This is a genomic window from Amycolatopsis sp. NPDC114478 (genome assembly GCF_055633805.1).
The window spans coordinates 249,565-306,084 of sequence record NZ_JBVKDO010000004.1 but is presented as its reverse complement, the minus strand read 5'-3'; the positions used below and the strand labels follow the sequence as shown (position 1 = coordinate 306,084).

Genomic DNA, 56,520 nt, shown 5'->3' with positions numbered 1-56,520 from the left:
GAGTGATCGCCGTGATGCGAGATCAGCAACACCCCGGCAGCCTTACGAGCTACAGCCAGGACCTCGACCCCGTGCTGTATGCGCCTGCTCGGCTGTTCATCGTGACCTTGATCGCCGACATGCGTTGGTGGGGATTCGCGTTCGTCCGTGACGCGCTCGGACTGACCGACGTCGGGCTGTCTCGGCAACTCACGAAGCTACACATGGCGGGCTATGTCCGGACGCAGTGCGCTCACGGGCGATGCACATGGGTCCGGCTCACACCTGACGGCCGCGATCGGCTGGTCAGTCATCTGGAGGCCCTGCAAGACGTGGTGTCCAAGACGGCTGAGCTGATCAACCGTCCTCGGGCGGACGACGTGTGACGTCTGCCGGATGCGTCTCGAATCCGGCTCCAGACGGCCAATTTGGGACGGGTGAGACGGGTTTCAGCGAACCCGTCTCACCCGTCATAGACTACGTATCTCCTGGTAGGCGGGGGTTTACACCCGTCACGCCGCGTGTGACGGCGTGACGGGTGCGTGAGACGGGTTGTGACGGGTTACGGGTCGTCTCCGTCGGGCCCACCCGCGTCGGCCGAGCCGCTGGCGACTGCCTCGACGGCGGCCCGGATGTCGGCCGTGAAGTAGCCGCGTATCTGCCGCGTCCGCCCGTCCTCGCCCGGCACGCGGTAGCGCTCCGAACGGCACCCGAAGTCGCCCATCTGCCGCCCGAACGCCGTTGGCTCGACGTCGAGCGCGGCGACCAGTTCAGCCGTCGGGACGAACTCCCGGCCGCCTTCGTCGAGATCGTCTCCGAGGTAGTCGACGACCGATGCAAGCGGTTCGGGCAACTCGACCGGCTCGGCCGGTTCCTGCACCGGCGGCGTGCTACCGCCGGCCGCGCCGATCGTGCGCGCGACGGCCGCGTGATCGAGCGTCGGCATGGTGTCCTGCCCTGCCGCGTGCCCGGTGAGCGTTCCGGCTGCCTCCCGGAGTGCCCGGCCCTGTTGGCAGATGGTCTGCCAGTCCTCGTTCGGCATGTAGTAGGTCCGGACCGTCATCGCGAGCACGTCGGCCCCGGCCGCCGTGTCACCGTCCGGCCGCAGGATGCCCACGCCCTTGTGCGAAGGCAGCAGCCGCGAGGAGTCGAACCCTCGCGTGTTCATCTGCTCGCCCAACACGATGTTTGAGTCGCGCCAGTCCATCACCCGCAGCGCGAACCTCGACCCGAGCACGGCCCGCAAGCCGGACGGGATGGTCTTGGAGTCCGGCCGCTGCGTAGCGAGGACGAGCACGATCCCGGCCGCCGGTCCCTTCTTTGCCAGCCACGTCAGCAGCTCGCCGACGTACTCGCCCGCAGTCACCTTCTTTCCCTGCACCACAATGGGCGTTCGGTCCTCCAAGGGCACCTGCACCTCATCGATGAAGATCGCCGTAATCGGCATGTTCAGTGCGGGATCTCGCGACATCTCCGGCGTGACCTTCGACTCCGGGCACGTCAGGTCGTCCAGCTCCCGCATCCGCCGGAACCGGCCCTGTACCTCGGCGACCAGCTCGACGAGCCAGTCCACCAGGGCCAGGACGTGTTCGGACTCGTCGCCGGACATGAACCGGTGCGCCACCTGGCCGGCCGCGTCCCAGTCCTTGCCCGCCTTGAAGTCCGCGACGTACAGCCGCACCCACGCGTCCAAGATGAGCCCGGCGGCCGCGAGCCGCGCCGCGAACGTCTTACCCTGCCGAGGAATCGCACCCACGAGCAGCGACGTCCACACCAGCGGCAGGTCAATCCGCCGGTCCCGCGCGTCCCGTCCGAACGGGACCGGACGCCACGCATCCCACCGCGTCACGCCGAGCAGCGGCGTCGGCAATGGCGGCGCGCTGTACGGGTCCTCGTCAGCCACCCACATCGACACCCGCCCGGCGTGGCCGCCGCTGCCACGAACGCGTTCCACGATGAGCTGCACCTCATCGACCGCCAGCGCGGAGGCGAGCGCGTCCCGGTTCTTGACGACGTCGGCGGCCTTGCGGGTTGCCGGGAGATCGACGGTGATCGCCCACCCTTCGCCGACCCTGGTCGCCCGCTCGACCAGCCGCAGAGATTCGTCCTTACCGATCAGCTTCGCGTCCCGGAAAGCGTCCACGAGGATCTGCGGGTCCATCGTCCACCGCAGGGTGCGCGGCCCGGCGAGCGCCGGCGAACGCCCCGGGCTGCCGTCCTTGCGGCGGCCCAGGATCGCCAGCGCCACCGACACGGCGGCCCCGGCGAACCACAGTGGATCGCTGCCGTACACGAGATCCACCACTGCAACCGCCACGGCGACGACGGCGAGCACCGCGCCCGTGACCTTCCAACGGAAGAGCGTGAGTTCACGGATCTCTGTGAACTTGTCGGCGAGCTTGTCCGACTCCTCGGCGGCCGTTCGGTAGTCGAGGACTCTGACCCACCGACGCCACCACCGTGTTCCGACCACGAGTCCGCGAACCACGGCGCCGAGGAATCGGAACGGCGACTTCAGCAGCCAGGCCACCGCGTCCTTCGCGGCCTGTACCGCCTGCGGCTTGCTCTTGAGCCACGACGGCACCCGGGGCGAGTGCTGCCACCACCGCGCGAACTGGCGCCGCGCTGTCCGGCGACGTGGCTGCGGCAACGTGTCGTCAATAAGCTCGCCGTCCAGCACGGGCCCGACATGCTCGACATCTCGTGAACCAACGCGCGCCGGCAGCGTGCCTGCGTTCACGGGGTTGTTGTCGGCGGCGTTCATGACTGGTCCTCCTCTCCGTGCGGAGCGGTGTCAGGCGTGTTGCCGAGTTCGTCCGCGAGCGCGGCTGCCAAGCGGGGCGATAGCCCCCGCGAGCAGCCGGTGACCTCGCGAACCCATGCGGGCGTGACCACGACGTCAGGTGTCCACGCTTGCTTCGCGTCGCCGAGGTAGTCGGCGAACAACTTCCGTCGCGCCGACGTCGCACGGCGGGTTGCTCGCGGCTTGCTCGGTCTCGACTCGTGAACGTCTTGGTGTGCGCCGTGCGGTTCGGCCTGCTCGGGGGCGCTCGTGAACGCGACGTTCACGGCCTCGGTGAGCTTGTCCCGTAGATCCGTGATCGCCTCAGCAGCCGCGAACACGATCAGCGGAGGCACCGAGTGCAGCACGACCCCGGACACCGAACCGGCTGCAAACGACGCCCACGTGTTCATGACGTATGTGGCGCCGAGTGCGAGCCACTTTGCCGCGCGAACCCATCGGCCCGTGTGGACCTGGTACCGCGCGGTGACCTGCTCGGCCCGCAGGATCGCCAGCAGCACCAGCGACACCGTGGGGTCGAGTAACCACGCGGCCAGCCATGGCAGCGACCACGCGACCGAGCCGGCAGAGGCGAACCACTGCACGTTGGCCATCGTGAACGCCAACCCGAGCACCATCCCGGCCCAGCAGAGCCGGTCCACCTGGGACCGCACGCGCTCGACCCGCAGAGCGATCACGTCGGGGTGGTCCTGCCAGCGGCGAACCTCCGCCGCGTCCGCCGCATCGAGCGCCAGCCGCTGCGCCCTGGTCGGGGCGGGTGGCCGCCCGGAGGCGGCCACCCCTTCCGGCCCTCGGAGTTCCTTTGTACGTTCCGTCATCGCAGACCACCGCCGTGACGCCTGGTGGTGTCCATCGACGTGACCGTCAGTGCCCGGGTGAGCACGTGGGCGGCAATCAGGTCCGGCACGCCGAGAACCACGAGCAGCAGCGTCGGATTGCCGGGATGCGTGATCACCAGCCACTGAACGCCCGTGAACGCGGCACCCGTGAACAGGACGCGGCCGGCGAGCGACACGACTCGCGCGGACGCGCGAGCCGCGTCGGCCGCTCGGCGTGCCTTGCGTGCACCGAACCGCCACACCACGAACAGGACGAGCAGAGCGCCGATCCCCGCGAGGACCTGAGTCGGTGTCAGGTTGACGGTCATCGCTGGTCACCCCGCCTGCGGCCGACCCGACGCTCCCGCCAGGCCTGATAGACCGCCCGCCGGTCGGACTCCGGCAACGCGCCCCACACCCCGACCGTGTCGGCACCGGTCGACCGCAGTTCGAGTTCGAGGCACTCGCTCATGACCGGACACCCGGCGCACAGCCGAGCGGCCAACTCGCGGTCCGGCTCGTCCTCTCCGGACAGCTCCGGCATCTCCGAGCGGTCGAACGCCCAGAAGCACAGACCGTCCCGTGTCACCAGCTCGGCGAGCACGTCCGTCGGGACGACGGCGTACCGATCGAGGTAGGCGGCAATCTCCTTGAACTTGTCCCGGTTCACCACGACACACCTCCCGCCCGATCGGCCTCGCGCTCCATCCGGCGCTTGGCGATCAGCTCGGCGAGGTCGATGCAGCCGCCCGACGCCGTGACCTCGGCAATCAGTTCGTTCAGGGCGGCGGCAGGCACGACGTAGCGAGTGCGGATGCGGACTGCAGGGAAAGCGTCGTCCCGGATGGCGCGATACAGCGTCACCGGATTGACGCGCAGGATGCGCGCCACTTCCCCGACTGTGTAGAACGTCGGTCCGACGTTCAGGTTGGTATCCATGATGAGAACCTTTGCTAGAAAGTCTTATTTAATCCGTAAATGAGGGATGATTTAATCCCGTGATGACACAAAGGGGCCCGAATGTGTCCGCGCGGGCGCGGAGAGTGGGCCGCGGAATCGCGAGCCGCGATAGTCTCGGCGCTAGGGCGGAGCGCGGAGGGATACGTGTCGGAAGACTGGGCGGCAGTCGCAAGAGCGATCAATCAGCGCATGGCCGAGCTCGGTCTCAGCCAGCGTGAACTCATTGCGCGCTCGCAGGTCTCCAAGGCCACGGTTCGCGAAATCCAGCACAACACGGCGCATCGGCGCCGGAGCGACCGCACGCTTGAGGCGCTGTCGCTTGCGCTTGACCTGCACCCGGGGCACCTGTCGGCGGTGCTCGCGGGCAGCCGGCCTCCGGAGCTGGGCGAGCCGATAACGAGGGGAGACGACGACATCCCGGGGCGCCTCGCGGTTATCGAGCATCAGCTGCGCGAAATTACCGACCGGCTTCGCGAGATGAGCGCGGTAAACGAGCGTCTCGACGAGATCAGCGCGAGCGTTGAAACTGTTCTCGACCGCGTCTCGAACGACCGGGAGCCGCGTCGTCGCTAGGGGGTTCTGGTGGCTTGCTTTCATGCATCACAGTTTTCGCTGAATCCCTGTCGCAATCGACGCATTGCCAGCGCATTTCCGATGCATGACGGTGCACTGCCGATGCATAAGCGGTGCATCGCCAGTGCACTTGCGGGATTTCGGGGGCGTCTGTGGAATTCGTGAACGAATGGACGGGCCGGACGGCGTGCGCCTTGCAGGCGGCTCTACGCATGACGAACGAGGGGTTCGCGCGGCACCTCAAGGTGGCCGTGCGGACTGTGGCCTCTTGGCACGCCAGTCCAGACGTCACGCCGAGGTCAGCCATGCAGGAGCTGCTAGACGCCGCGTTCGAGGACGCGTCGGACGCGGCGAAGGCGCGGTTCCGGCGTCTCGTCGAGCTGAAGGACACGCCGACCACTCCAGAGGCGGGTGGCGAGCCGGTTCAAGCCCTGCGGGTGGCGATAGCCGTCGTCGTCGACGACGCGCGAGTGCTGATCGTGTGTCGACGCGACGAAGACGGCTCCGGCATCTCGTGGCAGTTCCCGGCCGGCATGGTGAAGCCTGGCCAGGCACCGGAGAGCGTCGCGATCAAGGAGACGCTTGCCGAAACCGGCGTCCACTGTGGGGTTGTGCGCAAGCTTGGTAGCCGACTTCACCCGATTACGCACGTTCAGGCTGAGTACGTGCTGTGCGAGTACCTGACCGGGGAGGCGCAGAACATGGATGTCCTGGAGAATGTTAATGTCGTCTGGGCCGAAAAGGCCAAGCTGACGAAGTTCATCCCGGCGGATCGAATCTTTCCGCCCATACTGGAAGCCTTGGAGGTGTCGGAATGACCGAATCTGTGGAATCCGACAAGAAAAAGTCGATCGCTTCAGCCATCACTGTGCACGAAGGCCGCGTTCTTCTCGTGCGGCGACGCGTGAAGGAGGGCAGCCTGTCGTGGCAGTTCCCGGGTGGCGAGATTGAAGAGGGTGAGTCGGCGAACCAAGCCGCAGTCCGCGAGACGCGTGAGGAAACCGGACTTGAGGTTAAGGACGTATCGGTGCTCGGGGAGCGCGTCCATCCCAACACCGGCCGGACGATGATCTACGTCGCGTGCCAGGTCGTCAGAGGGAATGCCGCCGTGGTCGACGACGACGAACTTGCGGAGTTTGCATGGTCGGACGGTAGGCAACTGACTGAGTATGTTCCGTATCCGTTCTACGGCCCTGTGCAGGAGTATCTCAGCGATCAACTGTCGAAGTAGGTTGAGCGAAGAGTGGCGAACTTGGTCGCTGTGTTTGAGTTTGGAATCTCAGGCCTTCTAATTGACCGGGAGCTAGTCGGAGCGCGATTGGAATTTCCTGGCACGTCCGATTGGGTTCAATTTCCAACCGGTGACGAGGACAACAAGCCTCCTCTAAGCTTCAGGAGAAATCCAACGACCTCCGGCTATATTAAAAACAATGAGGACGATGAAATAATTGCGCTTGTAGTCAACGTTGTTCAAATTGGGGTCGCCTGTACGACGGATGATGATTTGAGCCATCCTGAAACAAGTCGTAGGGCTTTGGATAAGTACTCGCCGGCGGCAGAGGGGCGATTCATTCGACTAGTTGACTGGCTGAGGATCAGCTCTAAGCCAAGATGGCTTGAGTCTAGGGCGGCTCCTCGGGCTCCTCTCAGTTTGCATAACGTTTCGGGTAGCTTCTATCGAGACGGAGAGCGGCTGCCCTATGGATTTACAATTGCAGGTTCCGTTAATCTGCCCAACTCAAGCGATAGGCTCACAATTGAGGACGCGAAAGCTATTCTGGGGCGCACCGTTTCGACGCAAGGGCCGCCGTTATGGGATATATTCCTGGCTGACGCTGCAAGTGTCGCAGATATTAATCACGCGGTTATACTTGCCGCAATCGCATGCGAAATTGCCGTTAAGTCAAAATTGAAAGAATTGGCTAACGATCGGCAGGAGAACCTAGTTGATATTATGCTCAATAGCCCTCGCGACTACTCAATGAGGGCCGCGGGGCTTTTTGACAAACCGGCAAAGGCAGTCTTTGGTAGGTCGCTTCGCGAGGATGACCCAGCTTTATTTAAGCGAGTCTCAAGGCTCTTTGAGGATAGAAATAAGGTTGCACATAAGTCATTGCGTGACCTTAGGGGCGTGGAAGAATTGCGCGATGAGCTGCTTGCGGCACGAGAGGCCGTGGCGTGGCTTCGTGGAATAGAAGGACCTATTTAATTTTGTTTAGTAAACCCGCAAGTCGGGGTGCAAACCGACGTGCGGGCCGACCAAGCGGAGTTCTAGTAAAGCACATCGCCAAGACGTTCTCGCACTACGTTGGAGTGAAGCATGCTCGGAATCGGGATTCCACCCACGGACGCGCGCGTGCTAGCGACATCCGCTAGGGAATGGGACGGCAGGCTGTCAAGTAGGGCGATTGCCCGTCGCGCCCATTTGCCAGCCGTGTCAAATCGGCGCGTGCCGTCGATGTCCTCGTTGCGGTATCGGAATGCCAGAGCGTAGGCGGTTTCTGCTGCAGCTCGCTTGTCGGTCACGAACTCGGCATCGAACGCGGTCTGAAGTTCCTCTAGCGAGGCAGTCTGCTCCGTCTCTCCTGCCATGCCGGTGACCATCCTCAGTAGGCGAGCTTCTCCGCGAGAGTCTCGTACTCGAACTGTTCGGCCGCGTCGAACCAAAGCTCGACCTCGTACTTGGCTTCCTCCGAGTTGCCGGACGCGTGCACGAGGTTCATCACAGCCTTGCCGCTCACCTCGGACGATGCCTTGGTCTGGTGGGCGTAGTCGCCTCGCACGGTGCCCGGCGCGGCGTCGCTTGGGAAGGTGCCGCCGATGATCTTCCGGACCTTGGCGACGGCGTCGACACCTTCAAGGGCGAGCGCGATGACCGGTCCGGACTGCATGAAGACGGCCGTCGTGTTGTAGATCTCGGCTCCGGCGCGCTCTTCGAGGTCGAAGTAGTGCTTGCGCGTGAATTCGGCGTCCATGTGCTTCATCTTGACGCCGACGATCTTCAAGGCAGCGTCTTCGAAGCGCGTCAGGATGCGGCCCGCCAGTCCGCGAACAAGGGCGTCAGGCTTGAGCAGGACAAGCGTCCGCTCGACGCCGAGGTCCGACGAGTCAGCCATGGGGTGTCCTTCCGTTCGTGGGAATGTGCGGATCGTACCGACCTCGTGACGTTAGCTCATTCAGCCGGGCGCCGGTCGTGGCTGACCACCTGGCCGACGTGGCGGCGGCGCTAGAGGGTGCGAAGCGGGTTCGGACTCAGGTGGTCCTGACCCGGTTGGCTCGGCACGATCCCAGCGAGTACGCGGAGTGGACGTTCCGCGACCTGACGGCCGCGCTCGCTTCCCACGGGATCGGGCCGGTCAAGTCGGACGGGAACAGGGTGATCCGCGCCGACGACGTGGCCGCCGCACTCGCCAACCGCAACCGCGTCGACGACGGCGTCTGGGGCGCAGACGTCAGGGATGCGAACAGGGACCCGGCAGGGACCACCTGACGAGTTCCTGACTGAAAGTCCCTGCTCTGACCTGGGCGAACCCGCCTTCAGGGACGCCAGGGGCCAATGGCCGGCGGGATCGGAAACCGGGCCGAAACCGGGGTTCTGCGGGCAGCGGAGACCTGTCCGGCACCGCCCGGGCCCGGCGTACCCCGCAGGGCACCACCGTAGGACTGTCTGAACGCGCTGTAGACGGTCCGGCGCCAGCCGTCCTTAACGGTGCCGACATGGCGGCAGCCCGCTTGTCGGTGGCGCTGACAGTCGATTCGGACGGCGCGTTGTGGGTCGCCGTCGACGGCGCGGATATTCAGGAGGCGGCAGACAGGAACACCGCAGCGTGCGACGTGCTGTATCGACGGCGGTCAGCCCGGTAGCACCTGCCAGCGACGGAGAACCTCTCCGCCATTAGAGCGGAGAGGTTCTCCGTCGTTGCGGGGAACTCGCGAATTAGATAGTCGCAGTCGCGATCGTTAGAGGATCAGCCAAGTATGCTGGCGGCGGCGCGGTCTGCGGACCACCACCCGGCTGCTGCGACATGAGGATTTCAAGCGAATACTTGTCGGGATTGGCTCCAACTTCAGTCCACGTGACTCCGGGACAGAGCTGATCAACAGTCAGTTCCCCCGTCCACGGCTTAGCGCCGACATTGTATTCTTGGGCAGCACCACCGTCGACGGTACCATCGGATTTTACAGGCTGCTGTCGGCCCACAATCCTCCCATTGCGAAGAAGGAGAATAGTCAGCGGCGTTGGACCAATCGGCAAAGTCAGATAGGTTGACCGATCTGGCGCTGAGACTGAATAACTTGCCGTAACCGCTGTCGGCGCTCGGCGCACGTTGGTGACGGTCAACTGGATGATATCGCTCGGTTTACTGGGTACCGCGGGACTCGCTACCTCGCCGCCGCATTCCAACGAACGGTGTTGGAAGACCTGACTCGGCTGTGGCGACGCGCCAACCACACCCCCCATGTCCGAGAGTTTCGCGCCGCAACTACACAGACCGACTAGAAGCGCCCCGACGGTCGCGACCGCGAAAGCGCGAGGCAGAACACGCATGGTTGTCATCCTTCGGCATCACAAGGCAGACCGCACGGTAGGCGTCCCCGAAGTTGGAGACGCCTACCGATGTTACAACAACTCAGCCTACTGATGGGGGTTCAAATGCACACCCAGACTGTCGAGAATGTCCGGAGCTTCTGTCCAGTACATCACGCTGTTGCCCGAGCTGGCTGCGACCAGGCCTCGCGCTTGCCTGGTGCTCCCCTGGATGTGGAAGACTAGTCCGCCCGAGTCACCCTGGGTTAAAGCCCAACCGGTGGAGACTCCTTGTACGCCATGGCAGCTGGCAACGGCGCCGTTGTCGTATTTCATGTTAAACCAAAGGTCCGCGTTGCTGACTGCGATTCCGCACGGCACGCCGTGGCCAGTATAGTATGAGCGCGCTCCGTCCTGACAGACGCTTTCACCGACGTAAGAGTAGGCCGCCGAGTCGACAGGGATCCAATTTCCGTATGGCGTGTCTGCTTCATCAGAATTAGAGCCCTGACCATTGGATTTTCCCGTATTTATCAAAGCGGCGTCCCACGGCTCTATCACATCGGTAACCACATGTCCAATATAGTGACCCCAAGCATAGTGACTGAGGTCACCGACCGGAGCGCCGTCACCATAGACGTCAACGTTGGCGTAGCAGTGCGCAGATGTAATCAGATAGTCTGTGCCAGCCGAGTCTTCAGCCGCCATGCCCGCGGTGCACTGATCGGCGGTCCCCGGAACGCGAGATGCACCGATCAGAACGTCTCCTCCGATAAACGGCGCATCGTCGTTCCAACGCCATTCGGTAGCCGCGATCGGCGGGCCTTCGGTCACGCTCACCGGAATTCCGTCCGACGATGCGGTCGCAAGCGCATGAGCCTGGTTCAGTGTTCCAGGATTTGCCGTTACAATGATTCCAGATCCATCAATAGCAGCTGCGGCCGAATACACAGATAAGTCACCAGGACTCTTAGCAGCGGAGGTAACTATTTTTTGAAGCTTCTCATCAATGGACCTCTTGTCATACAGCGCCTTCGTCAGTTTAACTCGGCCGAAGTCGACACTCGGGTGGCTAGCTTTCGCGACTTCAACCATCTTTTCACCACGGGAAACGTCAGTAGCATAGAGGGTTACCCGATTTGCATGAGAGTCAACAGTGACATTACTGAAAACGTCACTGAAGGCGTGGCGACCTTGATCTCCAAGCGCATCGGCGATTTCACCCAATTGGCCATCATTGAAAGAAGTCGATGGCGGCCCCAGTTTCTCGCCGGATGCGAACCGATAGGATCCTGACGCGATTGCGGGAGCAGCGGCAGTCAACCCCACTGAAAGTATGACGGTTGCCGTAAGCGATGCAGCGCACTTACGCGTTCTTCTCATATCATCTCCCCAAATCGACATGTAAAAGAATTTGCAGGGGTCGTAAACGCCTCAAATCGCGGAATTTTCCAAGTGGTGCCGGCGGAATCCGAAACGCGCAATCATTGCAACTACCGTGAAGCAATGGAAGTTGAGCCGTGTATGACCAGGCATTCTCGACAGGGCTAACGAACTGTGAATCCCTTGTCGAGCACTGACCACGCCCCCGTCCCCCCAAGTGCGGAACCTGCAGAGAAGATTCACGTACTATGTCGAATTAACCACTAGTCGATCAAAGCGTCATCGGCCGTTCGAGTGAAGGTCCCAGACAGGAATCAACGTACAACACATGAAAGCTTACACATATAGGACAAACGGGTCACGTCAGAAGATGTGACACGTGATCGAGTTTTGCCACGTGAGAGCAGGCTTCAGTAGCCACCTGAAGCCTGACTGAAGATGCGGTCTGCGTGGCGTCGGAAGCTGCCAAAGTCACAATTTTGATGGTTGGCGTCCCAGTGTCCTCAAAGCTTCTTTTGAATAATTAGCTCACTTATCCCTATCTTCTCGCCGCTATCGACGCTCCTGTCGTACCATTCAGCCCACTTCGGGCATAGCGTCCCGCCATCCATCCGGCGGGCGCCATCCGGCCGACCACGTTCCGTCCACCCGTTTCTGCACCGCGAATGCGAATCCCAATTCGGTCCACCTGAGTCGACGATCTTCTGGCGACATTCCAGCTAGTGCGGTAACCAGTAACGATCACCGGGTTCGTGACACGCCGGGTGGGGTGAGCCCGGCACGGCATACTGGTGGTCATGTTCGCGATGTTGAGCCAGCTGGCCGAGATTCTTTCCAAGCTCGGCAGCCTCTTCGTGTCGGCTCAGCGCAGGTCCAAGGACATCCAGGTAGCCGACGTGCTGATCAGGACTGCCACGGATCTGCAGCGCCTGTGCGTGCGCGGCGAGCGGCTTCTGATGCTGGCCGAGAGGGCCACCGACGGTGAGCCGGTGGACGCGGACGAGTTCACGGGCCTGCTCACGGTGCAGGCTGACAGGGTCGAGTCCATGCGGGAGTGGCTGGAAACCGGCGTCTACTTCCTGATGACCGTCGACGCGGACATCCTTCTGGAGCTGTACCCGTTCGTACACCGCAAAGGCGGCATGTTGGGCAGGTGGGCGCATCGGGCCGAGAGCAGCTCGCTCTCCACTACCACGTTGTTCTTCCTGCCGGGCGGCACGCTGGAACGCGTTCTGGACCACGGCTCGCGAAGCGACCGCGACGAGCTGGCGGATACAGCCGACAGCATGCGTGCTGTGCGGGTTGCGAACCTAGGGGACATCAGCAAGCCGCTGGAGCCGCACCAGGTACCGGTCGTCCGGGCCGAGATCGCGGCGGCCAGGGGGGATCTTGCCAAGGTCAAGGAGCTGTGCAGGCAGCTGCTGAACTCTACGCGCGAGGTCGTCGGTCCCGAGGTGATGGCGGACCTGCGCCGCAAGATCCTTCCCGACTACTGATACAACGAGCACTCGCGCCGGCTCGAACGACTGGGCTCCGTTGAGGCTGCCACCGTCCACGAACGCGTCTCATCCCGACTTGGCACGTCAACCCTGCGCCGCACCGCTTCTGAAGTCACGCACCCCACCCGGCGTGTCACGAACCCGGTGATCGTTACTGGCCACCGCACTAGCTCTTCCCTTCAGGTTCGGTCGGTGGGGACACGTGGGCAATACCTGGAACCCTCGCCGATTCCCAGCCCGACCATCCGGGAGCGCAGAGTCCAGAGGGTCCGGCTCGTGCTCCTGGAGGCCGGATCGGTCGTGAGAGGAGGGCGGGCAGACTCAGTGCAAGCCTAGGCGAAGTCGCAAACTGTCACAGTCGGTAACCGTCCGACATGCCCGTTGGCACGACACGCCGAGCTTGATGCCAGAAATTTCATGGACCAGATTGTGGACCGAACTGGGGTGCTCCGGGGTATCTGCAGGGCCTTTAGGTCCATGACTTGTTCAGCAAAGTGCCTGCTAGAAGTTGGTTTTGCCACTGTATGTAGTTCTCGTAATGAATAGGTCGGGGGTTCGATTCCCCCAGGCGGCTCAGTCAAGTGGGATGCCCTGCCCCCTGAGGGCGGGGGCCTTTTTCTTGCCTTCGCGTATCTTGCGGGGCTCCGCCCCGCACCCCGCCCGGAGGGCTTCGCCCCCGGCCCCCTCGCCCCGCTCGAGTTGGGCCTTCGGCTGCCATTTTTGTTTTGGGGAACCACCCTTACGGGTCAAAGTTGGGATGGCGAAGGCCCCCAGCTTGTGGCTGGGGGCCTTCGGGATGACAGGGGTTACTTCGGGGGCGTCACCTTGACCACGGTGGCCTTCGCGTCGCCTCGGGGGGTTCGGTAGGTGATCTCGTCGCCTGCCTTGCGCCCTACCAGGGCCAAGCCCAACGGGCTGTCCGAGGTGATCGCGTCCGCGTCTTCGCCTGGGACCGTCACCACCTGGAACGTCTCTTCGTCGCCGTCCGAGAAGCGGAGGGTCACCACCGTGCCGTCGGGGAGCTGGGAGTTGCCGTAGCCGCCGTGCTCCATCTTCGCGGCCAGGTCCGCGATCTGGCGGTCGAGCCGGGCCGCCGCCTCCGCGCGGTCGATCACGTCCGCCTGGTCCGCCGCGTCACCGGTGCGCTCCTGCTCGCCGGGTTGCGGCGCGAGGGCTTCCCGCTGCGCGCGCAGGTTCGCGATTTCCTTCTCCAGCTGGCTGCGCGCTGCCGAGCTGAGCCCCTTGTCCCCTGAGATCACCATGCCGGGCATTGTCCGCTGCGTAGACCGGGGTGGCCAATCCGGTTTTTCACCCGAAGGTCATCCGCGGGACGTCTGCCCTAGGATTCGGGGCTGCCGTCCAGTCAGAAGGTAATGAGAATCACCGTGAGCGCAGTCCCCGGTCGCAGCGACCGGCTCTCCCCGAACCAGTTGGCCAAGCAGGAGCAGATCGTCGAGGCCGCGCGGATCGTCCTCGCCCGCGACGGCCTCGCCGGGTGCACCGTCCGGGCCATCGCCGACGCCGGCCCGCTCACCAAGAGCGCGATCCACTACTACTTCGCCGACATCGACGTCCTCATCGACCGCGCCATGGCCGCGCACATCACCGCCTTCGCCGCGGGACTGCGCGAAGTCGCCGCGAAGCACAGCGACCCGCGCAAGCGCCTCTTCGCCGTCCTCGAGGAGTACCTGAGCGTGTTCGCCGCCAACCCCAATGCGGCGTTTCTCTGGTTCGAGTACTGGATCGCCGCCGGCCGCGCGCAGCACCCGCAGGCCATCGACGCCATGCTCACGTCGCTCACCGAGCTCATGGCCGAGCTGCTCGCCCCGCTGGACGTCGACGACCCGCGGGCGCGGGCCCGCGCGCTCCTGTCGTACCTGCTCGGCACGGTCGTCCAGCAGCGGGTGCGCCCGCGGCCGTTCGCCGCGCTGCGCGGCGACATCGAGGCGCTCTGCTTCGCCAACTACGGCTAGCAACGCCCTTTAGATCCGTAGACGCACGGATTGCGCACTACGTCCGGCTCCGGCCACGCTCGGGGAACCCCCGAGAGCAGGAGACGTGATGCGTCCACGAACGTGCCTGGCGGCGGCCGCGGCCGCCCTCTTGATGCTCACCACCGGCGGTCAGGCCGGTGCCGCCCAGCCCACCGGACCCCAGGTCTACGAGGTGACGGGCACCGGCACGGCCCAGCAGCGCACCGAGGTCGCGAGGACCGGCGCCGACATCCTCGACGTCGAAGGCGCGACGACGACCGTCATCGCCAACCCGGCCGAAGCCGCCCAGCTGCGCGCGCTCGGCTTCGGCGTCAAGGCGCTCGGCGCGGTCAACCGGCCGCAGACCGCGGCGACCGTCGAGGACTTCCCGGCCGGCTACACCGGCTACCACACCTACGCCGAAACCCAGACCGAGCTGCAGAAGACCGTCGCGAACTACCCGTCGCTGACGAAGCTGGGCAGCGCCGGGACGTCGTACGAAGGCCGTGCGTTGTCGCTGATCAAGATCTCCGACAACGCCGCGACGGACGAGAACGAGCCCGAGGTGCTCTTCACCTGCAACCAGCACGCGCGCGAGCACCTCACCACCGAGATGTGCCTGCACATCGTCCAGCGGCTGACCAGCGGGTACGCGACGGACCCCGCGATCAAGCGGCTGGTCGACAGCACGGAGATCTGGGTCATCCCGAGCGTCAACCCGGACGGCTCCGAGTACGACATCTCCGGCGGCACGTTCCACAGCTGGCGCAAGAACCGCCAGGGTCCCGGCACCGACACCAACCGCAACTGGGGCTACAAGTGGGGCTGCTGCGGCGGTTCCTCGGGCTCGACGTCCAGCGAGACCTACCGCGGCACGGCGGCGTTCTCCGCGCCCGAGACCCGGGCCGTCTCGAACTGGGTGAACTCGCGGGTCGTCGGCGGCGTCCAGCAGATCAAGACGCACATCGACTTCCACACCTACTCCGAGCTGGTGCTCTGGCCGTTCGGCTACACCTACGCCGACACCGCGCCGGGCATGACCGTGGCCGAGGCGCAGAAGTTCCAGACGCTCGGCAGGCAGATGGCGGCGACCAACGGCTACACGCCGGAGCAGTCCAGCGACCTCTACATCACCGACGGCAGCGTCAACGACTGGATGTGGGCGACGCACAAGATCTGGAGCTTCACGTTCGAGATGTACCCGAAGGGCAGCAGCCCCGGCTTCTACCCGCGGGACACCCAGATCGTGCCCCAGACCACGCGCAACGACCAGGCCGTCGACATCCTGATCAACGCGGCGATCACGGGCTGAGGCAGGTGGGGCGGTTTAGGGTCTGGGCATGCCTCAGTTCTCGTTCGAAGGGCGCAGCCCGCAGGTCCACCCGGACGCCTTCATCGCCCCCACCGCCACCCTCATCGGCGACGTCGTCGTCGAGAAGGACGCCTCGGTCTGGTACGGCGCCGTGCTGCGCGCCGATTTCGGCAAGATCATCGTCCGCGAGGGCGCGAACATCCAGGACAACTCGGTCGTGCACGTCAACATCGGCAAGGTGTGCGAGATCGGCAAGAACGCCACCGTCGGCCACCAGTGCCTGGTGCACGACTGCACGGTCGGCGAGCAGGCCCTGATCGGCAACGGCTCGACCGTCCTGGACGACGCCAAGATCGGCGCGCGGACCCTGGTCGCGGCCGGCGCCACGGTGACGCCGGGTACCGAGGTGCCGTCCGAGGTGGTCGCGATGGGCAGCCCGGCGAAGAAGTTCGTCCCGCTGACCGACTCCGCACGGCTGTGGGTGGAGCACAACGCGCCCGTCTACCAGGACTTGGCGAAGCGCCACAAGGCCGGCATCGAGCCCCTGGATTGAAGTTGACCCTCCAGTAACTGGAGACCCTAGCTTCGGGGCATGGCTCCGAAGAAACTCACCCACCAGGTCACCCTCGAACTCAGCGCGGGCAACGCCCCGGTCGTCGACCTCGGCAAGATGCTGGGGCAGACCGGGGTCAACCTCGTCGAGATCAAGAAGGCCTACGACGCGGCGACGGCGGCCCAGCGCGGCGACATCGTGCCGGTGGTCGTCTCGGTGTTCGAGGACCGCTCGTTCGCGCTGCGGCTCAAGACGCCCCCGACGTCGTTCCTCATCAAGAAAGCGCTGGGGGACAAGGGTTCTTCGCGACCCGGGCACGAGGTCGCGGGGAAGCTCACGGTCGCGCAACTGCGTGAGATCGCCGAGCGCAAGCTGCCGGACCTCAACACCTCGGACGTCGAGATGGCGATGCGCACGATCGCGGGCACGGCCCGGTCCATGGGCGTCGTGGTCGTCGACTGAGGTGCGCAAGCACGCGGTCGTGCCGCCGTTCCGCGCGCTGGACCCCGAGCTCGGGGTGGCGGAACGCTTGCTGCGCAAGGGAAACCCGCAGCTGTGCGGGATCGTCGCGCAGCTGCCTGACGAACCCGCGGCCGCGCGCCGCCTCAACGCCGTGCTGGCGGAGGCCGGGGCGCGGCCGCGGCTCGTCGACACGGGCGCGGCCTGGCGGATCGTCTACGTGACGCCGCGAGCCGGTGAAAGCGAGCTGGCGGCCGGTGCCGCGGGCCTCGCCGAGCTCGTCACGGTCGGCGGCTGGCGGCGGGTCAAGCGCTGCGCGACCTGCGGCCGGCCGTTCTGCGACCGCACTTCGGGGTGCACCCGCAAGTGGTGCGCCGAACACCGTCGAGGCTCGAGCGCGGTGGACTAGGCTCTTACGCGCAGCAGCGACTGGCGCCATCGAGGTGGAGCACCACCGGGAAGCGAACCACGAGGCCGGCACCGCGCGCCTGGGTGAAGGCCACTCCAGAGCCGGAGTACGCCATGACACACCAGCCGAAACTGAACGCACTCGCCGCCGCCGACCCCGCCATCGCCGGGCTCGTCGAGGACGAAGCGAAGCGCCAGCACGACAAGATCCGCCTGATCGCGTCGGAGAACTACGTCTCGCAGGCCGTGCTCGAGGCGACCGGCACCGTGCTCACCAACAAGTACTCCGAGGGGTACGCGGGCAAGCGCTACTACGAGGGCCAGCAGTTCATCGACCAGATCGAGCAGCTGGCCATCGAGCGCGCGAAGGCCGTCTTCGGCGCCGACCACGCGAACGTCCAGCCGTACTCCGGGTCTCCGGCGAACCTGGCCGTCTACCTGGCGTTCGCGCAGCCGGGCGACACCGTGCTCGGGATGGCGCTGCCGGACGGCGGCCACCTCACGCACGGCTGGAGCGTCTCCGCGACGGGCAAGTGGTTCAACCCCGTGCGCTACGGCGTCGCGAAGGAGACCGGCCGCGTCGACCTCGACCAGGTCCGCGACCTCGCGCGCCAGCACCGGCCGAAGCTGATCTTCGCCGGCGGCACGGCGATCCCGCGCACGATCGACTTCCCGGCGTTCGCCGAGATCGCGCGCGAGGTCGACGCGGTGCTCGTCGCCGACATCGCGCACATCGCCGGGCTGATCGCGGGCGGCGCGCACCCGTCGCCGGTCGGGCACGCGCAGGTCATCACGACGACGACGCACAAGACGCTGCGCGGGCCGCGCGGCGCGATGATCCTGTCCGACGCCGACCACGCGAAGGCCGTCGACAAGGCGGTGTTCCCGGGCCTGCAGGGCGGCCCGCACAACCACACGACCGCGGCGATCGCGGTCGCGCTCGGGGAGGCGCAGCAGCCGTCGTTCAGCGACTACGCGCACACGGTCGTCGCGAACGCCCGCTCGCTGGCCGACGCGTTGCTCGCCTGCGGCTACGACCTCGTGTCCGGCGGCACCGACAACCACCTGCTGCTGATCGACCTGACGAACAAGGGCGTGGCGGGCAAGCCGGCCGCGCAGGCACTGGACCGCGCGGGCATCGAGCTGAACTACAACACGGTGCCGTTCGACCCGCGCAAGCCGTTCGACCCGTCCGGCATCCGCCTCGGCACGTCCGCGATCACGACCCGCGGGCTGCGGCCGGAGCACCAGGTCGAGGTGGCGGCGTGGATCGACCGCACGATCACCGCGGCGGCCGCGTCCGACGAGGCCGCGCTGGACACCATCGCCGCGGAGATCCGCGAGTTCCTGGCCCCGTTCCCGATCCCGGGCTACTCGGCCTGACCCTCGCTCACTGAAGGCCATCTCCGCAGGTCGGAGGTGGCCTTCAGTGCGTCCGAGGTGTGGAGACGGGGCTCACAGAAAATTTGATTGCACGATGCAAGCTCTCTGGGAATACTTGGCCGAGACAAGTAGTTGACGGGTACAAGCAACTACCACGAAGGCTGAGGGAGACCACCATGAGCGACACCACCACGGCGGAAGGAGCAGCCGCTACGAACGGCAAACTGTCCCACCGCCAGATCCTGACCGTCCTGTCCGGGCTGATGCTCGGCATGTTCCTCGCCGCGCTCGACCAGACCATCGTGTCCAGCTCGATGCGCACCATCGCCGACGAGCTCCACGGCCTGTCTCTGCAGGCCTGGGCCACCACCGCGTACCTCATCACCGCAACGCTCTCGACGCCGCTGTACGGCAAGCTGTCCGACCTCTACGGCCGCAAGCCCATGTACCTGACGGCGATTTCGCTGTTCCTGGTCGGTTCGCTGGCCAGCGGCATGGCGACGTCGATGTACGAGCTCGCCGCGTTCCGCGCCTTCCAAGGCCTCGGTGCAGGTGGCCTGATGTCCCTGGCGCTGGCGATCATCACCGACATCACCGCGCCGCGTGAGCGCAGCAAGTACCAGGGTTACTTCATGGCGGTGTTCGGCATCTCGAGCGTCGCCGGGCCGGTCGTCGGCGGGTTCTTCGCCGGCATCGACACCTTCGCCGGCATCACCGGCTGGCGCTGGGTCTTCCTGGTCAACGTCCCGATCGCGCTCGCCGCGCTGGTCGTCGTCACCAAGGTGCTGAACCTCCCGCACACCCGCGTGGACCAGAAGGTCGACTACTGGGGTGCCGTCGCGCTGGCCACCGGTCTGGTGCCGCTGCTGATCGTCGCCGAGCAGGGCCGCGAGTGGGGCTGGGGCTCCGCCGCTTCGATCGCCGTGTACGTCGTCGGCGGGCTGGGCGTGGCCGCGTTCGTCTGGATCGAACGCCGGATGGGCGACGCCGCCCTGCTGCCGCTGCGCCTGTTCAAGCGGCCCGTGTTCCGGATGTCGACGCTCGTCACCGTCGTGCAGGGCGCCGGGATGTTCGGCGCGATGATGTCGCTGCCGCTCTACCTGCAGATCGTCAAGGGCGCGACGCCGACCCAGGCCGGCCTGCAGATGCTCCCGCTGACGCTGGGCATCATGTCCGCGAGCCTGACCAGCGGCCGGCTCATCTCGAAGACCGGGCGCTACAAGATGTTCGCGGTGGCCGGGATCGGCCTGATGGCGGCGGCGCTGTTCGCGCTGTCCACGATCACCGTCGACACTTCGCTGGCGCTGGTCATGATCATCGCCTTCGTGATCGGCCTGGGCCTCGGCGCCTCGATGCAGACGCTGGTGCTGGCCGCGACCAACGACGTCCGTCCGCAGGACATCGGCGTCGCCACCTCGGCGGCGACGTTCTTCCGGCAGATCGGCGGCACGGCGGGCACCGCGGTGTTCCTGTCGATCCTGTTCGGCACGGTCGGCGACCGGATCGCGAACGCCATCCGCTCGGCGATGACCACGCCGGCCTACGTGACGGCGCTGGCGCAGCACCCGGAGTTCGCGCAGCAGATGAAGGGTGGCCTGGACGTCAACGACACGTCGTTCCTGTCCACGCTCGACCCGACGCTGGCCCGGCCGATCCTGCAGGGCTTCGCCGAGTCGATGAGCACGGTGTTCCTGGTCGGCGGGATCGTGCTGACCGTCGGGTTCGTTCTGGTGTGGTTCCTCAAGGAGAAGCCGCTCTCGGACAAGTCGGCGATGGAGCAGCGCGCGGAGGCCGAGTCGGACGCCGCTCCGGCCCTCGCCTTGGCGCACTGACGGCGTGAAAAAAGGCCCCCTCGGGAATCCCGAGGGGCCTTTTCGCGGGCTCAGTGACCGCCGTCGGCTTTTTCCTTCGCCAGGCGGTCGGTCTCGCGCTCGTAGGAGCGGGCGATCTCGTTCTCGGCCTCGGTGCGGCCGACCCAGGAGGAGCCTTCGACGCTCTTGCCGGGCTCGAGGTCCTTGTAGACCTCGAAGAAGTGCTGGATCTCCAGCCGGTGGAACTCGTTCATGTGGTGGATGTCGCGCAGGTGCTCGAGGCGCGGGTCGTTCGACGGGACCGCGATGACCTTGTCGTCCGGGCCCTTCTCGTCGGTCATCCGGAACATGCCGATCGCGCGGCAGCGGATCAGGCAGCCCGGGAAGGTGGGCTCCTGGACGAGCACCATCACGTCCAGCGGGTCGCCGTCCTGGCCGAGGGTGTCGTCGATGAAGCCGTAGTCGGCCGGGTACTGCGTGGCCGTGAACAGGGTCCGGTCCAGCTTGATGCGGCCGGTCTTGTGGTCGACCTCGTACTTGTTGCGCTCCCCTTTGGGGATTTCGATCGTGACGTCGAACTCCACGCCTGTCCTCACTGCTTCTTCATAGGTCCCGGCATGCCACGCGTCGCGGGCGGCAACCTTCATGACTGTCTTGACGTCTCCTAGTGTGGACTACGCCCTGCGTCGGGGTCGCATCGATGTCGGCCCCGGGGCATGTGAGCTTGGCCCCTTCCGGGGCAGGTGAGAAGGAGTGGTGGGTGCCGGAAAACGACCAGCCGATGTGGCCGTCGTCGGACGAAGACGGCTCGTCGTCCGGTGCGCGGGAGACCACGCCGATGGCGCTGCCCGACCCGCCGGCGAGCGCTCCGGACGGGCCCGGCGTGCCGAAGGTCACAAGCAGTGAGCCGCCGAAGGGATCGTGGTTCGCGCCGAACGTCGCGCCTGAACCGGTCCCGGGCCTGAACGCGCCCGCGGAGGAACCGCCGCCCTCGCCGCCCGCCGCGAAGCAGGACCTCGCCGACCGGCTCGGGTCCCGCGAACCGAAGCCGAAGCAGGAGTCCAAGCCTGAGCCGGAGCCCGAGCCGGCCGAGGCCGAGCCGGCGCCGGTCGCGGAGAGCACCCAGTTCATCGAGGTCAAGAAGGCCGAGAGCACCCAGTACATCGAGGCCGAGCCGAAGCCCGCGGACACCCAGAGCACCCAGCAGATGGCGCCGCAGAAGACGCCGGTGGTGCCGGTGGAGCGCAACGTCTGGCCCGCCGAGCAGCGGGACCGGCACGACGAGCCGCGGTCCGAGAAGGCCGAAGCGCAGCCGTGGCGCGAAGAGCTCCAGCTCTGGCGCGAGGAGCAGCAGCGCCGCGAAGAGCAGCTGAAGCGCGGGGAGGCCCAGCGTCGCCAGGAGCCCCCGCAGCAGCGGTCCGACGCGCCGTGGGCGCAGCGCCTCGACGAGCCGGAGAACCGCACCGCCGAGGCACCGGAGCGCACCGCCGAGCCGGCCGAACGGCGGGCCGGGCTGCCGCCGGAGCCGCCGCGCGGGGTCGTCCCGTCGGCGTCCGCCGGGTCGCTGGCCCGGCCGATGCGGATCGAGCCGGACGGGCAGCGGTTCGACGCCGAGGCGACCGTCGGGATCGAGCGGCCCACCCAGTTCCCCGGGGCCTTCCAGCAGCAGCCCCAGCCCCGCACCGAGCCGCCCGCGGAGCCGCCGCCCCCGGCGGAGCCCGCGGCCGCGCAGGAGCCACCGAAGAAGCGCCGCAAGGGCAAGATCATCGCCATCGTCGCGGTCGTCGTGCTGCTGCTGGCCGGCGGCGGGGTCGCCGCCGCGATGCCGAAGGTGTCGAACCGGCTCGGGCTGCCGTGGGCGCCGAACGCGCCGAAGGGCGACAGCCCGGACCCGGCCGCCGCGACGCGCCAGTTGCGCGGACCGGACACGGCCGGCCAGGCGCCGACCGCGAACGGCGTCAAGTCCGTGCTGGCCGGCCCGGCCGGGAACAGCGCGCTCGGCCAGCTCAACGGCAGCGTCGTCGACCCGGTGACCGGCACGACGCTGTGGGACCACAGCGCGGCGACGGCGGTGACCCCCGCGTCGACGACGAAGGTGCTCACGACGGCGGCCGCGCTGCTGGCCCTCGACCCGAACACGCGGCTGTCGACGAAGATCGTCCAGGGCGCCGACCCGGGCACGGTGATCCTGGTCGGCGGCGGTGACGTCACCTTGACCTCGCTGCCGCTGGGCACCGAGTCGCCGCTGTACCCCGGTGCCGCGCACGTCGACGACCTCGTCGCGCAGGTGAAGAAGGCCAACCCGAACGTCAAGAAGGTGCAGGTCGACCTGGGCCTGTTCAAGGGTGCGACGACCGCGCCCGGCTGGGCCGCGGGCGACGCGCCGTCGACGTTCGCCACCCAGATCGGCTCGGTGATGGCCGACGCCGGGCGCCTGGACCCGAAGAACAACACCTCGCAGCGCGTGCCCAACGCGGGCAGCGCGCTGGCGGGGACGATCGCGTCGAAGCTCAGCGCGTCGGCGGCCGGCCAGGCGACCGCGCCGAAGGACGCGAAGGTCCTCGCCGAGGTCAAGTCGGCGCCGCTGACCGAGCTGGTCTCGGACACGATGGAGCTGTCCGACGACGTCCTCGCCGAGGCGCTCGCCCGGCAGGTCGCGCTGGCGACGGGCCAGGAAGCGACCTTCGCGGGCGGTGCCGCGGCGACCATCAAGGTGCTCAAGGACCACGGCTTCGACACCACCGGCGTCAAGCTGTCCGACGGCAGCGGCATCTCGACGGAGAACAAGATCCCGGCGAAGCTGCTGACCCAGCTGATGGCGGCCGCGGCGGCGCCGGAGGGCAAGAACCCGAACACCGGCAAGCTGCGCGCGATGCTGGCCGGCCTCCCGGTGGCGGGCGGTTCCGGCACGCTCGCGGACAAGCGGTTCGAGACGCCGGCGTCGCAGGCCGGCCGCGGCTGGGTGCGGGCCAAGACGGGCACGCTGACCGGCGTCAACGCGCTCGCCGGGCTGGTCCTCGACCAGGACGGGCGGGTGCTGGTGTTCGCGTTCATGTCGAACGGCTCGGACCAGCAACCGGGCCGGGACGCGATCGACGCCCTCGCGACGAGCCTGCGCAAGTGCGGGTGCTCGTAGCCGTGCACGCCGTGCACGCCGGACGCTGAACCGTACGAAGATCGTGGCCGGAAACCCACACCGGGCAGGTAGCGTCGGAAGGGTGAGTCAGGAAACCGACACCCGGTCCATGGTCGACTGGGCGCTCGCCGCGCAGACGGGCGCCCTGCTGGTGCGCGGCGGCCCGCAGGTTCCGCGCGAAGAGGCCGAAGCGGCCGTCACCGATCTGCGTGAGCTGACCATCGAAGCCGAGGGACACGTCCGGGAGCTGACGAACCTGGGCCTCGACCTGCCGCTGCTGCCCGGCGAGGTCGTCGACCGGCCCGGCTGGGTGCGCTCGGCGGCCGGCGGGCTCGACGCGCTCACCGGGCGCGCGCTGCCGCGGCAAGGCGGCCCCTTCGGGCCGATCCTGGCCGGCGGCGCCGGCGTGCAGACCGGGCTGGTGCTCGCCTTCCTGGCCAGCCGCGTGCTCGGCCAGTACGACCCGTTCGGCGGCCCGGACAAGGAAGGGCAGCTGCTGCTCGTCGCGCCGAACGTCGTCGCCGCCGAGCGCGCGATGGACGTCCCCGGCCGCGACTTCCGGCTCTGGGTCTGCCTGCACGAATGCACCCACCGCCTCCAGTTCACCGCGGTCCGCTGGCTGCGCGACTACTTCGCCGACGAGGTCGAACGGCTCGTCGCCGGGCTCGCGGGCGGCGGCTCCGACAGCCTCGCCGACCTCGTCGGACGGCTGCCCGAGGCGATCAAGCAGGGGCCGAAGCTGAACCTCGCCGAGCTGCTCCAAGGGCCGAAGGAGCGCGCGGTCTTCGACCGGCTGCTGGCGCTCTCGACGCTGCTGGAAGGCCACGCCGACTTCGTGATGGACGCCGTCGGGCCGCAGGTCGTCCCGAGCGTCGACACGATCCGCGCGCGCTTCACCGCCCGGCGCAAGGGCGGCGGCGTCTTCGACCGGCTGCTGCGCGCGCTGCTCGGCGTCGACGCGAAGATCCGTCAGTACGAAGAAGGCGCGAAGTTCACGAAGCACGTCGTGGACGCCGTCGGCATGGAAGGCTTCAACGCCGTCTGGCGCTCGCCGAACACGCTGCCCTCGCGCGCCGAGATCGCCGACCCGGCCGCGTGGGTCCGGCGCCTGCACGGATGACCGGGCCGGCGGTCGCGGCCGTCCGCCGGGCCGTCCGCGCCTTCCTGGACGCGGCCGACGCGCCCGCCGAACTCTGCGTCGCGGTCTCCGGCGGCGCCGACTCCCTCGCGCTGTGCGAGGCCACGGCGTACGTCGGGCACCACCGCGGCCACCGCGTCCGGGCGCTGGTCGTCGACCACGGCCTGCAGGAGGGCTCGGCGAAGATCGCGCTCGACGCGGCCGCGGCGGCGAAGTCGCTGGGCGCCGACGAAGCCGAGGTGCGCCGGGCCGACGTCACCGGCCCCGGCGGCCCGGAAGCCGCCGCGCGCAAGGCCCGCTACCGCGCGCTGGCCGGCCACGACCTCGTCCTGCTCGGCCACACCCGCGACGACCAGGCCGAAACCGTCCTGCTCGGGCTCGGCCGCGGCTCCGGCCCGCGCAGCCTGGCCGGGATGCGCCCGCACGACCCGCCGTGGGGCCGCCCGCTGCTCGCCGTCCCGCGGGCGACCACCCGGGCCGCCTGCGCCGAGCTCGGCGTCGAGCCTTGGGAGGACCCGCACAACGCCGAACCGCGCTTCACCCGCGTCCGGTTGCGCGCCGAAGTGCTGCCGTTGCTGGAAGACGTCCTCAACGGCGGGGTCGCCGGCGCACTCGCCCGCACGGCCGCGCAGCTGCGTGAGGACAGTGAGGCGCTGGACACAATGGCGGACATGATCTTCACCCGCGCGGGCGGAGCCGAAGGGCTGGACGCCGGCGTCCTCGGTGCCGAGCCCGCGGCGCTGCGGCGGCGGGTTATCCGCAGGTGGTTGCTGCAATCGGGTGTGCGCGAGCTCACCGACGCGCACCTGCGCGCGGTCGACGACCTGGTCGCCCGGTGGCGTGGTCAGGGCGGTGTCTGGTTGCCCGGCAACTTGGAGGCTCGGCGGGCGCATGGCAGGCTCAGCGTCGTCTCCCAACCCACCACCCGAGGGGAATGACCCGTGTACGAGGGCGAAATCGCCTCCGTGCTCGTCACCGAGCAGCAGATCCAGGACAAGATCGCGGAGCTGTCGGCGCAGATCGCCGCCGACTACCCGCCCAACGGGCAGGGCGAACTCCTGCTGGTGGGCGTCCTGAAGGGCGCGGTCATGTTCATGACCGACTTCGCCCGCGCGCTGCCGCTGCCGACGCAGCTGGAATTCATGGCCGTCTCCTCGTACGGCTCGGCGACGTCGTCGTCCGGCGTCGTGCGGATCCTCAAGGACCTCGACCGCGACATCGCGGGCCGGGACGTGCTGATCGTCGAGGACATCGTCGACTCCGGCCTGACGCTGTCGTGGCTGCTGAAGAACCTCGCGAGCCGCAACCCCGCGTCGCTCGAGGTCGTTTCGCTGCTGCGCAAGCCGGAGGCGGTCAAGGTGGACGTCCCGGTGAAGTACATCGGCTTCGACATCCCGAACGAGTTCGTCGTCGGCTACGGCCTCGACTACGCCGAGCGCTACCGGGACCTGCCGTACATCGGGACGCTGGACCCGAAGGTCTACACGTCGTAGTCCACCGGCGGAGTTCACCGACCGTTCACCGCAACTACCGAATTTGCGGAACCCCACGGCCCGAGATCGCGTCATACGCTCTGATCACGTGCGTTAACCTATGCGAAGACCATTCGTGCCCGCGGTGACCGGGTCGGGGGAACGGGAGAGAGCTCAGATGGGGAACAGCAGCGCTGCCGACGCGAACGCCTTCAAGGCCGCGGCCGCGGCGGGTCAGGTCGGGATCGACCCCGACGCCGCGCAGACCGTGCTGAACAAGATCCGCACCGGCAAGGACGCGGTCGAGGCCCTGCTCAGCGGAGCGGGCGCGCTCGCGCAGCCGCCGAAGCTCGGGGACAACCCGGTCGGCAACGCGATGGCGGCCAAGTTCGTCCAGCGCGCGGACGGGGGGAACGACTCCTACGCCGCCGCGCTGCAGAACCTGCTCGACCAGTACACCGCCGCCGAGGAGGGCATCGTCACGGCGATGTCCCGGTACCACGAGATCGACCAGGCCGCGGCCGACCCGTTCCGCAACGCCTGAGCCCAGAGGGGGATTTCGAAATCATGGCTCCGAACCACAGCAACCAGCCGGCGGCGACGACGACCGACCCGGGCTCACTCGTCCCGCTCGGCGACAACGGGGCGTCGCAGAACATCGTCGACAACGCCCGCGGCAGCGCCGGCGGCTTCGACATGGGCAGCGACCGCGCGATCGCCAACCCGCCGAACTGGAACGCACAGGCCAGCCAGCAGCTCTACAACGGCGCGGTCAACAACAACGACCCCGGCACAGCCGAGGCGACCGGGCACGCCTGGGCGCACCACGGCTCCGAGCTGAAGCAGGCGTCGGACCACCTGTACAACGCGATCTCCGAGCTGGGCAACGCCTGGGTCGGCCGCGGTGCCGCGGGTGCGCAGGGCGCGCTGGTGGCCATCGCCAACTCGGGCTCGCAGGCCTCCGACGCCGCGCACACGATGTCCGACCGGCTCGCCCGGCAGGCCGCGGCGGCCGCCGAGGTCAAGAAGATGCCGGCCCCGAAGGACTACGACCCCAAGCAGGCCATGGCGGCCGCGCTGGCGGGCGGCCCGGCGGCGCTGATCGCCGACCAGAAGGCGCAGGCGGACGCGGCCAACGACGTCAAGGCGCAGCAGGTCGCGTTCTTCAACGCCTACACCAAGTCGATGAGCGAGGTCGACAGCTCGACCCCGAGCTTCGGCCCGGAGTCGCTCGGCATGAAGCCGACCGGTTCGCACAACTCGGTGTCGTTCGGCGGGATCAGCACCGTCGGCAGCACCGGCCCGGTCCAGGGCCTGTCCGGCGCGGGCGGGGCGGTGTTCGCCTCGAGCGGTGCGGGCTTCGGCGGCCACGGCGGCGCGTTCGACGCGCAGCACGCGGCGGTCGGCCCGAACGGCGTCCACGGCGCCGGTGCCGGCGGCTTCGGCCACGACGCGGCGGCGCTCGGCGGCGACGGCACGGCCGGCCCGGGTGGCACGGCCACCGGGACCGGCGCGGGCACGACCACCGGCGCGGGCCACGTCACCACGGGTGCCGGCCACCAGGGCAGCGGCAACCCGCTGAGCAAGATCGGCATGGGCCTCGGCATCGGCGGGGCCGCGGGCGGCCTCGGTGCGCTCGCTTCGCGCGCGCTGGGCAAGGGCGGCAAGTCGGGCGCGAAGGCGAACGACACGTCGCTGGCGTCGGCCGAGGGCCAGAGCGCCGCGTCGGCCCAGGCGCCGCAGCAGGGTCTCGTCTCGTCCGCGGGCACGATCGGCGGGCAGACCCCGCCGCCGATGAGCCCGGGCATGGGCGGCATGGCCCCGCACGGCGCCCAGGGCGAGCAGGACGAGGAGCACACGCACGCGTCCTTCCTCATCGAGGCGGACCCGGACGAGGCCTTCGGCGCCAACCAGGCCACCCCGCCGCCGGTGATCGGCGCGTGGTCCGAGGACGACGAAGACCGCTGATCCTTTCCGGGCCGGGCACGCCGACCGCGCGCCCGGCCCGTTTCTCCTGGGGGTGGCTCGATGCCGAACGCTGAGCTGCTCACCCCGGTCGAGGTGGACTTCCTGTGGGAGTCCGCCGGGCTGGGCGAGCTGCCGTACCCGCTGCGCGTCCGCTCGCACGGGGAGACCGTCGACGAGCGGTCACTGCTGCGTCAGCGCACGTTGGAAGGCCTGGCCGCGCGCGGGCTGGCCGACGGCCGCGGCCGGCCGGAACCGCACGTCGAGGACTACTTCGGCGTGCTGGCGCAGGCCGAGCTGAGCCTGGACGCGGTCCAGCTGATCGCCCCGGACGCCGAGCCGCTGCTGGCGATCGCCGGCGTGCTGGGCGGCCACGGGCTGCTGGCGGTCCAGGACACGCGGGGCCTGCACCTGCAGCCGTGCCCGGTGGACGGCCTGGCGAGCGCGATCGTTTCCCTGCTCCCGGGCGCCCCGCGCGGCACGGAGAAGTCCGTGACGGTCCCGCTGGAGCAGCTGGTCGGCGCCCACGGCGTCGACTTCCTGTCCCGCCGCGGCAACGGCGACGAGCGCGCGTCGGCCGACGAAGACCGCAAGGCGCTGGCGAAGCTGCACGCCCAGCCGCGGCTGCGCGGTGGCCAGATCGCGGCCAACGCGCGCACGCGCGTGGGCGGCCGCACCCGGACCCCGGTGCTGAGCTGGTTCGACACGGAGACGGGCCGCTACTTCACCCAGGCGACCCGCGGCCGCGACGGCCGCGACTGGATCACGATCGCTCCCGCCGACGCGGCGACCCTGCGGCACCGGCTGGGCGAGATGCTGGCGGGAGCCGCGCAGACCAGCACGGTCTGACGGCCGCTCCGTCGCCTCTGCCAAGATCGGGCTCCGGCTTTCTCCGAGCGTGCTCGTCCGGCGATCACTTTTCGTCGGTGGTGCGGGCTACGCTGAGCAAGAGTCCGATCCGGGAGAGTAGTGATGCAAGAGTTCTTCTCGCCGCTCGCGTTCGACTTCCTCTGGGAGTCGGCGCAGGTCGGTGAGCTGCCGTACCCGCTGCTGGTCCGGTCGCACGGCGCGACCGAAGACGAGCGCGTCTCGCTGCGCCACCGCGTCGACGCCGAGCTGAAGGCCCGCGGCATCCGCGACCCGCGCGGCCGGCTCGCGCCGCCGATCGAGGACGCCCTGCACCTGCTGGCCTTCGCCCCGCTGACCATCGACGCCCTGCACATCCCGCAGTTCGAGGCGCCCACCATCGGCGTGCTCGCGGCGGCCGACGACACGCTCGGCGTGCTCGCGGTGCAGGACGCCGACGGCATCTGGCTGCGGGACGTCCCGAAGGACGGGCTGGTCTCCGCCGTCGTCGGGGTGCTCCCGCCGGGGCCGCGCGGGAGCGAGGCGTCGGTCACACTTCCGCTGGACGAAGCCCTGCGCACCGCGCCGATCCGGGTGCCCGTGTCCCTCCCCTCGAACCCGGGTGAGGAGCGCGGGCGGGCGCGGCGGACGCCGCTGAGCGAACGCGTCACAGCGGACCCGAAGGAGGCTTACGGGCGCATCTCCGGGCAGCCGCGGCAACGCGGCGGTCAGCTGGCAGCGAACAGCCGTTCGCAGGTCGGGGCCAAGCAACGGTCCCGGGTGCTGGCCTGGTTCGACACCGCGACCGGGCGCTACCTCAGCCTCTCCCGCGCAGGTACGGACGGCCGCGAGTGGGTCACGGTCGCCCCCGCCGACCCGGCGACGCTGCGGACCCGGCTGGGCGAGATGGTGAGCAGTGTGTCCGACGGCACGCGCTAGCGTGACCACGGCGGACGCCGGCCGGGAACCCGGGCGCGGTATCGCCCGTTGACCTGCGAGAGGCTCACAGGGGATGAACGCGGCAGCGGACGGTACCCTGATGGGACGGCAGCCCGGGCACCACGGGTTGTCAAGATCGTGATGGCGGGTATCACAGGAGCCGCCCAACCAGGGAGGGTCGAGGCCACCAGGGCCGAGTCGTATGAACCGGAAGAGCGTGCTCAGGAACCCACTGCTGTGGATCGTCGCGGGGTTGCTGGCGTTGTTCGCGTACAACACGATCTTCGACAGTGATCGTGGGTACACCCAGGCACCCATCTCGGTGGCGAACTCCCAGATCTCCTCGAACAACGTCAAGGAAGCCAACCTCGAGGACAAGGAACAGCAGCTCAAACTGCTGCTGAACAAGCCTGTCGACGTGGACGGCCAGCAGGTCACCCAGATCATTTCGCAGTACCCCTCGGACGCCACCCGCCCGATCTACGACTCGTTGATCGCGGCGAAGAACGGCGGCCAGCCGATCAAGTTCACCACCAAGGTGACCCAGCAGGGCGTACTGACGCAGATCCTCATCTTCGCCATCCCGCTGGCCCTCGTCCTGGGCCTGCTGATGTGGATGATGAACAACGCCCAGGGTGGCGGCAACCGCGTCCTCAACTTCGGCAAGTCCAAGGCCAAGCAGCTGAACAAGGACATGCCCAAGACGACCTTCGGGGACGTCGCGGGTGCCGACGAGGCCGTCGAAGAGCTGTACGAGATCAAGGACTTCCTGCAGAACCCGGCGCGATATCAGGCGCTCGGCGCGAAGATCCCGAAGGGCGTGCTGCTCTACGGGCCGCCCGGTACCGGCAAGACGCTGCTCGCGCGAGCCGTCGCCGGCGAGGCGGGCGTGCCGTTCTACACGATCTCCGGCTCGGACTTCGTCGAGATGTTCGTCGGTGTCGGTGCTTCGCGAGTGCGTGACCTGTTCGAGCAGGCCAAGCAGAACGCGCCGTGCATCATCTTCGTCGACGAGATCGACGCGGTCGGCCGCCAGCGCGGCGCCGGCCTCGGCGGCGGCCACGACGAGCGCGAGCAGACGCTGAACCAGCTGCTCGTCGAGATGGACGGCTTCGACGCCCGCGGCGGGATCATCCTGATCGCGGCGACGAACCGGCCCGACATCCTCGACCCGGCGCTGCTGCGCCCCGGCCGGTTCGACCGGCAGATCCCGGTGTCCGCGCCCGACCTGCGCGGCCGCAAGGCGATCCTCGAGGTGCACGCCAAGGGCAAGCCGATCGCCCAGGGCACGGACCTGACCAGCCTGGCCAAGCGGACCGTCGGCATGTCCGGCGCCGACCTGGCGAACGTGCTGAACGAGGCCGCGCTGCTCACCGCCCGCCAGAACGGGCACGTGATCACCGACGTGGCGCTGGAGGAGTCGGTCGACCGCGTCGTCGGCGGCCCGGCGCGCAAGAGCCGGATCATCTCCGAGAAGGAGAAGAAGATCACGGCCTACCACGAGGGCGGGCACGCGCTCGCCGCGTGGGCGATGCCGGACATCGAGCCGGTCTACAAGCTGACGATCCTGCCGCGCGGCCGGACGGGCGGGCACGCGCTGCTCGTCCCGGAGGACGACAAGGACCTGATGACCCGCTCCGAGATGATCGGGCGGCTGGTCTTCGCGATGGGTGGCCGCACGGCCGAGGAGCTCGTCTTCCACGAGCCCACCACCGGTGCGTCCTCGGACATCGAGCAGGCGACGAAGATCGCCCGCGCGATGGTCACCGAGTACGGCATGAGCGCCCGGCTCGGCGCGGTCAAGTACGGCCAGGAGCAGGGCGACCCGTTCCTCGGCCGGTCGGCCGGCCGGCAGGCGGACTACTCGCTCGAGGTGGCGCACGAGATCGACGAGGAGGTGCGCAAGCTCATCGAGACGGCGCACACCGAGGCGTGGCACGTGCTCAACACCTACCGCGACGTGCTCGACGAGCTGGTCATCGAGCTCCTGGAGAAGGAGACGCTGACCCGCAAGGACCTGGAGCGGATCTTCGCGACGGTCGAGAAGCGCCCGCACATCACCGTGTTCAACGAGTTCGGTGAGCGGACGCCGTCGGACAAGCCGCCGATCAAGACCCCGGGCGAGCTGGCGATGGAGCGCGGCGAGCCGTGGCCCCCGCCGGAGAAGGAGAAGCCGGTCCTGAAGCCGGAGCCGACCCCGGTCGGCACCGCCCAGGGCGCGGGCGACCTCCCGGGCGGCCCGCCGTACCCGGCGCCGGCCGACCCGAACGCCAACCCGTACGCCCCGCCGCAGCCGGGCGCCTACCCGAACGGCGGCCGTCCGTACGGCGGCTCGAACGGTGGCCCCAACGGTGGCCCCAACGGGACGGCGCACTGGCCGCAGAACTACGGCGGCCAGCAGCCGGGCAGCTACCCGCCCGGCCAGAGCGGCCCCCCGAACTACGGTGCCCCTCCGGGCTGGACGCCCGCGACCTCGCCGGGCGGTCAGCCGGGCCAGTCGTGGCGGCCCGGTGGTGAAGAACGCCCTCGTGAGCACGGCTGGTTCGCCGACCAAGCCGGCAACCAGCAGAGCGAGGGGGAGCGTCGTGACGTGGATGGACCAGAAAAGCCCCAGTGACGCCGACCGCCCGGTCTTCGACCAGGACCGGGCGGAGAAGGCGATCCGCGAGCTCCTCTTGGCGTGCGGCGAAGACCCGGAGCGGGACGGTCTCAAGGAGACCCCCGCCCGGGTGGCCCGCGCCTACCACGAAATGTTCGCCGGGCTGTACACCGAGCCGGACTCGGTCCTGGACCGCACCTTCGACGAGTCCCATGAGGAACTCGTGCTGGTCACGGACATCCCGATGTTCAGCCAGTGCGTGCCCAGCAAGCAGACCGTGAACGCCGTCGGCGGCCGCAAACAGGCCGCTGACGTGCAGGTTGGCGACAAGCTGTGGACGCTCGTCGGCGGCAACGTCGAAGAGACCGAGGTCACCGAGATCAGCTCGCACCAGACGCGTGAGCTGGTCGAGGTGAAGACTTCAGTGGGCAAGTTCCGCGTTACCCCCGACCACCCCTTGGCGACGCCGGAAGGCTGGAAGGAAGCCAAGGACGTCGAGGGCACGTTCATCGAGTGGACGCACGCCAAGAAGCTCTGCCGCGACCGGTGGCGGCCGACCCTCGGGTACGACTTCGGCTACGTCGTCGGCACGGTCTGCGCCGATGGCACGGTCGCGGATCGCTATGTGTCCCTTGTGGTCAACGACCGCGACTACGCGAAGAAGTTCGCGGAGTCCCTGCACCGCGCGTTCGGGATCGACGCGAAGGTCGAACCGACCTCCCGGCCGTCGGGCTACCTGGAGCGGGATCTGCCGGGCTTCCGGGTCCGGGTGGTGTCGTCCTTCCTAGCCGATCTGATGCGGCAGTACGTCGGCGGCGACGCGCACCACATGCGTCAGCGGTTCCCGATGGTCGTCCTCAACGATTTGTCGACCTTCAACGGCTTCCTCGACGGTTACGTCGACGGGGACGGACACCGGAGCAAGCACTCGGCCGGCCGCATCATCGCGAGCGCCAACACGCCGTTCCTCGAAGACCTGGCGACGGTCATCGGTGCCCGCTTCACCGCCAGCACCGGCGATCCCGCGTCGCGGTTGTACGTCGCGGACAGCTGGTTCCGGAAGCACGGTTTCCCACAGGACGACTACGCGACCGATCTGATCGAGTCCGAGTACGTGAAGGTCGAGTCGGTGACACCGGTGACGGCGACCGGCACCAAGCCTTACACGGTCTACAGTTTCAAATGCGATCCGCATCCGACTTTTTTGATTGCGGGACATTTAACTCATAATTGTGAGCACCACCTCGTGCCCTTCCACGGCGTCGCCCACGTCGGGTACATCCCGAACGCCGCCGGGAAGGTCACCGGGCTGTCCAAACTGGCCCGGCTCGTCGACCTCTACGCCAAGCGCCCGCAGGTCCAGGAACGCCTGACCTCGCAGGTCGCCGACGCCATCGTGCGGAAGCTCGAGCCGCGCGGTGTCATCGTCGTGATCGAAGCCGAGCACCTCTGCATGGCCATGCGCGGCATCCGGAAGCCCGGTGCCCGCACGACCACCTCCGCCGTGCGCGGGCAGCTGAAGGACTCGCCGTCTTCGCGGGCGGAGGCGCTCGACCTGATCAAGGCGCGCCGGTGAGCGTGGGGCTTCCCGCTCCCGGCCGGTGCGTCGTGATGGGCGTGCTGAACGTGACGCCCGATTCCTTTTCGGACGGTGGCCGCTACCTCGGGCTCGATCAAGCCCTGGAGCACGCGCGCGAGATGTGGGCGCGCGGGGCCGACCTGATCGACGTCGGTGGCGAGTCGACGCGGCCCGGGGCGGCTCGGGTGGACGCCGACACCGAGATGCGGCGCATCCTGCCGGTCATCCGCACCCTCGCCGGCGAAGGGATCGCGCTGTCGGTCGACACCACCCGCGCGACCGTCGCCGCCGCGGCGCTCGAAGCCGGGGCACACATCGTCAACGACGTCTCGGGTGGGCTGGCCGATCCGGACATGGCGCGCGTCGCCGCGGACAGCGGGGTGCCGTGGGTGCTGATGCACTGGCGCGGGCACAGCAAGGACATGCAGGCGCTGGCGTCCTACCAGGACGTCGTCGCCGACGTGCGGGCCGAGCTGTTGTCCCGAGTGGACGAAGCCCTCGCCGCCGGGGTCGCCGAGAGTGCGATCGTGCTGGACCCGGGCCTGGGTTTCGCGAAGAACGCCGAGCACGACTGGGCGTTGCTGCGCGGGCTGGACTCGTTGCTGTCGCTGGGTTTCCCGGTGCTCGTCGGGGCTTCGCGCAAACGGTTCCTCGGCCGGCTGCTGTCCGAAAAGGACGGCACACCGCGGCCGCCGGACGGCCGTGAGGACGCCACCGCCGCCATCTCCGCCCTCGCCGCCGCGGCCGGAGCGTGGGGCGTGCGGGTGCACGAGGTCGGGGCGTCGCTGGACGCGGTCGCCGTGGCCGCCGCTTGGTGGAAGGGTTCGCCGGATGTCTGACCGGATCACGCTGACCGGCCTGCGCGTGTTCGGCCGCCACGGCGTGTTCGAGCACGAGAAGCGGGACGGGCAGGAGTTCGTCCTCGACATCACGGTGTGGCTGGACCTCGGGCCGGCCGCGGCGTCGGACGACTTGACGAAGACGCTGCACTACGGCGAGCTGGCCGAGCTGGCGGCGGGGATCGTCGCGGGTGAGCCGTACGACCTGATCGAGAGCGTCGCGGGCAAGATCGCCGACGAGGTCATGCGCGACGAGCGGCTCGGCGCGGTCGAGGTGACGGTCCACAAGCCGTCGGCGCCGATCCCGCTGACGTTCGACGACGTCGCGGTGACGGTCCGGCGCGACCGGTGAGCCGCGCGGTGCTGTCGCTGGGCTCGAACCTCGGCGACCGGCTCGGGTTCTTGAAGCTGGCGCTGGACGCGGTGCGGCCGGCACTGGTCGCGGTGTCGAGCGTGTACGAGACGAAGGCGTGGGGCGTCGAGGACCAGCCGGACTTCCTGAACGCGGTGTGCGTGGTCGACGACCCGGCGCGCGACCACTGGGCGTGGCTGCGCACGGGCCAGGCGGCGGAGCAGGCGGCGGGCCGGGTCCGCGAGCTGCGCTGGGGGCCGCGAACGCTCGACGTCGACGTCGTCACCGTGGACGAAGTCGAGTCGGCCGACCCGGAGCTCCTGCTGCCGCACCCGGGAACGCCGGACCGGGCGAGCGTGCTGATGCCGTGGGTGGAGATCGAGCCGGCGGCGGTGCTGCCGGGCCACGGCCCGATCGCGGAGCTGCTGAAGGCCCGCCCGGCCGACGAGGTGGCGACGGTCCGCCGGACGGGCTTCGAGCTCCGCTGAAACATGGCTCATCGGTGAACCGGGGGTGTCCGTTACCCGTCACCCCCGGCCCGTCGCCGAGTTGTCGTTCCGGTGCGGTCAGCCGCGCAGGGCTTCGATCATGAAGCCGACGGCCGGCCGGGTCGTCGGGAACGGGGGCCAGCCGTTGATGATCCCCAGCAGCTTCCAGTAGTGCTCGGCTCGCGCGTCGCCGCTCGTGGCGAAGCGGTCGGCCAGCTCGCGGCGGAACTCGGGTGACGCCGGGTCCTGGTCCGGCCGGGCCGACGTCGCCGCGATGTCCGCCGCAAGCGTTTGCCCCACCTCTGACGTGGGAGCGTCGCCCGCGGCCAGCGCCTCGGTCGCCCGCGCGACCCACGCGTCCCAGTTCTCGCGCCACGCCTCCGCGGGCTGCTGGAACTCACCCGACTTGATCTGCGCCGCCTGGGTTTCGCTCATGCCGCGGATCAGCGCCCGGAACTCCGGGTCCTGCACCAGCTCGGCGAACTCGATCCAGGCCTCCAGCTGCTCCGGCGACGGGTCGTCCGGCAGCTCCGGCTTGCCCGCGCGCATGCGCTGGTAGAACTCCTGGTCGATCGCGAGCCCGGACACCATCTCGTCCCAGAACTCGTCGACCAGCCGCTTGCGCTCTTCGTCGGACATCGACGCGAGACGGTTCATCAGTTTCACTTCCTCCAGCTCGGAATCACGCTTGGCCACCGCGCGCAGCACCGCCCGGCGCAGCCGCAGGCGCCGGATCTGCTCGTCCAGCGCCTCGACGTGCCGGGTCGCCAGCTCGCCGACCGTCGCCGACTGCGTCAGCGCCGCGGAGACGTCGGCGAGGCCCAGCCCGAGCTCGCGCAGGGTGCGGACCAGCTCGAGCCGGGCCATCGCCGCAGCGTCGTAGAGGCGGTAGCCGGCGTCGGTCCGCTCGGTCGGGGGCAGCAGGCCCTCGTCCGAGTAGAAGCGGATCGTCTTGACCGGCAGGCCGGTCCGCCGGGCCAGCTCGCCGATGGTGAAGGTCGCGGTGGTGCCCACAAGACGCATCTTGAACTCTCCAGTCAGGGGAGAGTCAAATCTAATCTTCAGGGGGTCCGGGTGGCGAAGCCCCCGGCCCGGGGCGAAGCCCCGAACGACACAGCTCGGTACGGTTGTCCTATGCACTTCACCCGGCCTCGCGACCTGGTGGTGGCCGGGCTGCTCGGCCTGGTCCTCGGCTACCTCCTCTTCGTCGTCGCGTACGGCTCGCTGCCGCAGCTGCCGACGTTCGCCGGCGTCACCTTCGCCGTGCTGGCCCTGGTCGAGGCCGGGCTCGCGCTCTCCATCCGCTCTCGGATCAAGAACGGCCGGGTCGTCGCCGCGATCGGGATCGCCCGGTCGGTGGCGCTGGCGAAGGCTTCGTCACTCGCCGGGGCGTTCATGGGCGGCGCCTGGCTGGCCGCGCTCGCCTACGTTTTCCCGCGACGTGACGAACTCGTCGCCGCGGTTCTCGACACCCGCGCCGGCGTGGTCGGCGTCGTGTCCTCCGTAGCCCTGGTAGCAGCGGGTTTGTGGCTCGAACACTGCTGCCGGACCCCGCGCGACCAAGATCGGGAGCACACCCGCGGGACGACCGGTTAGCGCTGGAATCCCACCGCTCGCGGGACCGAGTAGGTCTCGTTCGGATTACGAGCAGGTACGGTGTCAGGCATGACCGGCGTGGGTGACGACTCGCGCGGCCGCCTACTGGGCAGGCCGTGGCTCGTCGTCGGCTTTGTCCTCGCCATCGGAGCCACCCTCGCACTGGTGCTCAGCGACGATCTCCGCTACCTCAGGCTCGGGATCGTCGCCGCCCTCTGGGCTGCCCTGATCGGCGCTTTTCTCGCCGTGAAGTACCGCAAGCACGCGGCACAGAGCGAGGACGCGGTCGCCGAGGCGCAGGCTGTGTACGAACTGGAGCTGGAACGCGAGATCGCGGCCCGGCGTGAATTCGAGCTGGAGGTGGAGGCCGAGAACCGCAGCACGGCCGACTCCAAGGGCCGCGAGGAGCTGGAGGCGCTGCGCGCCGAAGTCTCCGCGCTGCGCGACAGCCTCCAGTCGCTGTTCGGCGGTGAGGTGCTGCTCGAGCGCGTCGCGCTGACCGCGCAGGCGACCCGGATGCGCAAGGTCTCCGACGAGAACCGGATGATCCCCGACGCCGCGCCGAAGAAGAAGCCGGCGCAGCTGATGGCCGGGAAGAAGCCGGCCGAGCCGGGCGAGCGGCCGACCGAGCTGATCGACCGCGTGCTCGACGAGCGGCGCCGCAAGGCCTCGGGCGGGAAACCCGGCAACGGCAAGGGCCTCGGCAAGGGCTTCGGCGGCAAGCCGGTCCCGAAGGCCCCGGCGAACGTATCCGCGCAGAGCACCCAGCAGATTTCGCGGCCGACGCCGCTGAGCGACCGCCGCCCGCCGGTGCCGGCGGTGGACCCGGCGCTGAACGCCGCGCAGCGCGAGCTGAAGGCCGCCGAGCTGCGCGCCGAGGCGGCCCGCCGCCAGGCCGAGTCGCAGCCGATGCGGCTGCCGAAGCCCGAAGAGGTCGGGAAGCCCGAACGCCGTCCCGAGGCGGCCGTCGAGCCGACGCGCCAGGTGCCGCGGCCCGAGCCGAAGACCGAGATCCGCCGCCCGACGGAGCCGAAAACGGAGATCCGCCGTCCCGAGCCGCCGCCCGCGCGCCGCGCGGAGCTGTCGCGGCCGGCCATGCGGCCCGCCGAGGTTTCGCGGTCGGACTTGCCGCGCGTCGAGGCGCCGCGGCCGGGCGAGGTCTCGCGGTCGGACATCCCGCGCGTCGAGCGGTCGATGCCCGACATCCCGCGGGTCGAACGCTCGATGCCGGCCATTCCGCGGGTGGAAATGTCGCGTCCGGACATCCCGCGCGTGGAACGCTCGATGCCCGCGATCCCGCGGGTGGAAATGTCGCGTCCCGACATTCCGCGGGTCGAGATGTCGCGCCCGGACATCCCGCGCGTGGAGATGTCGCGTCCGGACCTGCCGCGCGTCGGCAACGGGCCGCGCAAGCCGCCCGAGCCGCCGCGTCCGGCGCCCGCCCGCCCCGCCCCGCCGGTGAAGCCGTCGGAGATGTCGCGGTCGGACATCCGGCCGGTGACCGACCTGAGCGCCGCTTTCCAGAACCGGGACGACTTCGCCGAGCGCCAGCGGCCGAACCGGCCGAAGCCGCCGGAGCCGAAGACCCCGCCGATGCCGCGGGACGCCTCGGCGTCGCGTCGCGACCTGCCGCCGGTCGTCCCGCCGACGACACCCGTGCCGAACAACCCGCCGGCCTCGCGGCAGCCGTCGCGCACGAACCTGCCGCCGGTGGTGCCGCCGACCACGCCGGTCCCGGCCGCCGACGGCCGCCGTCCGTCGCGGCTGGAGCAGTTCTCGCGGGCGGACATGTCGCCGATCCTCGACGAGCCGGCGTCGCGGCACGGGGGTTCGCACCGCGCGCCCACCGAGGCCGCGCAGGCCGACGCGCCGCTGGTGAACCCGACGCTGCCGGAGTCGGTCCGCAACTACCAGGGCCGCTCGGGTGGCCGCCGCCGCAAGCCGGACGAGTCGCAGCAGATGCCGGCCGTGCCCGCCGCACCGGAGCCGACGGGCGGTGGCCGCCGCCGTCGCCCGGACGGCGAGCCGCCGGCGTGGGAGGGCATGGTCGCCGAGCGGGCGTCGATGTCGCGCCGCAACATGACCCCGGTCGACCCGGCGGACGTGGAGCAGAACGGCAACGGCCACAACGGCGCGAGCAACGGCCACGCCCGCAACGGCCACCGGTCGGCCGAGGCGCCCCCGGGCAGCGGTTCGCACACGGCGGGCCGGTCGGTGAGCGAGCTGCTGGCCGCGAACGGCGGAACGGGCTCGACGCCCCGCCGCCGTCGCCGCGCGGAGGACTGACGCGCCGCTCGGGCCCCAAGCGCCCCCAATGCGGCCTTGGGTGCGCGAGCCGCACCGAATGTGGCCTTGGGTGCTGGGACGCAACCCAATGTGGCCTTCGGCTGTGACGCAACCAAGGCCACCTCGGGTGCGTGGCACGCACCGAAGGCCGCCTTGGGGCGCGCCAGAGGCGCCCGGCAGGCTGAAACCGGCGCCGTGTGTGCCAGGTGGCGTTCACGTTCCTGTCCGGTCTGCGTAGGGTGACCGGCTGTGAGCGGAACCCTCTCGCCCGCGACGGGACTCGACCGGGGACGGCGGCCTCGCCGGATCACCGTGCTGCTGCCGGTGCTCGGCCTGATCGTGGTCGCCCTCTGCGGCCTGTTCCTCTTCGGCCTGGCCACCGCGCGGGTCGGCCCGCTCGCCGTCACCATCGGCGTCCTGGCCGCGCTCGTGCCGGTCGCCGGGGTCGTCGCCGGGTTGCTCTGGGTCGACCGCTGGGAGCCCGAACCGGCGAAGTTCCTCCTCCTGGCCTTCGCCTGGGGCGCCTGCATCGCGACCATCACCGCGCTGCTCATCAACACCACCGCCGAGGCCGTCGGCGACGAGCTGCTCGGCAAGGGCAGCGGCAACACCATCGCCGCGCTCATCTCCGCGCCGGTCGTCGAGGAGGCCGCTAAGGCCCTCTTCGTCGTGCTGATGCTCTGGCGCCGCTCGGAAGAGTTCGACGGCGTCGTGGACGGCGTCGTCTACGCCGGCTTCAGCGCCGCCGGGTTCGCGTTCACCGAGAACATCTACTACTTCGGCCGCGCGTTCGCCGACTACGGCTTCGGTGACGGGCACAGTCAAGGCGTCATCACGGCGTTCTTCCTCCGCGGCGTCCTCGCGCCCTTCACACACCCGCTGTTCGCCGTGCTCACCGGCATCGGGATCGGCATCGCCGCGCGGACGTCGGCGAAGGGGCTGAAGGTCCTCGCCCCGATCGCCGGCTACCTGGCCGCCGTCTGCCTGCACGCGCTGTGGAACAGCGCCGCGCTGCTCGGCGGGTCGAAGTTCCTCACCGTCTACTTCCTGATCATGCTGCCGCTGTTCCTCGGCGTGCTCTACCTGGTCGTCCTGCAACGACGGCGGGAGCAGCGCATCATCGCCACCGCGCTGCCGCACATGGCCGCCGCGCGGTGGATCGCGCCGTCGGAGGTCGACCTGCTGGCCAGCCTGCCCGGGCGGCGGGCCTGGCGGCGGCAGGCGAAACGCCAGTCCGGCAAGCGCGCCGCGAAGGCCGTCGCCGTCTACCAGGCCAGCGTGACCGAGCTCGCGTTCCTGGACCGGCGGGAGCTCACGACCGACGACGACCGGCAGCGCCAGCAGGAGCTGCTGCGCACGTTGAAGGCCGCTCGCGCGGAGGCGACGCGCCTCGCCGACGAGGCTGCCCGAGGGTGACCCAGTCCGGGTGAAGCTGGTCACCCGGGCTCAACGCTTCGCGCTTAATCGAGTTAGTCTCGCGCCGTTCGTCCGGTACCCGGAAAGGGACTGGAACGAGAGCAGAGGGAGTCTGCCAACCATGAGCGTCCACAGGCGCACGCCATGATGAGGCCCGCTCGCCTGGCGGTCGGCGTCGTGTCCGCCGGCCGGGTGGGCAGTGTGCTCGGTGCCGCGCTGGCCCGGGCGGGGCACACCGTCGTCGCCGCCTCGGGGCTGTCCGCCGCGTCGCTGGGCCGTGCCGAACGCCTCCTCCCCGACGTGCCCCTGCTGCCGCCCGATGAAACCGTCCGCCGGGCGGACCTGGTGCTGCTCGCCCTCCCCGACGACGCGCTGGCCGGCATGGTCCGCGGGCTCGTCGCCACCGAGTCGCTGCGGCCCGGCCAGATCGTCGTGCACACCTCCGGCGCGCAGGGCATCGACGTGCTCGCTCCCGCCGCCGAAGCCGGGGCGCTGGCGCTCGCGCTGCACCCGGTGATGACGTTCACCGGCCGCGAAGAAGACCTCGAACGGCTGGCGGCGTGCAGCATCGGCGTCACGGCCGCAGCGGACGACGAAGCGGCCTGGAACGTCGGCGAGGCCCTCGCGGTCGAGATGGGTGCCGAGCCGGTGCGCATCCCCGACTCCGCGCGAGCGCTCTACCACGCTGCGTTGACCCACGGCGCGAACCACCTGATGACGCTGGTCGCCGACTGCGCGGAAGTCTTGCGGGAGGCGGGAATCGGGCATTCCGAGCGCCTGGTCGCACCACTGCTTTCGGCGGCGTTGGATAATGTGCTGCGACACGGCGACCGCGCCCTCACCGGGCCGGTCGCGCGTGGCGATCTCGGCACCGTCCGCAAGCACCTCGCGGTGCTGGCGGACCGGGCGCCGGAGGTGGAGCCGGCCTATCGCGCGCTGGCCAGGCGCACGGTGGCGCGTTCGTCGGCTGCCGGGCTGCTGGACACCGCGGCCGCCAAAGACCTCACCGAACTCCTCGACGATCCCGCCGAAGGGCACCAAGACCAGTGACCACACCGAAATTCAGCCGCGGCACGTTGAACACGTTTGCGTCGCCGGAGCAGATCAGCCAGGTCAGCCGGGCCCTGCACGGCGTCGGCCGCAAGCTGGCGCTCGTGCCCACCATGGGCGCGTTGCACGCCGGGCACCGCGAGCTGATCCGCCGCGCGAAGCGGCTGCCGAACAACGTCGTGGCCACCTCGATCTTCGTCAACCCGCTGCAGTTCGGCGCGGGCGAAGACTTCGAGGCCTACCCGCGTCCGCTGGAAGCCGACTTGGCCGTGCTGGGCGAGGACGGCGTCGAAATCGCGTTCACGCCCAGCGCCGACGCCCTCTACGGCGAGGGCGCGGTCGTGACCGTGCACCCGGGCCCGCTCGGCGACGAGCTGGAGGGCGCGGTCCGGCCCGGCCACTTCGCCGGCGTGCTGACGGTCGTCGCGAAGCTGTTCAACCTGCTTCGCCCCGACTACGCGCTCTTCGGCGAGAAGGACTACCAGCAGCTGGTCCTGATCAAGCGGATGGTGCGCGACCTGAACATCGACACGCACGTCATCGGCGTGCCGACCGTGCGGGAGCGCGACGGGCTGGCGCTGTCGTCGCGCAACGTCTACCTGACGCCCGAACAGCGTGAAGACGCCGTGGTCCTGTCGGCCGCCCTCACCGCGGGCGCGTTCGTCGGGCGCGACGGTGCCGAGGCGGTCCTCGAGGCCGCGTGGAAGACCCTCGCCGCGCGGCCCGCGGTCGAGGTGGATTACCTGGAGTTGAGGGGAACCGACCTCGGGCCCGCGCCCGTCGACGGTGAGGCACGACTGTTGATCGCGGCCCGGGTGGGGAGTACCCGGCTGATCGACAACGTTCCGGTGTTGCTCGGCTCCGCCGTCGAGCACCCGGAGCGGCTGGACGCAGGGGAATAGGAGTCCACTATGTACCGCACCATGCTCAAGTCGAAGATCCACCGCGTCACCGTGACCCAGGCCGACCTGCACTACGTCGGCTCCGTGACGGTCGACGAGGACCTGATGGAGGCCGCGGACCTGCTGCCGGGCGAACAGGTGTCCATTGTGGACGTCACCAACGGCGCGCGGCTGGAGACCTACGTCATCAAGGGCGAGCGCGGCAGCGGCGTGCTCGGCATCAACGGCGCCGCGGCGCACCTGGTGCACCCGGGCGACCTGGTCATCCTCATCTCCTACGGGCAGATGGACGACGCCGAAGCCGCGACGTACGAACCGCGCGTGGTGTTCGTCGACGCCGACAACCGGATCGTCCACCGGCACGCCGATCCGGGCTACGCGCCCGAGGGGTCGGGGCTGCTGTCCGGCACGGTGACGCTGCCGCCGGAGGAGGAGACGGCGGTGTTCCCGGTCGCGGAGACGGCCGACGCCCGTCGCCTCGACGCGCTGCTGCACGCGGAAAGCTGACCCGCTTGCTGCTCACCGTCGACGTCGGCAACACGAACATCGTCCTGGGGCTCTGGTCCGGCCACGATCTGGTGGGCGACTGGCGCATGCGGACGGACGCGCGCATCACGGCCGACGAGCTGGCGTTGACGGTGCGCGGCCTGCTGGGCCCGCACGCGGATTCCGTGACGGGCATCAGCGCGCTCTCGACGGTGCCGGCGGTGCTGCGCGAACTGCGCGTGATGCTTTCGCGCTACTACGCGGCCATTCCGAAGATCGTGGTGGAGCCGGGCGTCCGCACGGGTGTGGCGCTGCTGGTCGACAACCCGAAGGAGGTGGGCGCGGACCGGCTGGCGAACACGCTGGCCGCGCACCACCTCCACAGCGGCACGGCGTGCGTGGTGGTCGACTTCGGCACGTCGACCAACGTGGACGCGATCTCGGCGCGCGGCGAGTTCCTCGGCGGCGCGTTCGCCCCGGGGATCGAGATTTCGGTGGACGCGCTGGCGTTGCGCGCGGCGGCGTTGCGGAAGGTCGAGCTGGTCCCGCCGCGGTCGGTGATCGGGAAGAACACCGTGGAGTGCCTGCAGTCGGGGATCCTCTACGGGTTCGCCGGGCAGGTGGACGGGCTGGTCAAGCGGATCGTGCGCGAGCTGTCGCCGGGCGGGACGGAACCGGTGGCGGTGCTCGCGACCGGCGGCCTGGCGCCCTTGGTGATCAGCGAGTCGGAGACGATCACCGACCACGTCCCGGACCTGACGCTGCTGGGGCTGCGGCTGGTCTACGAGCGGAACATCCGGCCTTAGTGCTTGATCGCGTCGACGAGCGTGCGCACGAGTTCTTCGCCGTCGACGCCCCACTTCTCCTCGGCCAGGTGGCCGCTGAGTTCGAGCCCGGCGATGCCGTGCGCGCTCGACATGAGCAGGGCGCCGTAGCGGCGGGCGCTGGCCTCGCCGACGAGGTCGGCGACGGCGTCGAGGTACTGGTGCTCGACGCGGCTCGCGGCCTTGGCGGCGTCCGGCGCGTCGGCCGGGGTGCTGAACATGAGTGCGTAGAGGTGCGGTTGCCGCCGCCCGAGCCCGATGAGCGCCAGGAGCGCTCGTTCGAGCGTCTCGGCCGGAGTCGCGTCCGGGGCGGCGCGCAGGTGTTCGACCTCGTCGGCCAGGGAGTCCCAGGCGTCGACGGCGAGCTGGGTCAGCAGGTGCGCCTTGTCTTCGAAGTGCCCGTACGGCGCGCCGCGCGAGACGCCGGCCCGGGCGCCCACCGCGCGCAGCGTCACGGCGTCGGGTCCGCCTTCGTCGAGTAGCTCGGAGGCGGCGCGCACGAGCGCGTCTCGGGTCGCGGCCGCGCTTTCCGCTCGGGTCACCATGGTTGACATTGTCACATGAGTTCTGGACAGTAGTTCGTATGACAACGTCACACGAACTGATGGTCGTCACCGGGGCTTCGACGGGGTTGGGTCTGGCGACCGCCCGCTCGCTCGCCGCTCGCGGCTACCACGTCTTGGCGGGCGTCCGCCGTGAAGCCGACGCGTCCGCTATCCAGGCTGAAGGCATCTCGCCGGTGATCCTGGACATCACGCGGCCTTCGGACGTCGCTTCCCTCGCTGCGCGGGTGTCCGACGCGGGGCTGCCGCTGCGTGCTCTGATCAACAACGCGGGCATTTCGGTGAACGCGCCGGTCGAGGCCTTGCCGCTCGACGAGTGGCGGCGGCTGTTCGACGTGAACTTGTTCGGGCACGTCGCCGTGACGCAGGCGCTGCTGCCGTTCCTGCACTCCAGCGGCGGGCGGATCGTGAACATCAGCTCGGTGGGCGGGAAGGTCGCGATGGCGACGTACGGGCCGTACGCGGGGACGAAGTTCGCGCTCGAGGCGGTCAGTGACGCGCTTCGCCGCGAGCTGGCGCCGCACGGGGTGGAGGTGGTCGTGGTCGAGCCGGGCGCGGTGCGGACCGAGATGGGCTCGCGGGGTGCCGCCACCGCGACCGGTCTCGCTTCGGAGATGAGCGCAGAGCACCAGCGGCGCTACGGCGGGCTCGTCGAGGCTGTGGTCGCTCATTCGTTGCGGTTCACCCGTGCGGGCATGCCGGCGGAGAAGGCCGGAAGCATCGTGGCCGACGCGGCTACGGCGCGCCGGCCACGAACGCGCTACGCGATCGGGCGGGACGCGGGGTTGTTGACGCGGTTGGTGCGCGTGCTGCCGGACCGGGTGCTCGATCGGATCACCGCGGCGACGCTGCGGCCGTACTTCCCGCGCTGAGTCGCCGCCGTTCGAGGACGTACCCGAGCGCCGTCACCGCCAACGCCGGGAAGGCCACTTTGGCCTGCGGGAACCGTCCTTCGCCCGGCGGGTCCACGGCCTTCGAACCCGGGTAGGCGAGGGCGGAGATCTGCGTCAGCCAGTACAGCGACGCCAGCGCGGCCCCCGCGTCGAGCCCCGCGCGGGTCGGTGCACGCCACAGCTGCCACAGGCTGGTGACGCCCAGCGCGAGCCCGAGGCTCATGGTCTGCCCGTTGTGGAACTTCGCGTGCGGTGGCCAGGCCGGGTTGTGCACGTGGGTTTCGTTCCAGTCGGCACGGTACGGGCCGACGGCGGTCACGAGAGAGGTCAGCGAGATCAGGGCTCGCCCCAACGATTTCCTGCTCATCCCCGCAGTATCGAACCTCCAGTTCGATCGAGGTCAATGCCGCCGGGCGCGCAGTCCCCACGTGACCAACGGCAGGTCGAACTCGCCGCTCGCCGTCGCCGGATTCGCCGCCAGGAACGCGCTCAGCCTCGTCAACAGCGCCGATGACTCTTCCGGTGCCGACACGATCACCATCGAATACGTCGCGATCGTTTCCAGGAGGCTCTCCGCCGTGCGCCGTTGCGCATGGTGAAACGAGTCGCTTTCGAACGGTTCGAACTCCGGGTGTTCCACCTGCCGCAAATCTTCCGTGGACGCCGGGCTGCGGGCGCCTTCGCGGCCGAGTTCGGTGAACTTCGCCACCCACGGCACCGATTCGTCTTCGTAGTTCCACATCGGCACCAGCACGCCGCCCGGGCGCAGCACGCGCGCGATCTCCGTCATCGCCGCCGGCACGTCGAACCAATGGAACGCCTGGCCGACGAAAACCGCGTCGACCTCCGCGTCGGGCAACGGGATCCGTTCCGCGCGGCCCGCCAGCGACGTCGCCGACGGCACCACCCGGCCCAGTTCGGCGCGCATTTCCGGGTCGGGTTCGACCGCGGTCACGGCGAGTCCGAGCTCGGCGAGCCCGAGGGTGAGCTTGCCCGTTCCGGCGCCGAGGTCGAGCACCCGGCGCGGTGTTCCGGTCGCGCCCGAAAGGCCCCATTCGATCGCTTCCCGCGGGTAGCCGGGCCGGTGCTCGGCGTACGCGGCGGCGCGGCTGCCGAAGGAGGAAGCGCGCTCGGCGCGGGAGGGATCACTCACCGGGCCAGGTTAATGGAGGGAAAGGAAAGGTAATCCGGTTGGCGTAGCGCTCAGCCGGGTTCGTACGCTATGGGCATGACCGAAAAGCCCCCTCCCACCAGCGAGCCCGCCGAAGACGAACTGCCCGAGCAGATGCGGGTGCGCCGGGAGAAGCGCGACCGGATCCTCGCGGAGGGTATCGATCCCTACCCGGTCGAGGTCCCCCGGACGCACTCGCTCGCCGAGGTGCGGGCGGCGCACGACGGACTGCCCGTCGACACCGCCACCGGCGAGACCGTCGGCGTCACCGGCCGGGTGATGTTCCTGCGCAACACGGGCAAGCTGTGCTTCGCGAGCCTCCGCGAGGGCGACGGCACCGAGCTGCAGGCCATGATCAGCCTGGCGAAGGTCGGCGAGGACGCGCTGGCGGCGTGGAAGTCCGACGTCGACCTCGGCGACCACGTCTTCGTGCAGGGTGAGGTCATCACCTCCAAGCGCGGCGAGCTGTCCGTGATGGCCGACTCCTGGCGCATCACGTCGAAGGCGCTGCGCCCGCTGCCCAACGCCTTCAAGGACCTGGCCGAGGAGACGCGGATCCGCCAGCGCTACGTCGACCTCATCATGCGCCCGCGCGCGCGGGACGTCGTGCGCACGCGCGCCGGCGTGGTCCGGTCGCTGCGGGAGTCGTTCCACCGCCGCGGGTTCACCGAGGTCGAGACGCCGATGCTGCAGACGCTGCACGGCGGCGCCGCGGCCCGCCCGTTCGTCACGCACTCGAACGCGTTCGACATGGAGCTGTTCCTGCGGATCGCGCCGGAGCTCTACCTCAAGCGCTGCGTCGTCGGCGGCATCGAAAAGGTCTTCGAGATCAACCGCAACTTCCGGAACGAGGGCAGCGACTCCTCGCACTCGCCGGAGTTCGCGATGCTCGAGTACTACGAGGCGTACGCCACGTACGACACCAATGCGGTGATGACGCGAGAGCTGATCCAGGAGGCCGCGCAGGCGGTGCTGGACACCCAGGTCGTCACGCTGCCCGACGGTTCGGAGTACGACCTCTCCGGCGAATGGACCACACTCGGAATGTACGAGTCGTTGTCCGATTCCCTCGGCGAAGAGGTGACGCCGGAGACGCCCGCCGCCAAACTGCACGGATTCGCGCAGGCCAGGGGCCTGGAAGTGGATCCGAAGCTCGGGCACGGGAAGCTGGTCGAGGAACTGTGGGAACACCTCGTCGGAGATCACCTGCACGCACCGACGTTTGTCCGTGATTTTCCGCTGGAGACGTCGCCATTGACGAGGCAGCACCGCTCGCGGCCCGGCGTCGCCGAGAAGTGGGACCTCTACGTGCGCGGATTCGAACTCGCCACCGGATACTCCGAGCTCGTCGATCCGGTCGTCGAACGGGAACGGCTCACCGAACAGTCCCGGCTGGCCGCGCAGGGCGATAGCGAAGCCATGCGGCTCGACGAGGATTTCCTCCGCGCCCTGGAGTACGGAATGCCGCCCAGCGGCGGTGTCGGAATGGGGATCGACCGGCTGCTGATGGCGCTGACCGGTCTCGGTATCCGGGAGACGATCCTCTTCCCGCTCGTGCGACCCGAATAACCCGGCAGTGTCGTTTACCGCAATGAGATTTGCGCTGTCCTCCAGAAGCGGGTACTAATGTTCTAGACAAAGTCTTCTGTCCGGGGCTCGCCCCGTAACCAGATCATTGCGCAAGTCCCCGCAGGAGGAATCGGATGGCACAGAAGGTGCTCGTCTCGCTGGTCGACGACCTGGACGGCAGCGAGGCGGAAGAGACCGTCGAGTTCGGTTTGGACGGCGTGAGCTACCAGATCGACCTCTCTTCGGAAAACGCCGAAGAGCTGCGGGACGCGCTCGCCCAGTACGTCGAGCACGCCCGTCGCGCGGGTGGCCGCAAGCGCGCTTCGGTGCGTCCGGTCGCGGGCAAGGGCCCGTCCCGTCCGGCCGCCGTCGACCGTGAGCAGAACCAGGCCATTCGGGCGTGGGCGCGCAAGAACGGTTACGCGGTTTCGGACCGGGGTCGGATCCCGTCCGAGGTCGTCGACGCCTACCACAAGAAGAACTGAGGACCCTTCCGCCGGACCGGGTGATCGCAGGTCACCGGGCCGGCCGGAAACTCCTCGAAGCGGGGTTCAGCCGAAGCCGCCGGGCGAATTCGCCCGGCGGCTTTCTTCATGTCCGGTCGCTGTCCGGTGTCCGTTCGCTGTCCGCCCGCGCCGTGCGGGCGTACTCCGCGGGCGGCTGGCCCGTCACCGCCCGGAAATCGCGGATGAAGTGCGACTGGTCGCTATAGCCCAGCCGAACCGCCAGTCCGGCGTAATCCGGCTCACTTTCGGTGGCGATCCGTTGCGCGGCGTCGTTGAGGCGGTATATCCGGATCGCCCACTTGGGCGTGCAGCCGACGTGTTCGGCGAACAACCGCTGGACGGACCGGGTGGTTAGTCCAGTATCGGCGCACAGTTGCGCCACCCGGGTAATTCCGGGATCCCGTGCGATTGATTCCACGGACTCGGCGGCCCGTCGCGCGGCCGGCGAGAGCTCGACGGGATTTGCGATCAGCAAGTTGTCGATCGCGTGGACCATTTGCGTGTCGTCGGCCGCGTTCTGCACCGATTCCGCGGCTTCGATCGCCTTCCGTCCGAAAACGTCCGCGAGCGGGACAGCGCGGTCGGTGATGTCACTCACCGGGCCGCCGAGGAACGCGCGGAAGCACCCCGGCCGGAAACGCACGCCCAAGCCCTGGACGCGGCCTTCGAGGCGGTGGGAAAAGACGTCGTGCGCCGGGCCGTGGACGCCGGAGGCGCCGGGGAAGAACGTGACGTGCACCGCGAGGTTCGGCAGGACGCGCTGGTCGTAGGCCGGTTTGCCGCGCAGGTCCCAGTGCAGCACCCAGTGGTAATCGACGAATTCCGCCAGCTCGGGCGCGGGTGCGTACCGGGTCAGCGTGAACATCGTGCGCGCGGTGGCTTCGGCCACGATGCCGCGCGGGATCCGGTGCTCGCCCACCGGCCAACGGTAGCTGTCGCGTTCCTTCAAGACGGCCCCGCGGCGCCCGGATTGGATCGCGTCATGAACGCCTCGCTCGTCCGGCCCGCCGCGGCCGGGTTCCTCCGGGTCGCCCACGCGGTGACCGACCTGTCCGCCCCGACGCCGTGCGCGGGCTACGACGTCCGCGGGCTGCTCAACCACCTCTTGTACTGGGGGCCGTGGCTCCTCGCCGCGGGCCGCCGCGAGGAGCCGCCGGTGCCGGTTGCCGCCGAGGCGTCGGCGGGCCTGGTGACGGCGGACTGGCGGCCGGCGCTGGAGAAGCAGACGGAGACGCTGGTGGAGGTGTTCGGGGCACCGGCGGCCTGGGAGGGGACGACGGCGCTGGGGACGGCCTCGCTGCCGGCGGCGGTGGTCGGCGACATGGTGCTGGGCGAGTTCGTCCTGCACGGGTGGGACCTGGCCCGCGCGAGCGGGCAGGAGCCGCAGTGGGCGCCCGAAGCGGCGACGGCGGTGTACGAGTCCGCGGTGGCCATGGGCGACCAGGCGCGGGCGATGGGGGTGTACGGGGAGGCTGTGGCGGTGTTGGCGGGGGCTTCGCCGTTGGAGCGGGCTCTGGGCGCCTCGGGACGCGATCCGGCCTGGACCGCCTGACTCAGCGGGCGCAGGTGCGCGGGCAGCCGTCGCACTCGGACTCGGCCGGGAGCAAGTACGAAAAGCAGCAGCTCTCGCGGCGCCGGGTCCACTCGCGGTGGCCGTCCGGGCCCTCGTTCAAGCGCAACGTCGATGCCGCGGTCAACGGCGGGTACCGCGCGTCCAGGACCAGTGCCGCGTCGGCGACGCCCGCGCCCTCCGCCTCCGGGGTTCCGCCCTGGCGGCCCGCCCACCACAGCGAGTTCTCCAGCGCGTCCGTCGCCGCCGCCCAGAGCGTGCGGCGGCCCAGCTCGCTCACCGGGGCGTACGCCCGTACGAACGATGCCGCGTGGGCCAGGTAGCGGGCGCGCAGGACCGCCGCCAGCGCGCGCTCGTCGCGGACCACCGTCGCCTCCGGGCGGGCCGAGCCCGGGTCCGTCGGGAGGCAGTGGAACGCGTCACCCAGCACCGCCATGCCGTCCGGGTGGGGGCGGTCGTCCGCCAGCCGGAACGCCAGCTCCGCCGGCTTCAGCGATGGCACCCGCCGCTCGTGGTGCAGCAGCAGCGCCCCGATGTACGCGGGGACGTGCAGGTACCACGTCATCACCCAGCTGGCCGTCGTGCGGGCCGGGGTCGCGTCGTGCTCGCGCAGCAGCCAGTCGCCGAGGAGCGCGCGCCACTCGCCGAAGTACGCCGGCGTCTCCAGCAGCTCCGAACAGCGGATCCAGCCGGCCGGGACGTCGCGGCGCAGCTCGGTGCGTTCCTGCAGGCCGGAGACCCGCAGGAGCGACGACGCGAGGCCGTCGCCGATCTCGCGCGCGTCACGGAAGGACCGCTGCTGGCTCAATCGCGGCCCCCTCGGCACCGGAACGGATTAGGCGTGCCTAACCTTACAGGCTCGGCGGTGCTGCGCCAATCGGGTGGCGATCGAAACCGGTACTCCCAGCTTGCGGACTGTTCGCGGTGAGCGGACACCGCGCGAACGGCGGAATCCGCGTGGGGACTCGCACGTTGAGGTTGACGTAAAGGTGCAGGGCAACCTGAAGATGGGAGCACCCGGAAGGCCCCACGTCCGGGTGCGGAAAAGGCCACGAAGAGCCCCAGTGGTACGCCAGCGCGACGAGTTGGCTACTAGAGTGGTCTCACGGTGCTGAATCCATCGCGGTGAAAGCACGATGGAAACGGGCCGCCGGCGCAGCAGTCGAGGGAGTGCACATGTTTGAGAGGTTCACCGACCGCGCGAGGCGGGTGGTCGTCCTGGCTCAAGAAGAGGCCAGGATGCTCAACCACAACTACATCGGCACCGAGCACATCCTCCTGGGTCTGATCCACGAGGGTGAGGGTGTCGCCGCCAAGGCGCTGGAGTCGCTGGGCATCGCCCTGGAGGGCGTGCGCCAGCAGGTCGAAGAGATCATCGGCCAGGGCCAGCAGGCGCCGAGCGGGCACATCCCGTTCACGCCGCGGGCGAAGAAGGTGCTGGAGCTGTCGCTGCGCGAAGCGCTGCAGCTCGGCCACAACTACATCGGCACCGAGCACATCCTGCTGGGCCTGATCCGCGAGGGCGAAGGCGTCGCCGCGCAGGTCCTGGTCAAGCTCGGTGCGGACCTGAACCGCGTCCGCCAGCAGGTGCTCCAGCTGCTGTCCGGCTACCAGGGCAAGGAGTCCACCGAGACCGGTTCCGGCGGCCGTGGTGAAGGCACCCCGTCGTCGTCGCTGGTCCTGGACCAGTTCGGCCGCAACATGACCGTGCTGGCCCGCGAGGGCAAGCTCGACCCGGTCATCGGGCGCGGCAAGGAGATCGAGCGGGTCATGCAGGTGCTGTCCCGCCGGACCAAGAACAACCCGGTGCTCATCGGCGAGCCCGGCGTCGGCAAGACCGCCGTCGTCGAGGGCCTCGCGCAGAGCATCGTCAAGGGCGAGGTGCCCGAGACGCTCAAGGACAAGCAGCTCTACACGCTGGACCTGGGCTCCCTGGTCGCCGGCTCCCGCTACCGCGGTGACTTCGAAGAGCGCCTGAAGAAGGTGCTCAAGGAGATCAAGACCCGCGGCGACATCATCCTGTTCATCGACGAGCTGCACACGCTGGTCGGGGCGGGTGCCGCCGAGGGCGCGATCGACGCGGCTTCGATCCTGAAGCCGATGCTCGCCCGCGGTGAGCTGCAGACGATCGGCGCGACCACGCTCGAGGAGTACCGCAAGTACATCGAGAAGGACGCCGCCCTCGAGCGCCGGTTCCAGCCGATCCAGGTCGGCGAGCCGTCGCTGGAGCACACGATCGAGATCCTCAAGGGCCTGCGCGACCGGTACGAGGCGCACCACCGCGTCTCGATCACCGACTCGGCGCTGGTCGCCGCCGCGACCCTGGCGGACCGGTACATCAACGACCGGTTCCTCCCGGACAAGGCGATCGACCTGATCGACGAGGCCGGCGCCCGGATGCGCATCCGCCGGATGACCGCGCCGCCGGACCTGCGCGAGTTCGACGAGAAGATCGCGAACGTCCGCCGCGACAAGGAGTCCGCGATCGACGCGCAGGACTTCGAGCGGGCCGCCCGCCTGCGTGACGAGGAGAAGACCCTCCTCGGCCAGAAGGGCGAGCGGGAGAAGCAGTGGAAGGACGGCGACCTCGACGTCGTCGCCGAGGTCGACGACGAGCAGATCGCGGAGGTGCTGGCCAACTGGACCGGCATCCCGGTGTTCAAGCTGACCGAGGAGGAGACCACCCGGCTGCTGCGCATGGAGGACGAGCTCCACAAGCGCATCATCGGCCAGGAGGACGCGGTCAAGGCCGTCTCGCAGGCGATCCGCCGTACGCGTGCCGGTCTGAAGGACCCGAAGCGCCCGTCGGGCTCGTTCATCTTCGCCGGCCCGTCCGGTGTCGGTAAGACCGAGCTGTCGAAGGCGCTGGCCTCGTTCCTGTTCGGCGAGGACGACGCGCTCATCCAGATCGACATGGGCGAGTTCCACGACCGCTACACCGCTTCGCGGCTCTTCGGTGCCCCTCCGGGCTACGTCGGCTACGAAGAGGGCGGCCAGCTGACCGAGAAGGTGCGGCGCAAGCCGTTCTCGGTGGTGCTGTTCGACGAGATCGAGAAGGCGCACCAGGAGATCTACAACACGCTCCTGCAGGTGCTGGAGGACGGCCGCCTGACCGACGGTCAGGGCCGCACGGTCGACTTCAAGAACACGGTCCTCATCTTCACGTCCAACCTGGGCACGTCGGACATCTCGAAGTCCGTCTCGCTCGGGTTCGCCGGGTCCAACGACACCGGCACCCGGTACGAGAAGATGAAGCAGAAGGTCAACGAGGAAATGAAGAAGCATTTCCGCCCGGAGTTCCTGAACCGGATCGATGACATCATCGTGTTCCACCAGCTGACGCAGGAACAGATCATCATGATGGTCGACCTGATGATCGGCCGCGTCGAGACGCAGCTGCGCGCGAAGGACATGGAGCTCGAGCTGACGGCCAAGGCGAAGGCGCTGCTGGCCAAGCGCGGCTTCGACCCGGTGCTGGGTGCGCGGCCGCTGCGCCGCACGATCCAGCGCGAGATCGAGGACCAGCTGTCGGAGAAGATCCTCTTCGGCGAGGTCGAGCCCGGCCAGATCATCCTGGTCGACGTCGAGGGCTGGAGCGGCAACCCCGAGGACAAGGACGACCAGGCCCGGTTCACCTTCCGCGGTGAGCGCAAGCCGTCGTCGGTCCCGGACGCCCCGCCGGTCAGCATCGGCGCGGGCCACGAAGAGCAGGGCGGCGAAGCCGAAAGCGAGTGATCGGCTGAGCGGTACGTCAGGAGGGCGGTTCCCCGGAAGGGGAGCCGCCTTTCGGCTTTCCCGCTCCGGGCGCATGAGACGATGCCCGCGGGGCTTGGGAGGGGAACCGCTGTGGACGTGCTGTCGATCGACTTCGGGACTTCCAGCACCGTCGGGGTCCTCTCCGCCCTCGGGCGCGGTCCGCGGGCCATCGAAGTCGACGGGTCCGTCACCATGTCCTCCGCCGTCTTCGTCAACGATGACGGCCTCCTGATCGTCGGGCAGGATGCCGAACGGCGGGCGCGGCTCGATCCCAGCCGCTTCGAACCCAATCCCAAGCGGCGCATCGATGAAGGCACCCTGGACCTCGGCGGCACCACCGTCGAAATCACCGATGCCTTCGCCGCCGTCCTGCGGCGGATGGGTGAGGAAGCCGTGCGGCAGCTGGGCCACCCGCCGGGCGAGACGCGGATCTCGCACCCCGCCGGCTGGGGTGCCACCCGGCAGGACGTCGTCCGGACCGCCGCCGCCAAGGCCGGGCTCGGCGATGTGCGGCTGATCCCGGAACCCGTGGCGGCCGCCGCGCACTACGCCAGCATCGGTCACCGGTACTCCGGGCCCATCGGCGTCTACGACCTCGGTGCCGGCACCTTCGACTGCGCCGTCGTCGGGGCGACGCAGCAGGGCTTCGCCGTGCTCGCCGAGGACGGCCTGCCCGATCTCGGCAGCCTCGACATCGACCAGGCGCTGCTCGTCCACATCGGACGGTCGGTCTCGCACGCCGATCCCGCGCAGTGGCAACGGCTCCTCCGTCCGCAGTCCACCGCCGACCGCCGCACCCGGCGCGCGCTGCTGCAGGATGTCCGCGACGCCAAGGAAAGCCTCTCGCGGCACACCCAGACCCACGTGCCGATGCCCGAGCCGTTCGGGGACGTCCTGGTCAGCCGGGACGAGCTCGAAGCGCTCGTGCGGCCCAGCCTGCTCCGCAGCGCCGAACTGCTCGGCGCGACGATCCGCCGGGCCGGGCTGAGCCCCGCGCAGCTCGCCGGCGTCTACCTCGTCGGCGGCCCGAGCCGGATGCCGCTGCTGGCCACGCTGCTAGCGCGTCAGCTCGGCGTCACGCCGACCACGCAGGACCAGCCCGAGACGGCCGTCGCGTTCGGGCTGCACCACGTGCCGCTGGGCAACTCCGACCTCACCGTGCCCGCCTTCGCGCCGGTTCGCCCGCCCGTGGCGCCGCCGCGGCCCCAGCCGTGGCAGCAGCAACCCGCCCGGCCCGCGCCACCGCCGTCGGACCCGGCACCGCCGCCTCGCCGGAGGCGCAGACCGTGGTTCCTCGCGCTCGTCGTGCTGGTGGTCGCGGCGGTCGTGGGCACCGTCGTCGTGTTCGTCATCCGCGCCGGATCCGCGCAGGCCGCGCCGGACTGCACGTCGACGGCGCACCGCGACCGGGCCGGGTTCACCCCGTGCCTGCGCTCACTGGCCGGCTCGGTCCCGGACCGGGGCACCTGCCGGGAAAACGACCACATGGCCCAGCTGCTGCGTCTCCAGGCCACGGTCATGTGCGAGTTCGCGGGTGGCATCGTCGGCTACTACCAGGGCGTGACCCTCGAAGAGTTCGAGGTGAACGTGAACCTGCCGTCTCCCGACAGCGCCGTCGGCCGCGGCGCCTGGGACGGCGGCGGGCTGCACGGCCAGTACGTCGCCAGCGCCGGCAAGAAATTGTCGATGGTGGCCTTCGGCGTGGACGGGCAGCGGGCGGTCGCGTCCTACGTGCCGGACCACCCCAGCCACCTCGACGAGCTGATCGCCGCCTTCACCCGTGAGGTCAAGCCGGCCTGACCCGGTCGTCAGTGTTCCGCGCCCGCGCTGACCGCGATGTCCTCGACCGTGGCCGATGCCGTGTCCGCCAACGCTTCCAGCGCGGCCGCGATCCGGTCCACGCCCAGCGAAGGCGCGGCCTTCCCCGACGCCGCGACCTGCTCCGGGCTGAACGGGACGTGCACGAACCCGCCGCGCACCCCCGGGAACTCCGCCAGCAGGTGCATCAGCCCGTAGAAAACCTGGTTGCACACGTACGTCCCCGCCGTGTGGGACACCGACGCCGGCACGCCCGCCGCGCGGATCGACGCCACGCACGCCTTCACCGGCAGCGTCGTGAAGTACGCCGCCGGGCCGT

55 protein-coding genes and 2 pseudogenes (1 of these 57 only partly in view) are annotated in these 56,520 nt (G+C 69.2%); 41 read left to right on the top strand and 16 right to left on the bottom strand.

All coding sequences use genetic code 11. From position 1 onward, the window contains the following. The first annotated feature begins 2 nt into the window (after positions 1-2). On the top strand, positions 3-365 hold the full coding sequence (locus tag ACZ7OH_RS14115) for a transcriptional regulator (RefSeq protein ID WP_470281165.1): 363 nt from the start codon (positions 3-5) through the stop codon (positions 363-365). 176 nt (positions 366-541) lie between these two features. Here the strand turns inward: ACZ7OH_RS14115 and ACZ7OH_RS14110 are convergent, their stop codons facing one another. The 5 genes from ACZ7OH_RS14110 to ACZ7OH_RS14090 are packed head-to-tail and all read right to left on the bottom strand — an operon-like array spanning position 542 to position 4,539. Next, positions 542-2,743: a cell division protein FtsK gene (locus ACZ7OH_RS14110; protein WP_470281164.1), complete on the bottom strand. Its 2,202-nt coding sequence runs from the start codon at positions 2,741-2,743 to the stop codon at positions 542-544. Next, entirely contained in the window at positions 2,740-3,600 is an 861-nt protein-coding gene (locus tag ACZ7OH_RS14105) for a hypothetical protein (protein WP_470281163.1), read from the bottom strand. Before ACZ7OH_RS14105 ends, ACZ7OH_RS14110 begins: the two co-directional genes overlap by 4 nt. Next, the gene (locus ACZ7OH_RS14100) at positions 3,597-3,929 is read right to left on the bottom strand and encodes a hypothetical protein (RefSeq protein WP_470281162.1); all 333 of its coding nucleotides are present in this window, start codon (positions 3,927-3,929) and stop codon (positions 3,597-3,599) included. Before ACZ7OH_RS14100 ends, ACZ7OH_RS14105 begins: the two co-directional genes overlap by 4 nt. Continuing rightward, positions 3,926-4,273 (bottom strand): WhiB family transcriptional regulator, encoded by a 348-nt coding sequence (locus ACZ7OH_RS14095; RefSeq protein ID WP_470281161.1) that lies wholly within the window; start codon positions 4,271-4,273, stop codon positions 3,926-3,928. The genes ACZ7OH_RS14100 and ACZ7OH_RS14095 overlap by 4 nt, the downstream gene beginning before the upstream one ends. After that, positions 4,267-4,539 (bottom strand): helix-turn-helix domain-containing protein, encoded by a 273-nt coding sequence (locus ACZ7OH_RS14090; RefSeq protein WP_470281160.1) that lies wholly within the window; start codon positions 4,537-4,539, stop codon positions 4,267-4,269. The genes ACZ7OH_RS14095 and ACZ7OH_RS14090 overlap by 7 nt, the downstream gene beginning before the upstream one ends. 165 nt (positions 4,540-4,704) lie before the next feature. Between ACZ7OH_RS14090 and ACZ7OH_RS14085 the strand changes: the two genes are divergently transcribed. The 4 genes from ACZ7OH_RS14085 (at position 4,705) to ACZ7OH_RS14070 (ending at position 7,342) form a co-directional block, all read left to right on the top strand. Then, the gene (locus tag ACZ7OH_RS14085; protein WP_470281159.1) at positions 4,705-5,133 is read left to right on the top strand and encodes a helix-turn-helix domain-containing protein; all 429 of its coding nucleotides are present in this window, start codon (positions 4,705-4,707) and stop codon (positions 5,131-5,133) included. Between the two features lie 152 nt (positions 5,134-5,285). Next, positions 5,286-5,951 (top strand): NUDIX hydrolase, encoded by a 666-nt coding sequence (locus ACZ7OH_RS14080; protein WP_470281158.1) that lies wholly within the window; start codon positions 5,286-5,288, stop codon positions 5,949-5,951. Next, positions 5,948-6,364 (top strand): NUDIX hydrolase, encoded by a 417-nt coding sequence (locus ACZ7OH_RS14075; protein ID WP_470281157.1) that lies wholly within the window; start codon positions 5,948-5,950, stop codon positions 6,362-6,364. The genes ACZ7OH_RS14080 and ACZ7OH_RS14075 overlap by 4 nt, the downstream gene beginning before the upstream one ends. Before the next feature lie 12 nt (positions 6,365-6,376). Next, positions 6,377-7,342, top strand: a complete 966-nt coding sequence (locus tag ACZ7OH_RS14070) for a hypothetical protein (RefSeq protein ID WP_470281156.1) — start codon at positions 6,377-6,379, stop codon at positions 7,340-7,342. A gap of 397 nt (positions 7,343-7,739) precedes the next feature. Here ACZ7OH_RS14070 and ACZ7OH_RS14065 read toward each other — a convergent pair whose 3' ends face one another. Beyond that, on the bottom strand, positions 7,740-8,249 hold the full coding sequence (locus ACZ7OH_RS14065; RefSeq protein ID WP_470281155.1) for a nucleoside-diphosphate kinase: 510 nt from the start codon (positions 8,247-8,249) through the stop codon (positions 7,740-7,742). A gap of 77 nt (positions 8,250-8,326) precedes the next feature. On the opposite strand from ACZ7OH_RS14065, the gene ACZ7OH_RS14060 reads away from it, so the two are divergent. Then, positions 8,327-8,623, top strand: a complete 297-nt coding sequence (locus tag ACZ7OH_RS14060) for a hypothetical protein (protein ID WP_470281154.1) — start codon at positions 8,327-8,329, stop codon at positions 8,621-8,623. A gap of 1,146 nt (positions 8,624-9,769) precedes the next feature. Here ACZ7OH_RS14060 and ACZ7OH_RS14055 read toward each other — a convergent pair. Next, positions 9,770-10,888 carry a chymotrypsin family serine protease gene (locus ACZ7OH_RS14055; protein ID WP_470281153.1) on the bottom strand — a complete coding sequence of 373 codons (1,119 nt, stop codon included), beginning with the start codon at positions 10,886-10,888 and terminating at the stop codon, positions 9,770-9,772. A gap of 953 nt (positions 10,889-11,841) precedes the next feature. Between ACZ7OH_RS14055 and ACZ7OH_RS14050 the strand changes: the two genes are divergently transcribed. After that, positions 11,842-12,540, top strand: a complete 699-nt coding sequence (locus ACZ7OH_RS14050; RefSeq protein WP_470281152.1) for a hypothetical protein — start codon at positions 11,842-11,844, stop codon at positions 12,538-12,540. A gap of 809 nt (positions 12,541-13,349) precedes the next feature. Here the strand turns inward: ACZ7OH_RS14050 and ACZ7OH_RS14045 are convergent. Beyond that, complete coding sequence (locus ACZ7OH_RS14045; RefSeq protein ID WP_400896318.1) at positions 13,350-13,805, bottom strand: GreA/GreB family elongation factor; 456 nt, start codon at positions 13,803-13,805, stop codon at positions 13,350-13,352. Positions 13,806-13,928: 123 nt separating this feature from the next. Between ACZ7OH_RS14045 and ACZ7OH_RS14040 the strand changes: the two genes are divergently transcribed. From ACZ7OH_RS14040 to ACZ7OH_RS14010, 7 genes are all read left to right on the top strand, one after another. After that, positions 13,929-14,516 (top strand): TetR/AcrR family transcriptional regulator, encoded by a 588-nt coding sequence (locus ACZ7OH_RS14040; RefSeq protein ID WP_400896316.1) that lies wholly within the window; start codon positions 13,929-13,931, stop codon positions 14,514-14,516. A 106-nt stretch (positions 14,517-14,622) separates the two neighbouring features. Next, positions 14,623-15,828: a M14 family metallopeptidase gene (locus ACZ7OH_RS14035; RefSeq protein ID WP_470281447.1), complete on the top strand. Its 1,206-nt coding sequence runs from the start codon at positions 14,623-14,625 to the stop codon at positions 15,826-15,828. A gap of 28 nt (positions 15,829-15,856) precedes the next feature. Then, positions 15,857-16,381, top strand: coding sequence for a gamma carbonic anhydrase family protein (locus ACZ7OH_RS14030; RefSeq protein WP_400896314.1), 525 nt, complete (start codon positions 15,857-15,859; stop codon positions 16,379-16,381). Between the two features lie 39 nt (positions 16,382-16,420). Next, positions 16,421-16,843, top strand: coding sequence for a 50S ribosomal protein L11 (gene rplK / locus ACZ7OH_RS14025; protein ID WP_470281151.1), 423 nt, complete (start codon positions 16,421-16,423; stop codon positions 16,841-16,843). Position 16,844: 1 nt separating this feature from the next. Next, entirely contained in the window at positions 16,845-17,249 is a 405-nt protein-coding gene (locus ACZ7OH_RS14020; protein WP_400896310.1) for a hypothetical protein, read from the top strand. 113 nt (positions 17,250-17,362) lie between these two features. Further along, positions 17,363-18,631, top strand: a complete 1,269-nt coding sequence (locus ACZ7OH_RS14015; protein ID WP_400896308.1) for a serine hydroxymethyltransferase — start codon at positions 17,363-17,365, stop codon at positions 18,629-18,631. A 176-nt stretch (positions 18,632-18,807) separates the two neighbouring features. Continuing rightward, entirely contained in the window at positions 18,808-20,463 is a 1,656-nt protein-coding gene (locus tag ACZ7OH_RS14010) for an MDR family MFS transporter (protein WP_470281150.1), read from the top strand. A gap of 50 nt (positions 20,464-20,513) precedes the next feature. Here ACZ7OH_RS14010 and ACZ7OH_RS14005 read toward each other — a convergent pair whose 3' ends face one another. Further along, complete coding sequence (locus ACZ7OH_RS14005; protein WP_400897538.1) at positions 20,514-21,026, bottom strand: inorganic diphosphatase; 513 nt, start codon at positions 21,024-21,026, stop codon at positions 20,514-20,516. A 176-nt stretch (positions 21,027-21,202) separates the two neighbouring features. Here ACZ7OH_RS14005 and dacB point away from each other — a divergent pair, with 176 nt between their 5' ends. The 14 genes and pseudogenes from dacB (at position 21,203) to folK (ending at position 35,795) form a co-directional block, all read left to right on the top strand. After that, positions 21,203-23,578 carry a D-alanyl-D-alanine carboxypeptidase/D-alanyl-D-alanine endopeptidase gene (dacB, locus tag ACZ7OH_RS14000; protein WP_470281149.1) on the top strand — a complete coding sequence of 792 codons (2,376 nt, stop codon included), beginning with the start codon at positions 21,203-21,205 and terminating at the stop codon, positions 23,576-23,578. Between the two features lie 109 nt (positions 23,579-23,687). Next, positions 23,688-24,698 (top strand): zinc-dependent metalloprotease, encoded by a 1,011-nt coding sequence (locus ACZ7OH_RS13995; RefSeq protein ID WP_400897536.1) that lies wholly within the window; start codon positions 23,688-23,690, stop codon positions 24,696-24,698. Then, positions 24,695-25,654, top strand: a complete 960-nt coding sequence (tilS, locus tag ACZ7OH_RS13990) for a tRNA lysidine(34) synthetase TilS (RefSeq protein WP_470281148.1) — start codon at positions 24,695-24,697, stop codon at positions 25,652-25,654. Before ACZ7OH_RS13995 ends, tilS begins: the two co-directional genes overlap by 4 nt. Before the next feature lie 3 nt (positions 25,655-25,657). Beyond that, complete coding sequence (hpt, locus tag ACZ7OH_RS13985) at positions 25,658-26,209, top strand: hypoxanthine phosphoribosyltransferase (protein WP_400896300.1); 552 nt, start codon at positions 25,658-25,660, stop codon at positions 26,207-26,209. Between the two features lie 157 nt (positions 26,210-26,366). Next, on the top strand, positions 26,367-26,732 hold the full coding sequence (locus ACZ7OH_RS13980) for a hypothetical protein (protein WP_470281147.1): 366 nt from the start codon (positions 26,367-26,369) through the stop codon (positions 26,730-26,732). A 23-nt stretch (positions 26,733-26,755) separates the two neighbouring features. Continuing rightward, entirely contained in the window at positions 26,756-28,156 is a 1,401-nt protein-coding gene (locus ACZ7OH_RS13975) for a hypothetical protein (RefSeq protein ID WP_470281146.1), read from the top strand. Positions 28,157-28,216: 60 nt separating this feature from the next. Then, a complete protein-coding gene (locus ACZ7OH_RS13970) occupies positions 28,217-29,002 on the top strand; it encodes an ESX secretion-associated protein EspG (protein WP_470281145.1) in 786 nt (261 codons plus the stop codon). 120 nt (positions 29,003-29,122) lie between these two features. Then, the gene (locus ACZ7OH_RS13965) at positions 29,123-29,938 is read left to right on the top strand and encodes an ESX secretion-associated protein EspG (RefSeq protein WP_470281144.1); all 816 of its coding nucleotides are present in this window, start codon (positions 29,123-29,125) and stop codon (positions 29,936-29,938) included. A gap of 202 nt (positions 29,939-30,140) precedes the next feature. Continuing rightward, positions 30,141-32,555: an ATP-dependent zinc metalloprotease FtsH gene (ftsH, locus tag ACZ7OH_RS13960; RefSeq protein ID WP_470281143.1), complete on the top strand. Its 2,415-nt coding sequence runs from the start codon at positions 30,141-30,143 to the stop codon at positions 32,553-32,555. Then, positions 32,533-32,796, top strand: a pseudogene (locus ACZ7OH_RS13955) (GTP cyclohydrolase I); the annotation flags it as partial. The gene ftsH and the pseudogene ACZ7OH_RS13955, both read left to right, overlap by 23 nt. Positions 32,797-33,768: 972 nt before the next feature. Further along, positions 33,769-34,113: pseudogene (gene folE, locus ACZ7OH_RS13950) on the top strand (GTP cyclohydrolase I); the annotation flags it as partial. Positions 34,114-34,148: 35 nt separating this feature from the next. Next, positions 34,149-34,955: a dihydropteroate synthase gene (folP, locus tag ACZ7OH_RS13945; RefSeq protein WP_470281446.1), complete on the top strand. Its 807-nt coding sequence runs from the start codon at positions 34,149-34,151 to the stop codon at positions 34,953-34,955. Further along, complete coding sequence (gene folB / locus ACZ7OH_RS13940) at positions 34,948-35,307, top strand: dihydroneopterin aldolase (protein WP_470281142.1); 360 nt, start codon at positions 34,948-34,950, stop codon at positions 35,305-35,307. Before folP ends, folB begins: the two co-directional genes overlap by 8 nt. Then, complete coding sequence (gene folK, locus ACZ7OH_RS13935; protein ID WP_470281141.1) at positions 35,304-35,795, top strand: 2-amino-4-hydroxy-6-hydroxymethyldihydropteridine diphosphokinase; 492 nt, start codon at positions 35,304-35,306, stop codon at positions 35,793-35,795. The genes folB and folK overlap by 4 nt, the downstream gene beginning before the upstream one ends. 78 nt (positions 35,796-35,873) lie before the next feature. On the opposite strand, the gene ACZ7OH_RS13930 is transcribed toward folK, so the two are convergent. After that, positions 35,874-36,809: a helix-turn-helix domain-containing protein gene (locus ACZ7OH_RS13930; protein WP_470281140.1), complete on the bottom strand. Its 936-nt coding sequence runs from the start codon at positions 36,807-36,809 to the stop codon at positions 35,874-35,876. A 120-nt stretch (positions 36,810-36,929) separates the two neighbouring features. Between ACZ7OH_RS13930 and ACZ7OH_RS13925 the strand changes: the two genes are divergently transcribed. From ACZ7OH_RS13925 to ACZ7OH_RS13895, 7 genes are all read left to right on the top strand, one after another. Then, positions 36,930-37,391, top strand: coding sequence for a DUF3180 domain-containing protein (locus ACZ7OH_RS13925; RefSeq protein WP_400896284.1), 462 nt, complete (start codon positions 36,930-36,932; stop codon positions 37,389-37,391). 69 nt (positions 37,392-37,460) lie between these two features. Next, entirely contained in the window at positions 37,461-39,677 is a 2,217-nt protein-coding gene (locus ACZ7OH_RS13920; protein WP_470281139.1) for a DUF6779 domain-containing protein, read from the top strand. 312 nt (positions 39,678-39,989) lie between these two features. Further along, positions 39,990-41,093, top strand: a complete 1,104-nt coding sequence (locus ACZ7OH_RS13915) for a PrsW family intramembrane metalloprotease (RefSeq protein ID WP_470281445.1) — start codon at positions 39,990-39,992, stop codon at positions 41,091-41,093. A 90-nt stretch (positions 41,094-41,183) separates the two neighbouring features. Next, positions 41,184-42,143: a Rossmann-like and DUF2520 domain-containing protein gene (locus tag ACZ7OH_RS13910; RefSeq protein ID WP_400897530.1), complete on the top strand. Its 960-nt coding sequence runs from the start codon at positions 41,184-41,186 to the stop codon at positions 42,141-42,143. Beyond that, positions 42,140-43,045, top strand: a complete 906-nt coding sequence (gene panC / locus ACZ7OH_RS13905; protein ID WP_470281138.1) for a pantoate--beta-alanine ligase — start codon at positions 42,140-42,142, stop codon at positions 43,043-43,045. Before ACZ7OH_RS13910 ends, panC begins: the two co-directional genes overlap by 4 nt. A 9-nt stretch (positions 43,046-43,054) precedes the next feature. Continuing rightward, a complete protein-coding gene (gene panD, locus ACZ7OH_RS13900) occupies positions 43,055-43,552 on the top strand; it encodes an aspartate 1-decarboxylase (protein WP_086674446.1) in 498 nt (165 codons plus the stop codon). A gap of 5 nt (positions 43,553-43,557) precedes the next feature. Beyond that, positions 43,558-44,337: a type III pantothenate kinase gene (locus tag ACZ7OH_RS13895; protein ID WP_400896278.1), complete on the top strand. Its 780-nt coding sequence runs from the start codon at positions 43,558-43,560 to the stop codon at positions 44,335-44,337. Here the strand turns inward: ACZ7OH_RS13895 and ACZ7OH_RS13890 are convergent. Further along, positions 44,334-44,900: a TetR/AcrR family transcriptional regulator gene (locus tag ACZ7OH_RS13890; protein WP_470281137.1), complete on the bottom strand. Its 567-nt coding sequence runs from the start codon at positions 44,898-44,900 to the stop codon at positions 44,334-44,336. The genes ACZ7OH_RS13895 and ACZ7OH_RS13890 overlap by 4 nt on opposite strands. Before the next feature lie 38 nt (positions 44,901-44,938). On the opposite strand from ACZ7OH_RS13890, the gene ACZ7OH_RS13885 reads away from it, so the two are divergent. Continuing rightward, on the top strand, positions 44,939-45,790 hold the full coding sequence (locus tag ACZ7OH_RS13885) for an SDR family NAD(P)-dependent oxidoreductase (protein ID WP_470281136.1): 852 nt from the start codon (positions 44,939-44,941) through the stop codon (positions 45,788-45,790). Here the strand turns inward: ACZ7OH_RS13885 and ACZ7OH_RS13880 are convergent. Together ACZ7OH_RS13880 and ACZ7OH_RS13875 are read right to left on the bottom strand one after the other, a co-directional pair. Beyond that, positions 45,753-46,178, bottom strand: a complete 426-nt coding sequence (locus tag ACZ7OH_RS13880; RefSeq protein ID WP_470281135.1) for a DUF6640 family protein — start codon at positions 46,176-46,178, stop codon at positions 45,753-45,755. The two genes, ACZ7OH_RS13885 and ACZ7OH_RS13880, sit on opposite strands and share 38 nt — an antisense overlap. Before the next feature lie 33 nt (positions 46,179-46,211). Continuing rightward, the gene (locus tag ACZ7OH_RS13875; RefSeq protein WP_470281134.1) at positions 46,212-46,964 is read right to left on the bottom strand and encodes a class I SAM-dependent methyltransferase; all 753 of its coding nucleotides are present in this window, start codon (positions 46,962-46,964) and stop codon (positions 46,212-46,214) included. Between the two features lie 75 nt (positions 46,965-47,039). Here ACZ7OH_RS13875 and lysS point away from each other — a divergent pair, with 75 nt between their 5' ends. Together lysS and ACZ7OH_RS13865 are read left to right on the top strand one after the other, a co-directional pair. Further along, positions 47,040-48,551, top strand: a complete 1,512-nt coding sequence (gene lysS / locus ACZ7OH_RS13870; protein ID WP_470281133.1) for a lysine--tRNA ligase — start codon at positions 47,040-47,042, stop codon at positions 48,549-48,551. 134 nt (positions 48,552-48,685) lie between these two features. Then, positions 48,686-49,036, top strand: coding sequence for a histone-like nucleoid-structuring protein Lsr2 (locus tag ACZ7OH_RS13865; protein ID WP_086674451.1), 351 nt, complete (start codon positions 48,686-48,688; stop codon positions 49,034-49,036). Positions 49,037-49,142: 106 nt separating this feature from the next. Here ACZ7OH_RS13865 and ACZ7OH_RS13860 read toward each other — a convergent pair whose 3' ends face one another. Next, the gene (locus tag ACZ7OH_RS13860; RefSeq protein ID WP_470281132.1) at positions 49,143-49,976 is read right to left on the bottom strand and encodes a DUF6597 domain-containing transcriptional factor; all 834 of its coding nucleotides are present in this window, start codon (positions 49,974-49,976) and stop codon (positions 49,143-49,145) included. 63 nt (positions 49,977-50,039) lie between these two features. Here ACZ7OH_RS13860 and ACZ7OH_RS13855 point away from each other — a divergent pair, with 63 nt between their 5' ends. Next, positions 50,040-50,609, top strand: a complete 570-nt coding sequence (locus ACZ7OH_RS13855; protein ID WP_470281131.1) for a TIGR03086 family metal-binding protein — start codon at positions 50,040-50,042, stop codon at positions 50,607-50,609. A gap of 1 nt (position 50,610) precedes the next feature. On the opposite strand, the gene ACZ7OH_RS13850 is transcribed toward ACZ7OH_RS13855, so the two are convergent. Continuing rightward, the gene (locus ACZ7OH_RS13850; protein WP_470281130.1) at positions 50,611-51,435 is read right to left on the bottom strand and encodes a (2Fe-2S)-binding protein; all 825 of its coding nucleotides are present in this window, start codon (positions 51,433-51,435) and stop codon (positions 50,611-50,613) included. A gap of 368 nt (positions 51,436-51,803) precedes the next feature. Between ACZ7OH_RS13850 and ACZ7OH_RS13845 the strand changes: the two genes are divergently transcribed. Continuing rightward, positions 51,804-54,362 carry an ATP-dependent Clp protease ATP-binding subunit gene (locus ACZ7OH_RS13845; RefSeq protein ID WP_400896260.1) on the top strand — a complete coding sequence of 853 codons (2,559 nt, stop codon included), beginning with the start codon at positions 51,804-51,806 and terminating at the stop codon, positions 54,360-54,362. 111 nt (positions 54,363-54,473) lie between these two features. Continuing rightward, positions 54,474-56,183, top strand: coding sequence for an Hsp70 family protein (locus ACZ7OH_RS13840; protein ID WP_470281129.1), 1,710 nt, complete (start codon positions 54,474-54,476; stop codon positions 56,181-56,183). Positions 56,184-56,191: 8 nt separating this feature from the next. On the opposite strand, the gene pcp is transcribed toward ACZ7OH_RS13840, so the two are convergent. Further along, positions 56,192-56,520: the 3' portion of a pyroglutamyl-peptidase I gene (pcp, locus tag ACZ7OH_RS13835; RefSeq protein WP_470281128.1), read on the bottom strand. 310 nt of this gene lie beyond the right edge of the window; the window shows 329 of its 639 coding nt (coding positions 311-639); the start codon falls outside the window, past its right edge; it ends in the stop codon at positions 56,192-56,194.

Bases quoted from the DNA above. Each gene is read 5' to 3' on its own strand.
- ACZ7OH_RS14110 (WP_470281164.1), bottom strand. From the start codon at position 2,743: ATGAACGCCGCCGACAACAACCCCGTGAACGCAGGCACGCTGCCGGCG.
- ACZ7OH_RS14105 (WP_470281163.1), bottom strand. From the start codon at position 3,600: ATGACGGAACGTACAAAGGAACTCCGAGGGCCGGAAGGGGTGGCCGCC.
- ACZ7OH_RS14100 (WP_470281162.1), bottom strand. From the start codon at position 3,929: ATGACCGTCAACCTGACACCGACTCAGGTCCTCGCGGGGATCGGCGCT.
- ACZ7OH_RS14090 (WP_470281160.1), bottom strand. From the start codon at position 4,539: ATGGATACCAACCTGAACGTCGGACCGACGTTCTACACAGTCGGGGAA.
- ACZ7OH_RS14075 (WP_470281157.1), top strand. From the start codon at position 5,948: ATGACCGAATCTGTGGAATCCGACAAGAAAAAGTCGATCGCTTCAGCC.
- ACZ7OH_RS14065 (WP_470281155.1), bottom strand. From the start codon at position 8,249: ATGGCTGACTCGTCGGACCTCGGCGTCGAGCGGACGCTTGTCCTGCTC.
- ACZ7OH_RS14050 (WP_470281152.1), top strand. From the start codon at position 11,842: ATGTTCGCGATGTTGAGCCAGCTGGCCGAGATTCTTTCCAAGCTCGGC.
- ACZ7OH_RS14045 (WP_400896318.1), bottom strand. From the start codon at position 13,805: ATGGTGATCTCAGGGGACAAGGGGCTCAGCTCGGCAGCGCGCAGCCAG.
- ACZ7OH_RS14030 (WP_400896314.1), top strand. From the start codon at position 15,857: ATGCCTCAGTTCTCGTTCGAAGGGCGCAGCCCGCAGGTCCACCCGGAC.
- rplK (WP_470281151.1), top strand. From the start codon at position 16,421: ATGGCTCCGAAGAAACTCACCCACCAGGTCACCCTCGAACTCAGCGCG.
- ACZ7OH_RS14015 (WP_400896308.1), top strand. From the start codon at position 17,363: ATGACACACCAGCCGAAACTGAACGCACTCGCCGCCGCCGACCCCGCC.
- ACZ7OH_RS14010 (WP_470281150.1), top strand. From the start codon at position 18,808: ATGAGCGACACCACCACGGCGGAAGGAGCAGCCGCTACGAACGGCAAA.
- ACZ7OH_RS13995 (WP_400897536.1), top strand. From the start codon at position 23,688: ATGGTCGACTGGGCGCTCGCCGCGCAGACGGGCGCCCTGCTGGTGCGC.
- tilS (WP_470281148.1), top strand. From the start codon at position 24,695: ATGACCGGGCCGGCGGTCGCGGCCGTCCGCCGGGCCGTCCGCGCCTTC.
- ACZ7OH_RS13980 (WP_470281147.1), top strand. From the start codon at position 26,367: ATGGGGAACAGCAGCGCTGCCGACGCGAACGCCTTCAAGGCCGCGGCC.
- ACZ7OH_RS13975 (WP_470281146.1), top strand. From the start codon at position 26,756: ATGGCTCCGAACCACAGCAACCAGCCGGCGGCGACGACGACCGACCCG.
- ACZ7OH_RS13970 (WP_470281145.1), top strand. From the start codon at position 28,217: ATGCCGAACGCTGAGCTGCTCACCCCGGTCGAGGTGGACTTCCTGTGG.
- ftsH (WP_470281143.1), top strand. From the start codon at position 30,141: ATGAACCGGAAGAGCGTGCTCAGGAACCCACTGCTGTGGATCGTCGCG.
- folP (WP_470281446.1), top strand. From the start codon at position 34,149: ATGGGCGTGCTGAACGTGACGCCCGATTCCTTTTCGGACGGTGGCCGC.
- folB (WP_470281142.1), top strand. From the start codon at position 34,948: ATGTCTGACCGGATCACGCTGACCGGCCTGCGCGTGTTCGGCCGCCAC.
- ACZ7OH_RS13925 (WP_400896284.1), top strand. From the start codon at position 36,930: ATGCACTTCACCCGGCCTCGCGACCTGGTGGTGGCCGGGCTGCTCGGC.
- ACZ7OH_RS13920 (WP_470281139.1), top strand. From the start codon at position 37,461: ATGACCGGCGTGGGTGACGACTCGCGCGGCCGCCTACTGGGCAGGCCG.
- panD (WP_086674446.1), top strand. From the start codon at position 43,055: ATGTACCGCACCATGCTCAAGTCGAAGATCCACCGCGTCACCGTGACC.
- ACZ7OH_RS13890 (WP_470281137.1), bottom strand. From the start codon at position 44,900: ATGGTGACCCGAGCGGAAAGCGCGGCCGCGACCCGAGACGCGCTCGTG.
- ACZ7OH_RS13885 (WP_470281136.1), top strand. From the start codon at position 44,939: ATGACAACGTCACACGAACTGATGGTCGTCACCGGGGCTTCGACGGGG.
- ACZ7OH_RS13880 (WP_470281135.1), bottom strand. From the start codon at position 46,178: ATGAGCAGGAAATCGTTGGGGCGAGCCCTGATCTCGCTGACCTCTCTC.
- lysS (WP_470281133.1), top strand. From the start codon at position 47,040: ATGACCGAAAAGCCCCCTCCCACCAGCGAGCCCGCCGAAGACGAACTG.
- ACZ7OH_RS13865 (WP_086674451.1), top strand. From the start codon at position 48,686: ATGGCACAGAAGGTGCTCGTCTCGCTGGTCGACGACCTGGACGGCAGC.
- ACZ7OH_RS13855 (WP_470281131.1), top strand. From the start codon at position 50,040: ATGAACGCCTCGCTCGTCCGGCCCGCCGCGGCCGGGTTCCTCCGGGTC.
- ACZ7OH_RS13845 (WP_400896260.1), top strand. From the start codon at position 51,804: ATGTTTGAGAGGTTCACCGACCGCGCGAGGCGGGTGGTCGTCCTGGCT.